General features: G+C 64.2%; 56 protein-coding genes (2 of these 56 running past the window's edge). 28 read left to right on the top strand and 28 right to left on the bottom strand.

Annotated elements, in window-relative coordinates; translation table 11 throughout:
• Both H9639_RS02670 and H9639_RS02665 read right to left on the bottom strand, forming a co-directional pair.
• On the bottom strand, positions 1-63 hold the 5' end (the start) of the coding sequence (locus H9639_RS02670) for a DUF4870 domain-containing protein (protein WP_318241956.1). 366 nt of this gene lie to the left of the window's left edge; the window shows 63 of its 429 coding nt (coding positions 1-63); it begins with the start codon at positions 61-63; the stop codon falls past the left edge of the window.
• A gap of 155 nt (positions 64-218) precedes the next feature.
• The gene (locus tag H9639_RS02665) at positions 219-1,061 is read right to left on the bottom strand and encodes a DUF3097 domain-containing protein (RefSeq protein WP_191806564.1); all 843 of its coding nucleotides are present in this window, start codon (positions 1,059-1,061) and stop codon (positions 219-221) included.
• A 224-nt stretch (positions 1,062-1,285) separates the two neighbouring features.
• Between H9639_RS02665 and hrcA the strand changes: the two genes are divergently transcribed.
• From hrcA to H9639_RS02650, 3 genes are all read left to right on the top strand, one after another.
• Positions 1,286-2,299, top strand: a complete 1,014-nt coding sequence (hrcA, locus tag H9639_RS02660; RefSeq protein ID WP_191806563.1) for a heat-inducible transcriptional repressor HrcA — start codon at positions 1,286-1,288, stop codon at positions 2,297-2,299.
• A gap of 102 nt (positions 2,300-2,401) precedes the next feature.
• Complete coding sequence (dnaJ, locus tag H9639_RS02655) at positions 2,402-3,535, top strand: molecular chaperone DnaJ (protein ID WP_191806562.1); 1,134 nt, start codon at positions 2,402-2,404, stop codon at positions 3,533-3,535.
• A 53-nt stretch (positions 3,536-3,588) separates the two neighbouring features.
• Complete coding sequence (locus H9639_RS02650; protein ID WP_191806561.1) at positions 3,589-4,410, top strand: 16S rRNA (uracil(1498)-N(3))-methyltransferase; 822 nt, start codon at positions 3,589-3,591, stop codon at positions 4,408-4,410.
• Positions 4,411-4,443: 33 nt separating this feature from the next.
• On the opposite strand, the gene H9639_RS02645 is transcribed toward H9639_RS02650, so the two are convergent.
• Entirely contained in the window at positions 4,444-5,331 is an 888-nt protein-coding gene (locus H9639_RS02645) for a GerMN domain-containing protein (protein ID WP_191806560.1), read from the bottom strand.
• Between the two features lie 422 nt (positions 5,332-5,753).
• On the opposite strand from H9639_RS02645, the gene H9639_RS02640 reads away from it, so the two are divergent.
• From H9639_RS02640 to H9639_RS02605, 8 genes are all read left to right on the top strand, one after another.
• Positions 5,754-6,788 carry a PhoH family protein gene (locus H9639_RS02640; RefSeq protein ID WP_225219073.1) on the top strand — a complete coding sequence of 345 codons (1,035 nt, stop codon included), beginning with the start codon at positions 5,754-5,756 and terminating at the stop codon, positions 6,786-6,788.
• On the top strand, positions 6,785-7,258 hold the full coding sequence (gene ybeY / locus H9639_RS02635) for an rRNA maturation RNase YbeY (RefSeq protein ID WP_191806558.1): 474 nt from the start codon (positions 6,785-6,787) through the stop codon (positions 7,256-7,258). The genes H9639_RS02640 and ybeY overlap by 4 nt, the downstream gene beginning before the upstream one ends.
• A 20-nt stretch (positions 7,259-7,278) precedes the next feature.
• Positions 7,279-8,589 (top strand): hemolysin family protein, encoded by a 1,311-nt coding sequence (locus tag H9639_RS02630; protein WP_404799719.1) that lies wholly within the window; start codon positions 7,279-7,281, stop codon positions 8,587-8,589.
• Entirely contained in the window at positions 8,582-9,511 is a 930-nt protein-coding gene (gene era / locus H9639_RS02625; RefSeq protein ID WP_191806556.1) for a GTPase Era, read from the top strand. Before H9639_RS02630 ends, era begins: the two co-directional genes overlap by 8 nt.
• Before the next feature lie 111 nt (positions 9,512-9,622).
• On the top strand, positions 9,623-11,140 hold the full coding sequence (locus tag H9639_RS02620; RefSeq protein ID WP_191806555.1) for an LCP family protein: 1,518 nt from the start codon (positions 9,623-9,625) through the stop codon (positions 11,138-11,140).
• A 178-nt stretch (positions 11,141-11,318) separates the two neighbouring features.
• On the top strand, positions 11,319-13,076 hold the full coding sequence (leuA, locus tag H9639_RS02615) for a 2-isopropylmalate synthase (RefSeq protein WP_191806554.1): 1,758 nt from the start codon (positions 11,319-11,321) through the stop codon (positions 13,074-13,076).
• 72 nt (positions 13,077-13,148) lie between these two features.
• Entirely contained in the window at positions 13,149-13,901 is a 753-nt protein-coding gene (recO, locus tag H9639_RS02610; RefSeq protein ID WP_191806553.1) for a DNA repair protein RecO, read from the top strand.
• A gap of 2 nt (positions 13,902-13,903) precedes the next feature.
• The gene (locus H9639_RS02605) at positions 13,904-14,704 is read left to right on the top strand and encodes an isoprenyl transferase (RefSeq protein ID WP_225219072.1); all 801 of its coding nucleotides are present in this window, start codon (positions 13,904-13,906) and stop codon (positions 14,702-14,704) included.
• A 9-nt stretch (positions 14,705-14,713) separates the two neighbouring features.
• On the opposite strand, the gene H9639_RS02600 is transcribed toward H9639_RS02605, so the two are convergent.
• Positions 14,714-15,757, bottom strand: coding sequence for an alpha/beta hydrolase (locus H9639_RS02600; RefSeq protein ID WP_191806552.1), 1,044 nt, complete (start codon positions 15,755-15,757; stop codon positions 14,714-14,716).
• A gap of 92 nt (positions 15,758-15,849) precedes the next feature.
• Here H9639_RS02600 and H9639_RS02595 point away from each other — a divergent pair, with 92 nt between their 5' ends.
• Positions 15,850-16,926 carry a quinone-dependent dihydroorotate dehydrogenase gene (locus H9639_RS02595; protein ID WP_191806551.1) on the top strand — a complete coding sequence of 359 codons (1,077 nt, stop codon included), beginning with the start codon at positions 15,850-15,852 and terminating at the stop codon, positions 16,924-16,926.
• A gap of 115 nt (positions 16,927-17,041) precedes the next feature.
• On the opposite strand, the gene H9639_RS02590 is transcribed toward H9639_RS02595, so the two are convergent.
• The gene (locus tag H9639_RS02590; protein ID WP_191806550.1) at positions 17,042-17,650 is read right to left on the bottom strand and encodes a DUF3043 domain-containing protein; all 609 of its coding nucleotides are present in this window, start codon (positions 17,648-17,650) and stop codon (positions 17,042-17,044) included.
• Positions 17,651-17,784: 134 nt separating this feature from the next.
• On the opposite strand from H9639_RS02590, the gene H9639_RS02585 reads away from it, so the two are divergent.
• From H9639_RS02585 to H9639_RS02555, 7 genes are all read left to right on the top strand, one after another.
• On the top strand, positions 17,785-19,191 hold the full coding sequence (locus tag H9639_RS02585) for a dipeptidase (protein WP_191806549.1): 1,407 nt from the start codon (positions 17,785-17,787) through the stop codon (positions 19,189-19,191).
• Between the two features lie 142 nt (positions 19,192-19,333).
• Positions 19,334-19,726: a HesB/IscA family protein gene (locus H9639_RS02580; protein WP_191806548.1), complete on the top strand. Its 393-nt coding sequence runs from the start codon at positions 19,334-19,336 to the stop codon at positions 19,724-19,726.
• Between the two features lie 183 nt (positions 19,727-19,909).
• Positions 19,910-20,755 carry an aa3-type cytochrome oxidase subunit II gene (gene ctaC, locus H9639_RS02575; protein ID WP_191806547.1) on the top strand — a complete coding sequence of 282 codons (846 nt, stop codon included), beginning with the start codon at positions 19,910-19,912 and terminating at the stop codon, positions 20,753-20,755.
• A gap of 18 nt (positions 20,756-20,773) precedes the next feature.
• Positions 20,774-22,501, top strand: coding sequence for an aa3-type cytochrome oxidase subunit I (gene ctaD / locus H9639_RS02570; protein WP_191806546.1), 1,728 nt, complete (start codon positions 20,774-20,776; stop codon positions 22,499-22,501).
• Positions 22,498-22,899: a cytochrome c oxidase subunit 4 gene (locus H9639_RS02565; RefSeq protein WP_191806545.1), complete on the top strand. Its 402-nt coding sequence runs from the start codon at positions 22,498-22,500 to the stop codon at positions 22,897-22,899. The genes ctaD and H9639_RS02565 overlap by 4 nt, the downstream gene beginning before the upstream one ends.
• A 262-nt stretch (positions 22,900-23,161) precedes the next feature.
• A complete protein-coding gene (locus tag H9639_RS02560; RefSeq protein WP_225219173.1) occupies positions 23,162-23,944 on the top strand; it encodes a GntR family transcriptional regulator in 783 nt (260 codons plus the stop codon).
• 22 nt (positions 23,945-23,966) lie between these two features.
• On the top strand, positions 23,967-24,524 hold the full coding sequence (locus tag H9639_RS02555) for a hypothetical protein (RefSeq protein ID WP_191806543.1): 558 nt from the start codon (positions 23,967-23,969) through the stop codon (positions 24,522-24,524).
• Between the two features lie 87 nt (positions 24,525-24,611).
• On the opposite strand, the gene qcrB is transcribed toward H9639_RS02555, so the two are convergent.
• From qcrB to ctaE, 4 genes are all read right to left on the bottom strand, one after another.
• Entirely contained in the window at positions 24,612-26,306 is a 1,695-nt protein-coding gene (gene qcrB / locus H9639_RS02550; protein WP_191806542.1) for a cytochrome bc1 complex cytochrome b subunit, read from the bottom strand.
• A gap of 2 nt (positions 26,307-26,308) precedes the next feature.
• Positions 26,309-27,334, bottom strand: a complete 1,026-nt coding sequence (qcrA, locus tag H9639_RS02545) for a cytochrome bc1 complex Rieske iron-sulfur subunit (RefSeq protein WP_191806541.1) — start codon at positions 27,332-27,334, stop codon at positions 26,309-26,311.
• Positions 27,335-27,419: 85 nt separating this feature from the next.
• Positions 27,420-28,205, bottom strand: coding sequence for a cytochrome bc1 complex diheme cytochrome c subunit (gene qcrC / locus H9639_RS02540; protein ID WP_191806540.1), 786 nt, complete (start codon positions 28,203-28,205; stop codon positions 27,420-27,422).
• A 79-nt stretch (positions 28,206-28,284) separates the two neighbouring features.
• Positions 28,285-28,923, bottom strand: coding sequence for an aa3-type cytochrome oxidase subunit III (gene ctaE, locus H9639_RS02535; protein ID WP_083521473.1), 639 nt, complete (start codon positions 28,921-28,923; stop codon positions 28,285-28,287).
• Between the two features lie 159 nt (positions 28,924-29,082).
• On the opposite strand from ctaE, the gene trpD reads away from it, so the two are divergent.
• Positions 29,083-30,129: an anthranilate phosphoribosyltransferase gene (gene trpD, locus H9639_RS02530; RefSeq protein ID WP_318241955.1), complete on the top strand. Its 1,047-nt coding sequence runs from the start codon at positions 29,083-29,085 to the stop codon at positions 30,127-30,129.
• Positions 30,130-30,340: 211 nt separating this feature from the next.
• On the opposite strand, the gene H9639_RS02525 is transcribed toward trpD, so the two are convergent.
• The 5 genes from H9639_RS02525 to H9639_RS02505 are packed head-to-tail and all read right to left on the bottom strand — an operon-like array spanning position 30,341 to position 33,401.
• Entirely contained in the window at positions 30,341-30,622 is a 282-nt protein-coding gene (locus H9639_RS02525; RefSeq protein WP_191806539.1) for an Lrp/AsnC family transcriptional regulator, read from the bottom strand.
• 36 nt (positions 30,623-30,658) lie between these two features.
• Entirely contained in the window at positions 30,659-31,066 is a 408-nt protein-coding gene (locus H9639_RS02520) for a DUF3054 domain-containing protein (RefSeq protein WP_191806538.1), read from the bottom strand.
• Positions 31,063-31,680, bottom strand: a complete 618-nt coding sequence (locus H9639_RS02515; RefSeq protein WP_191806537.1) for a TetR/AcrR family transcriptional regulator — start codon at positions 31,678-31,680, stop codon at positions 31,063-31,065. The genes H9639_RS02520 and H9639_RS02515 overlap by 4 nt, the downstream gene beginning before the upstream one ends.
• Before the next feature lie 24 nt (positions 31,681-31,704).
• The gene (locus tag H9639_RS02510; protein WP_191806536.1) at positions 31,705-32,406 is read right to left on the bottom strand and encodes an ABC transporter ATP-binding protein; all 702 of its coding nucleotides are present in this window, start codon (positions 32,404-32,406) and stop codon (positions 31,705-31,707) included.
• A complete protein-coding gene (locus H9639_RS02505; RefSeq protein WP_225219069.1) occupies positions 32,403-33,401 on the bottom strand; it encodes an ABC transporter permease in 999 nt (332 codons plus the stop codon). The genes H9639_RS02510 and H9639_RS02505 overlap by 4 nt, the downstream gene beginning before the upstream one ends.
• Before the next feature lie 100 nt (positions 33,402-33,501).
• Between H9639_RS02505 and H9639_RS02500 the strand changes: the two genes are divergently transcribed.
• The gene (locus tag H9639_RS02500) at positions 33,502-34,536 is read left to right on the top strand and encodes a lysylphosphatidylglycerol synthase transmembrane domain-containing protein (RefSeq protein ID WP_225219068.1); all 1,035 of its coding nucleotides are present in this window, start codon (positions 33,502-33,504) and stop codon (positions 34,534-34,536) included.
• 60 nt (positions 34,537-34,596) lie between these two features.
• On the opposite strand, the gene H9639_RS02495 is transcribed toward H9639_RS02500, so the two are convergent.
• The 3 genes from H9639_RS02495 to H9639_RS02485 all read right to left on the bottom strand — a co-directional run bounded on the left by H9639_RS02495 (position 34,597) and on the right by H9639_RS02485 (position 37,083).
• Positions 34,597-34,944 (bottom strand): UBP-type zinc finger domain-containing protein, encoded by a 348-nt coding sequence (locus H9639_RS02495; RefSeq protein WP_191806534.1) that lies wholly within the window; start codon positions 34,942-34,944, stop codon positions 34,597-34,599.
• Positions 34,945-35,050: 106 nt separating this feature from the next.
• On the bottom strand, positions 35,051-35,662 hold the full coding sequence (locus tag H9639_RS02490; RefSeq protein WP_191806533.1) for a hypothetical protein: 612 nt from the start codon (positions 35,660-35,662) through the stop codon (positions 35,051-35,053).
• Between the two features lie 2 nt (positions 35,663-35,664).
• Entirely contained in the window at positions 35,665-37,083 is a 1,419-nt protein-coding gene (locus H9639_RS02485) for a glycosyltransferase family 2 protein (RefSeq protein ID WP_191806532.1), read from the bottom strand.
• 516 nt (positions 37,084-37,599) lie between these two features.
• Here H9639_RS02485 and H9639_RS02480 point away from each other — a divergent pair.
• On the top strand, positions 37,600-38,472 hold the full coding sequence (locus tag H9639_RS02480; protein ID WP_191806531.1) for an alpha/beta hydrolase: 873 nt from the start codon (positions 37,600-37,602) through the stop codon (positions 38,470-38,472).
• Between the two features lie 112 nt (positions 38,473-38,584).
• Here the strand turns inward: H9639_RS02480 and H9639_RS02475 are convergent, their stop codons facing one another.
• From H9639_RS02475 to H9639_RS17235, 6 genes are all read right to left on the bottom strand, one after another.
• Positions 38,585-39,373 (bottom strand): SDR family oxidoreductase, encoded by a 789-nt coding sequence (locus H9639_RS02475; RefSeq protein ID WP_191806530.1) that lies wholly within the window; start codon positions 39,371-39,373, stop codon positions 38,585-38,587.
• 236 nt (positions 39,374-39,609) lie between these two features.
• Positions 39,610-40,467: a hypothetical protein gene (locus H9639_RS02470; RefSeq protein WP_191806529.1), complete on the bottom strand. Its 858-nt coding sequence runs from the start codon at positions 40,465-40,467 to the stop codon at positions 39,610-39,612.
• Positions 40,464-41,111, bottom strand: a complete 648-nt coding sequence (locus H9639_RS02465) for a SatD family protein (protein ID WP_191806528.1) — start codon at positions 41,109-41,111, stop codon at positions 40,464-40,466. The genes H9639_RS02470 and H9639_RS02465 overlap by 4 nt, the downstream gene beginning before the upstream one ends.
• 734 nt (positions 41,112-41,845) lie before the next feature.
• Positions 41,846-42,679 (bottom strand): hypothetical protein, encoded by an 834-nt coding sequence (locus H9639_RS16765; protein WP_225219067.1) that lies wholly within the window; start codon positions 42,677-42,679, stop codon positions 41,846-41,848.
• A 498-nt stretch (positions 42,680-43,177) separates the two neighbouring features.
• Complete coding sequence (locus H9639_RS17010) at positions 43,178-43,405, bottom strand: helix-turn-helix domain-containing protein (RefSeq protein WP_263598530.1); 228 nt, start codon at positions 43,403-43,405, stop codon at positions 43,178-43,180.
• A 103-nt stretch (positions 43,406-43,508) separates the two neighbouring features.
• On the bottom strand, positions 43,509-43,655 hold the full coding sequence (locus tag H9639_RS17235) for a hypothetical protein (protein ID WP_404799704.1): 147 nt from the start codon (positions 43,653-43,655) through the stop codon (positions 43,509-43,511).
• 749 nt (positions 43,656-44,404) lie between these two features.
• Between H9639_RS17235 and H9639_RS02445 the strand changes: the two genes are divergently transcribed.
• Both H9639_RS02445 and H9639_RS02440 read left to right on the top strand, forming a co-directional pair.
• Positions 44,405-44,707: a DUF4193 domain-containing protein gene (locus H9639_RS02445; RefSeq protein WP_191746586.1), complete on the top strand. Its 303-nt coding sequence runs from the start codon at positions 44,405-44,407 to the stop codon at positions 44,705-44,707.
• A 152-nt stretch (positions 44,708-44,859) separates the two neighbouring features.
• On the top strand, positions 44,860-45,501 hold the full coding sequence (locus H9639_RS02440) for a peptide deformylase (protein ID WP_404799703.1): 642 nt from the start codon (positions 44,860-44,862) through the stop codon (positions 45,499-45,501).
• An 83-nt stretch (positions 45,502-45,584) separates the two neighbouring features.
• On the opposite strand, the gene H9639_RS02435 is transcribed toward H9639_RS02440, so the two are convergent.
• On the bottom strand, positions 45,585-47,666 hold the full coding sequence (locus H9639_RS02435) for a S9 family peptidase (RefSeq protein WP_191806527.1): 2,082 nt from the start codon (positions 47,664-47,666) through the stop codon (positions 45,585-45,587).
• Between the two features lie 87 nt (positions 47,667-47,753).
• On the opposite strand from H9639_RS02435, the gene H9639_RS02430 reads away from it, so the two are divergent.
• The 4 genes from H9639_RS02430 (at position 47,754) to H9639_RS02415 (ending at position 51,033) form a co-directional block, all read left to right on the top strand.
• Positions 47,754-48,641, top strand: a complete 888-nt coding sequence (locus tag H9639_RS02430) for a putative RNA methyltransferase (RefSeq protein ID WP_191806526.1) — start codon at positions 47,754-47,756, stop codon at positions 48,639-48,641.
• 147 nt (positions 48,642-48,788) lie between these two features.
• Positions 48,789-49,298, top strand: a complete 510-nt coding sequence (locus H9639_RS02425; RefSeq protein WP_191806872.1) for an NfeD family protein — start codon at positions 48,789-48,791, stop codon at positions 49,296-49,298.
• 112 nt (positions 49,299-49,410) lie between these two features.
• On the top strand, positions 49,411-50,421 hold the full coding sequence (locus H9639_RS02420; RefSeq protein ID WP_225219064.1) for an SPFH domain-containing protein: 1,011 nt from the start codon (positions 49,411-49,413) through the stop codon (positions 50,419-50,421).
• 264 nt (positions 50,422-50,685) lie between these two features.
• On the top strand, positions 50,686-51,033 hold the full coding sequence (locus tag H9639_RS02415; protein WP_191746590.1) for an RNA polymerase-binding protein RbpA: 348 nt from the start codon (positions 50,686-50,688) through the stop codon (positions 51,031-51,033).
• Between the two features lie 144 nt (positions 51,034-51,177).
• Here H9639_RS02415 and H9639_RS02410 read toward each other — a convergent pair whose 3' ends face one another.
• From H9639_RS02410 to tatC, 4 genes are all read right to left on the bottom strand, one after another.
• Positions 51,178-51,906, bottom strand: a complete 729-nt coding sequence (locus tag H9639_RS02410; protein WP_191806525.1) for a polyprenol monophosphomannose synthase — start codon at positions 51,904-51,906, stop codon at positions 51,178-51,180.
• A 490-nt stretch (positions 51,907-52,396) separates the two neighbouring features.
• A complete protein-coding gene (locus H9639_RS02405) occupies positions 52,397-54,037 on the bottom strand; it encodes an amidohydrolase (protein ID WP_225219063.1) in 1,641 nt (546 codons plus the stop codon).
• 115 nt (positions 54,038-54,152) lie between these two features.
• Positions 54,153-57,002, bottom strand: coding sequence for a DEAD/DEAH box helicase (locus H9639_RS02400; RefSeq protein WP_191806524.1), 2,850 nt, complete (start codon positions 57,000-57,002; stop codon positions 54,153-54,155).
• A 91-nt stretch (positions 57,003-57,093) separates the two neighbouring features.
• A protein-coding gene (gene tatC, locus H9639_RS02395; protein WP_191806523.1) for a twin-arginine translocase subunit TatC crosses the window boundary here: on the bottom strand, positions 57,094-57,258 show its 3' portion. It continues 621 nt past the right edge of the window; the window shows 165 of its 786 coding nt (coding positions 622-786); its start codon lies beyond the right edge, outside the window; its stop codon occupies positions 57,094-57,096.

Raw genomic sequence — 57,258 nt, 5'->3', positions numbered from 1 at the left:
CGGGCGCGCGGGTGAACCATGGTCCTCCGGCTGCGGCGGATGGTTCTGGCGTGTGTTGGACACGGTTGCATTCCTTAAACTCTCAGATGACGCTGGGTCTGCACCCACGGGTACCTGTTGTTCCATCTAGGGTACTGGGTCCGGACGCGTGGACTGGAACCGGCGGACCGCGTGGCGGAACCGGGCCGGTGCGGTCTGGGTCCGGCGGCGGACGGCGTTCAGGGAAGGGTGAGGAAGTCGATGACTTCCTCCACGCGCCCCAGCAGAGTGGGTTCCAGGTCCGCATAGGTACGCACAGACCCGAGGAGTTTCTTCCATCCCAGAGCGACGTCGGTGTGGTCACGGTGCGGCCAGCCGAGACCTTTGAGGATGCCGGTTTTCCAGTCTTCGTGCCGCGGCACAACGGGCCAGGACTGGCGGCCAATCACCTGCGGCTTGATTGCCTGCCAGACGTCGACATAGGGATGCCCCACAATCAGGACGTTCCCGGCGGCACCCGGCACGGCCATCGCTTCGGCCGCGATCCTCGACTCCTTGGAGCCGGCCACCAGATGGTCAACCAGAATCCCCAGCCGGCGTCCGGGCCCAGGGGCGAAGTCCCGGATCGCTGAGGCGAGGTCGTCCACCCCATGGAGGGGCTCGACGACGATTCCCTCGACCCGCAGGTCGTCGCCCCAGACCTTTTCCACCAGTTCGGCGTCGTGCTTGCCTTCCACCCAGATCCGGCTTGCCCTTGCGGTGCGGGCACGCTGATTGGGGACGGCGACAGAGCCCGAGGCGGTCCGCCGCACTGCAGGAGCTGAGGCCTTGACGGCGGGGATGACCTCCACCGGTTCACCTTCCAGCAGGAAACCGAAGCCCAGTTCAAAGGAACGCGTCCGGCCGCGGCCGTCCTCCAGGACCATGAGATGCAGCCCGCCGGACTTCTCCGTACGGATCACGGCACCCACCCAGCCGGTCTGCACGTCTTCGAGCACCAGGCCCTTTTCGGCGCCGACCTGCCGCAGCGCCTTGCGCGTGGGAGCCGTAATATCCTGCGGCCCCCACTGGTAATTCGACACGGAATCTTCCTCATTCCTTCATGATGCGCAGCGCAGGCGCTGCTGCGGGCACGCGGAGTTCAATGCTAACAACGCAAGCCGATCGTATTAGACTTAGCACTTAAGGACACTGAGTGCTAAAGCGTGATAACAGGCGCCAACTGCTCTTAGGGGCACTGAGTAACGTCAGTGACTAACGACCACGCCCGCAGGAAGCTGCCAGAGACAACGAGGGAGGGAAACCAATGAGTGAACCACGCCGGCTCGAGGTGCTCCGGGCCATCGTTGAAGACTATGTCCACTCCCGTGAACCCGTTGGCTCAAAGGCCCTGGTGGAGCGGCATCAGCTGGGCGTCTCCTCAGCGACCATCCGCAACGACATGGCGGTCCTGGAAGAAGAAGGACTGATCGTTGCCCCGCATACCTCGGCGGGCCGGATCCCCACGGACAAGGGGTACCGGCTCTTCGTGGACCAGCTTTCGGACCTGAAGCCGCTGTCCGCAGCCGAGCGCCGGGCGATTCAAACCCTGCTCGAGGGTGCAGACGACATCGACGACGTGCTTGACCGCACCGTGCGGCTGCTGGCCCAGCTCACCAACCAGGTGGCCGTGGTCCAGTATCCGCATCTGGGCAATGCCAAGGTGCGGCACATCGAGTTTGTGCTGCTGGCCCCGTCCCAGGTGCTCGTGGTCCTGATTTCCACCACCGGCCGCGTGGAGCAGCGGGTGACCACCATCCCCGCCGCCATCAGCGAACCGTCGCTGCATGAACTGCGTCAGCATTTCCTCCAGGCGCTGGCCGGAACCACGCTCACGCGGATTACGAGCCACCTGACGGATGCCCTGGCTACCGTGCCCGTCCAGCTGCGCGGGATCGCCGGAGCGCTTGGCCGCTGCCTGGAGCAGCTGGCGGGCATCAACCGGGAAGACCGGATGGTGATGGCGGGTACCGCGAACCTTGCCCGGTCAACCGGCGACTTCCCGCTGACCATCGGGCCCATCCTCGAAGCACTCGAAGAGCAGGTTGTGATGCTGCGGCTGCTCTCGGAGATGGAACAGGATGCCAAGGGCGTCTCGGTCCGCATTGGATCGGAAAATACCTACGGCTCACTTTCAGAAGCATCCGTGGTTGCCACTGGGTATGGCCGGGACGCGTCCGCTATGGTAGGAGTCCTCGGTCCCACCCGTATGGACTATCCCAACACCATGGCTGCGGTCCGCGCCGTCGCCCGCTATCTTTCCCGGGTCCTGAACAGCTGAGCATCTCAAGACCAGATATAGAAGTGGCAGCTGCCGCGGCACTGCCGGTAAGACAAGTTACCCCCGAGGCGGGGCACGCAATACAGGAAGCGATGTGCACGAGTGAGTGATCACTACCAGGTACTCGGCGTGAGCCGGGATGCCACCGGCGAGGAAATCAAGAAGGCTTACCGCAAGCTTGCCCGCAAGCTGCATCCCGACGTCAACACCGCGCCCGGTGCGGCCGATGAGTTCAAGGCCGTGACGCACGCCTACGAAGTCCTGTCCGATCCGCAGAAGCGGCGCGTCTACGACACCACCGGCAACGAGAACGGCACCGACAACGGTTTCGGTGGCGGGTTCAGCGGCCAGGGCTTCGGATTCCAGGACATCTTCGATACGTTCTTCGGCGGCGCCGGGGGCGGCCGGGGACCCGCGTCACGGACCCGGCGCGGTCAGGACGCGCTCATCAACGTGCGGATCGACCTCAAGGATGCCGTCTTCGGCACCAACAAGAAGATCGACGTCGAAACCGCCGTCGTCTGCCCCACCTGCGAGGGATCCTGCTGCCAGCCCGGCACCTCCCCGCGCACCTGCGACATCTGCCACGGCAGCGGCCAGGTCCAGCGGGCCGTGCGTTCCATCCTCGGCCAGGTTATGACCACCGCTCCCTGCGGCTCCTGCCAGGGCTTCGGCACCGTCATCCCCGATCCCTGCCACGAATGCGGCGGCGAAGGCCGGATCCGCAGCCGCCGGACACTGACCATCAAGGTTCCCGCCGGAGTGGCTACGGGTACCCGCATCCAGCTCAGCGGCCAGGGCGAGGCCGGCACGGCCGGCGGCCCCCAGGGCGATTTGTACGTGGAGATCCGCGTCAACGCCGATCCCGTGTTCGTCCGCGACGGGGACGATCTGCACGCCACGCTGACGGTCCCGATGACGGCTGCCGCTCTGGGCACCGTCATCACCATGGACACGTTCGACGGCGCCCGGGAGATCAGCATCAAGCCCGGCACCCAGTCCGGGGAGATCACCACGCTCAAGGGCCTGGGCGTCACCCATCTGCGCGGGTACGGCCGGGGGGACCTGCTGGTGCACATCCAGGTCGAAACACCGCAGAAGCTCGACGCTGAGCAGGAGGAGCTGCTGCGTCAGCTCGCAGGTCTGCGCGGTGAAGAATTCGCCGAAGGGCGGGTCGGCAGCGGCAGCAGCACCGGTGTTTTCGCCAAGCTCCGTGACCGGCTGGGCAACCACTAACCCACCCACTAACCCGCGGCGGCAACCCGCGAACGAACAAACGGTGACAAACCATGACAAACCCGATCTTTTTCGGTGATCCGGAACAGGTCGCAGCGGCCGTCCCGGGCGGCGTTTTTTCGCTGACCGGACCGGAGGCCAGGCATGCGGTATCGGTCAAGCGCCTGGCCCCGGGGGAGGACGTTGATATTGTCGACGGCGCCGGCCTCCGGATCCGCGGGACAGTCCGTTCCGCGGACCCGGGCCTGCTTGAGGTCGATGTCCGGGACATTGAAACGGAACCGGAGACTGGACAGGAGCTGATCCTGGTCCAGGCGCTGGCCAAGGGCGACCGGGACGAGCAGGCAATCGAAGCCGCCACCGAGCTCGGTGTGGATACCGTGATTCCCTGGCAGTCCGAGCGGAGCATTGTCCGCTGGCGTGCAGAGAAGGCAGCTAAGGGCCGGGCGAAGTGGCAGGCCGTGGTGACCTCCGCGGCAAAACAGTCACGGCGGTCCCGGCTGCCGAAAGTCCTGGACGTCGCCGACAGCAAATCCCTGCCCGCGGTACTGGCCCGGGTGGACCTGGTGCTCGTCCTTCACGAAGAAGCCGACGCACCGTTTGCGCAGGCGGTTGACGCCGTCCGCCGGGAGCAGGCCGGGAGTTCCGAAAACGGCTCCGGAGACAGTTACAGAGACAGTTCCGGGGACAGCGAACAGCGGATTTCCATCGCTGTGATTGTTGGCCCTGAAGGCGGCATCAGCCCGGCCGAGCTCGACGCGCTGCGTGCGGCCGGTGCCACAGCGGTCCGCCTTGGGCCGCACGTGCTGCGGTCCTCAAGCGCCGGGCCGGCGGCCCTGGTTCTGCTCAATCACCTGCTGGGCCGCTGGTCCTGATCCTGTGCCGGACTGCGCCGGTCAGTAAGCCGGTCAGTAAACGGTAATCCGCTTCGAATCCTCGTTTGCGCCCTCACCGTGGAAGACCCGCAGATTGTATTCGCCGGGCTCCAGCTTGACCGGCACATCAAACAACGCTGTCTCGCCCGCGGAGGCGTCAAGGCGGATGGTACCCGAGGCAACCGGGGTGGTTTCCGGGCGTCCGTTGGTGATCGGCTCCACGCTCCAGGCAAGCTGCTCATCGCGGACAACGGCAGAGCCGGAGACAGTCAGCGACTCCTCGGCAGCCTCGCCCTCCTGCGGGGTGATAATCCAGATAGGTGCAGGCAGGGAAGCATCACGCACCAGCGGCTGTTCCAGGCTCTCATGCCCGAACGCCTGGTAGCCGGCCTTGCCGTCCACCAGCACCACAACGGTTGAACTCACCCCGGCCGTAGTCAGCCCCGCATTGGCGGCGGCAGCGGTGGCCGTGTAGACCAGCTGCTGGACGGCGCGGTGCGCCATGCCGGCGTCCAGGGACGCTTTGAATGCGTCGGACGTAATGTCCACCGTAATGACGTTCTTGCTGGAGATCGAAGCGGTAACGTTCGACGCCGGGTGCCAGGGGGTGAAATAGTCCCCATCCCGCGGGGTTTCACTGGTCATGGCCCTGACGGCTTCGCCGATCGGGTCTCCCAGATTGTCTGAGGGCAGGAATTCGCGGTACAGCTGCACGTCCGCGTCGTTGAGCCCAAGCCAGTACACCGGCATCACCACCTTGGATGCTGTGGCTTCCGCCGGAGCGGAAACAGCCATGGGGCGTCCCTCGGAACTGGCGCTGCCACTGAAGGAATTCGGCATGCTGGTGGTGGGCATCTCGGCAACTACGCCGCAGCTGCCCAGTATCAGGGGAGCGGCTGCTGCCAGCAGGATCAGGCGCATGCGGCGGCCGGGGCCGAAATTACGGTGCGGTGAGATGAACGGTCCCTGCCTTCCTTGTTCTTGCAGCGGCCCGGAAAAGGTGGCTGCGTGGGGGGAGTCTGCCAGGGCGGGAACCGGCAGCACGCAATCCAGCTTGGCATATGGTCTGGGCCGAAACCGGGGGCTTAACTGTTCTGGGACGGGACTGAAACCCGATTGAGACCCAGCCGATGCCAAGCCGAGACAATGGGTGTAACAGTGGTCACGGAGTTCATGCTGCGTGCGCCGAACGCAGTGCCGGGCAGCTGTGCCGGAGGCGCAGCGGCCAGGCGATCAAGTAACATTAACCAGGGTGTGTGTAAGGGCGGTCAGGCCCTTCCCCGCACCGGGACTGCAACCCAACTTCCTTAAAAGGGGCGATGAGAGGCCGAGGGGCCGTACATATGACCGAATCTTCAGCAGGAATCGGCACTATCCGCGAAGACCAGCAGAAAATTGTCTTCGATTCAACGGAGCAAATGGTCCAGTCACTGGGTGCCAATGATGAAGCACTTAAAATCATCGAGGCTTCCTTTCCCGAGGTGAATCTCCACGTCCGCGGAAACGAACTTTCCGTCACGGGTCCTGCGCAGGCGGTTGACCGGACAGTCCGGCTTGTCAACGAGGTGCGCGTGCTGGCACGCCACCAGACCCGGGTCACCCCGCAGATCCTGGAACAGCTCATTACGATGCTGCGGGACCAAAGCGCTGAGCGTCCTGCCGACGTACTGACGCAGAACATTCTGTCCACCAGGGGACGCACCATCCGGCCCAAGACCCTGAACCAGAAGAACTACGTCGACGCCATCGATAAGAACACCGTGGTTTTTGGAATCGGTCCCGCCGGCACCGGCAAGACCTACCTGGCCATGGCGAAAGCCGTGCAGGCGCTGCAGCAGAAGGAAGTCAACCGGATCATCCTGACCCGGCCTGCCGTCGAGGCGGGGGAGCGGCTCGGGTTCCTGCCCGGGACCCTCAACGACAAGATCGATCCGTACCTGCGTCCGCTCTACGACGCCCTGCACGACATGATGGATCCGGAGTCCATCCCGAGGCTGATGGCCGCCGGCACCATCGAGGTGGCACCGCTGGCATATATGCGCGGACGCACACTCAATGACGCCTTCATCATCCTGGACGAGGCCCAGAACACGACGCCGGAACAAATGAAAATGTTCCTGACCCGCCTGGGCTTCGGCTCAAAAATGGTGGTCACCGGCGACGTCACGCAGGTTGACCTGCCCGGGAGCACCGTGTCCGGGCTGCGCATCGTCCACGAAATCCTCGACGGCATCGACGACGTGCAGTTCTCCGAACTGACCGCAACCGACGTCGTCAGGCACCGGCTGGTCAGTGACATTGTGACCGCCTACGGGGAATGGGATGAGCAGCGCCGTACCCGCACCGCACCGCGCGCCGGCCAGGAGAACAAAAGATGAGTATTGAAGTAAACAACGAATCTGCCCTGCCGGCGGATGAGGAAGCGCTGGCCCGGCTGGGCCGCTTCCTGCTGGATGCACTGTACGTCCACCCCGAAGCCGAGCTGTCGATCGTCCTGGTGGACGAAGACGCGATCGAGAAGCTGCACATCGAATGGATGGACCTTCCCGGTCCGACAGATGTGCTGTCCTTCCCCATGGATGAACTGCGTCCCGGGTCGCCGGGCCGGCCAACACCGGCCGGTGTCCTGGGCGACATTGTCCTCTGCCCTCAGGTGGCGGCACGTCAGGCGGAAACCGCCGGGCACAGCATGGAAGATGAACTGCTCCTGCTGACCACGCACGGAGTCCTCCACCTGCTTGGCTATGACCACGCCGAACCGGAGGAGGAAGCCGAAATGTTCGGTCTCCAGCGGCACCTGCTCTCCGACTTCCTGGGCAAGGACGCCCCGAAGGAGACGCGCAGTTGAGCATAGGCATTCTGGTAGTCATGGCCTTGGCCTTTATGGTCCTGGCCGGACTGCTCACTGCCGCCGAGGCCGCCTACGGTTATCTGCCCCGCCACGAGGCCGAGGGGCTGCTCTCCGGGCGGTCAGGAAAGCCGCTGAAACGCATCCTGCAGCACCCGGTGGCACACATGCACGCCCTGCGGTTCTGGCGGGTCTGGTTCGAGATGGCCATGGCGGTATCCGTGGCCATGGCCTTCCAGCTGCTGGTCCAAAACCTTTGGCTGGCCGGACTGCTGGCCACCGTGACGATGGCCGCCGTGGGCTTTGTCCTGGTTGGTGTCTCGCCCCGGCAGATTGGCCGCAAACACGTCACCGGCGTCGTTGTCCTCACTGCCGGACTGGTCAGCGTTCTGCGCACCGTCCTGGGGCCCATCCCGGGCTGGCTGGTGAGGATCGGTTCCGCCGTCGCTCCCGGGAGCCACGGCGCGGACGCCGCGTTCTTTACCGAGGAGGAATTCCGGGAACTGCTGGACCGGGCCTCCGAAGCGGACATGATCGAAAACACCGAAGCAGAGCTGATCCACTCAGTGTTCGAACTGGGGGACACCAAGGTGCGCTCCGTGATGGTTCCGCGCACCGATATGGTCTGCCTGGAATCAGGATCCACCCTGGGCCAGGCGATGTCACTGTTCCTGCGCTCCGGATATTCCCGCGTGCCGGTCATCCGGGACAGCGCCGACCAGATCCGCGGCATCCTCTACCTCAAGGACGTCGCCGCGCAGCTGCACGGCCGGGCAGGCGGAGCAGTCACGCAGACGGTGGACGGCCTCTGCCGTCCGGTCCGCTACGTGCCCGAATCCAAGGCCGTTGATGAGCTGCTGCAGGAATTGCAGCGTGAGTCAACGCATCTGGCCATCGTGATCGATGAGTACGGCGGCACCGCCGGGCTGGTGACCCTGGAGGACCTCATCGAGGAAATCGTCGGCGAAATTGTCGACGAATACGACTCCGAACGGCCCGAGATTGAAGACCTGGGTGCGGGCCGTTACCGGGTCAGCTCCAAAGCCGGCATCGATGATCTGGGTGAGCTTTTCGACATCACCCTCGAAGACGACGAAGTGGACACGGTCGGCGGCCTGCTGGCCAAAGCCCTGGGCCGCGTGCCGATCGTCGGCAGCGAGGTGGTGGTCGAGGGGATCGTCCTCCACGCCGAAAGACTCGAAGGCCGCCGCAACCGGGTTTCACACGTGCTCGCCTGGAAGCAGGCACCGGATGATGAGACCGACACACAGGACGACGCCGAACAGCGCCGCCGTACGAAATCAACAGAATTGGTACCCCGAAATGACTGAGCCCACGTTCCGCGCCGGATTTGTATCCCTGGTGGGCCGGCCCAACGCCGGAAAGTCCACCCTGACCAACGCCCTGGTGGGCCAGAAGGTGGCCATCACCTCAGCCAAACCGCAGACCACCCGGCATACCATCCGTGGAATCGTCCACCGCGAGGATTCCCAGCTGATCCTGGTGGACACCCCGGGACTGCACCGTCCGCGTACCCTGCTCGGCCAGCGGCTCAACGACCTCGTCGCCGACACCCTCGCCGAAGTTGATGCGATCGGATTCTGCCTTCCTGCCAACGAAGCAGTTGGCCCGGGCGACCGCTACATCGCGAACCAGCTCGCGGCGCTCAAGCGCAAGCCGGTGATCGCACTGGTCACCAAGACTGACCTGGTGGACCGCGCCGCCCTGGCCAAGCAGCTGATGTCCGTCACCGCGCTGGGTACGGAAGTCCTGGGCGAAACCGGGTGGGCCGACGTCGTTCCGGTCTCCGCGGCAGACGGTTTCCAGGTGGACACGGTTGCCGATGTCCTGGCCTCCCACATGCCGGCTTCGCCGCCGCTGTACCCGGACGGTGAGCTGACTGACGAGCCGGAAGCCGTGATGGTTGCCGAACTCGTCCGGGAAGCCGCGCTGGAAGGTGTGCGGGACGAGCTTCCGCACTCCCTGGCGGTAGTGGTCGATGAGATCGTGCCCCGTGAAGGCCGCAGCGAGGAGAATCCGCTGCTCGACGTGCGGGTGAACCTCTACGTTGAACGGTCTTCCCAGAAAGCGATTATTATTGGCCGGGGCGGAGCGCGCCTGCGCGAAGTGGGAACCAATGCCCGCCGCGGCATTGAGGCACTGCTGGGCACCCGGGTTTACCTGGACCTGCATGTCAAAATCGCCAAGGACTGGCAGCGTGACCCCAAGCAGCTGGTAAAGCTGGGCTTCTAGGAGCCGGGCTGCCGCCAGCGCACCCCAAGCTTCTTCACAGGAGCAACCCGTACACTTTGTACATCCATTTTCGCCTGCTCGATTTTCACTGACTCATGGGAAGGACCGGCCATGCCATCACGCCGTGCCGCAACAGGTCCTGGTCCCTCCGGGTCAGCCACACGGGCAGGCCGCCGCGGCACTGCTGCTCCCGGCAGCCGCCACCTTGGCAACGGTGCGGCCAGGGGAGGGCACCCGGTTCTTGCGGCGATGGCGCTTTTGCTCTCGCTGACGCTGGTGTCCGGGCTGGTCTTCGCCGGCGTGCAGCTGATGCGCCTGCAGAGTAATTTTGATACCAAGCCGCTGAACATCGGTCAGGACCAGGAAGAGTTTCCAGCAGACAGCAACAAGGATTCCATGCAGATCCTGGTGCTCGGGACGGATAACCGGGACGGCCAGGATTCCAATAATTCCGACGTGATGATGCTGGTCAACATGGCCGCTGACAGGTCCCACGTCACGGTCGTCAGCTTCCCGCGCGACCTCCTGGTCCCTCTGCCGGCCTGCACCGACCCCGAGTCCGGAATGCAGTACCAGGCCATGGACCTCGGGCAGCTCAACGGAGCGCTGGGCAACGGCGGTCCCGGCTGCACGGTGGCAGCCATCAACGAACTGACCGGCCTAAACATCGACCACTTTATGATGGCTGACTTCAACGCGGTGGAAGAGCTGTCCAACACCCTCGGCGGCGTGGAAGTCTGCGTCAACCAGCCGATCGACGACCCGCTCTCGGGACTGAACATTCCCGCCGGCGTCTCCAGCATCCAGGGAGACCAGGCGCTGGCCTTCCTGCGCACCCGCCACGGATTCGGTGACGGCGGCGACGGCGGCCGGATCGCTGCCCAGCAGAGTTTCCTCGCTTCCATGTTCCGCAAGGTCCAGGGCGAAGGCACGCTGAAAAACCTGCCCCGGCTGTACTCGATTGCCGAGACTGTCACCAAAAACCTCACCGTCGATGAGGGCCTTACCGACATCCCCACCCTGATTGCGCTGGCTGGCCGGCTCAAGGATGTGGACCTGGGCAGCGTGGCGTTTGTGACGGTCCCGGTGACCGCTTATGAGCTGGACCCCAACCGGCTGGTCCTTGACGAGGCAGCAGCCGAGCCGCTTTTCGAAGCGCTGATCTCGGACCGTCCCGTTACGGGTGAGCCCGAACCGGAAACACCGTCCGCCGAGGACACTGAGACGCCGGCACCCGAGGCCACTGAGCCGGCCGTGGACCCTGCCGCGATTCCCGTGACCTTCCTGGACGGCATCAGTTCAGAGGCCAGCGGCCGGGACGCCGAACTCGCCCGCTACCTCCTGAGCGAGGGCTTCACTCAGGCCATCGCGGGGGGACTGTCCCAGTCGACCACGCCGGGAACGCAGGTCTTCTTCACTCCCGGCTACGACGCCATGGCGCAGCAGGTTGCTGAAGCACTGAACATTCCCTCCTCCCAGGTGAGCGCCAGCGCATCCGTCAGCGGCGTCGTCGTACAGGTGGGCGCCGACTTCACGACCGGCAACACCATGAAGGATTCGGGTGACCTGGGCGGCCTGACGGGGCAGACCGCGGCGCAGGTTACGTGCCAGTCGGCCTTCGGTTACTAACGCTTTCCGGCAGCGCATAACCTGCGTGCTAGTCTGAGCAGGTGCGCGCAGAGAACCTCCTTCTTAGCTGCCGCGGCGAGGCCTCACAAACCACTGATTAGGCCGAACCCTCGCTGCGGAGTTTGTGTTGCCCGGCCACCATTTCTGAAGCTCTCAAAGAAAAGGCCACCCAGACATTATGCGTAACGCACAGCAGCCCTCCGGAATGCCGGTCCATAAGTACGTCCCGTTCCAGGACCAGATCAGTGTTGAGCTGCCCGACCGCACCTGGCCGGACAAGGTCATCACCAAAGCCCCGCGCTGGTGCGCCGTGGATCTCCGAGACGGCAACCAGGCCCTCATCGATCCCATGACGCCCGAGCGCAAGCACAAGATGTTCGACCTCCTGGTCAACATGGGCTACAAGGAAATCGAGGTTGGGTTCCCTTCGGCCTCGCAGCTGGATTTCGACTTCGTCCGGCAGCTGATCGAAGGTGACCGCATTCCCGACGACGTAACCATCCAGGTGCTGACCCAGTCACGTGAACACCTGATCGAGCGCACCTATGAGGCACTCGAAGGCGCGGACCGTGCAATCGTGCACCTGTACAACTCCACTTCAGTCCTGCAGCGCAAAGTCGTGTTCAACACCGACCAGGACGGAATTGTGGACATTGCCCTGACCGGTGCGCGCCTGTGCAAAAAGTACGAAGAGCAGCTGCGCGGCGTCTACGTGACGTACGAGTACTCGCCCGAGTCCTACACCGGAACCGAACTGGAATTTGCCCTGCGGATTTCAAACGCCGTCGCTGAGGTCCTCGAAGCCTCACCGGACCGCCAGATGATCCTGAACCTGCCGGCCACCGTTGAAATGGCAACCCCCAACGTCTATGCCGATTCGATCGAATGGATGCACCGCAACCTGGCGAACCGCGATTCGATCATCCTCTCGCTGCACCCGCACAACGACCGCGGGACCGGCGTCGCCGCAGCGGAGCTGGGCTACCTCGCCGGGGCTGACCGGATCGAGGGCTGCCTGTTCGGCAACGGAGAACGCACCGGCAACGTGGACCTGGTGACCCTGGGCATGAACCTGTTCGGTCAGGGCATCGACCCGGAGATTGACTTCTCCAACATGGACGAAATCCGGCGCACGGTTGAATACTGCAACCAGCTGCCCGTCCCCGAACGCTCTCCCTACGGCGGAGACCTGGTCTTCACCGCCTTCTCCGGCTCGCATCAGGACGCCATCAAGAAGGGCTTCGAGTCCATGGAGAAGGACGCCGCTGCTGCCGGGAAGTCCGTTGACGAGCTGGTCTGGGGCGTTCCCTACCTGCCGATCGACCCGAAGGACATCGGCCGCAGCTACGAGGCGGTTATCCGGGTCAACTCGCAGTCCGGAAAGGGCGGCGTCGCCTACCTGCTCAAGAGCGAGCACAATCTGGACCTGCCCAGGCGGGCACAGATCGAGTTCTCCGGCGTCATCCAGCGCCGTACCGACACTGTGGGCGGAGAGGTTACGGGTGCCGAACTCTGGAAGGTCTTCCAGGACGAATACCTGCCGACCACCCCGGATACCGGCGGCGAGCCGTGGGGCCACTACGCGCTGTCCTCGGTCACCGCGGACACGTCGGAAAACGGTGCCTTCCTGCTGACCGCCAGCCTGCGGGCCGGGGGAGTGCAGCAGCGGCGCGTTGCCTCGGGAACCGGTCCCATCGACGCGCTGCTGGGAATCCTCAGCCAGGACGGCGTCGATGTGCGGCTGCTCGATTACACCGAGCATGCACTCTCCGCGAGCGGCAATGCCATGGCGGCCGCCTACGTGGAACTCGCCGTCGGTGAACGCGTCCTGTGGGGCGTGGGGATCGACTCCAACACCACGCTCTCGGCGCTGAAGGCCGTGATCTCCGCCGTCAACCGGGCTATCCGGGACGGCGTTCCGGCCCAGGGGCACTGACGGCCACGCTCGAAGAAGGCGCGCCCGGCTGCTTCGGCGGCCGGGCGCTGCCGTCCGTGGGAAAATGGAACTGTGGCCACTAAGTCTTTCCAGTCGCGGACCTACCGCGATGAGGGTGTTGTCCTGCGCACCCATAAACTCGGCGAAGCGGACCGGATCGTGATCCTGCTGACCCGCAACCACGGCCAGGTGCGGGCCGTGGCCAAGGGGGTGCGCCGCACCTCGAGCAAATTCGGTGCCCGGCTGGAGCCCTTTATGGTTGTGGATCTGCAGCTCAGCCACGGAAGGTCCCTCGACATCGTGACCCAGGTACAGACCAAAGGTGCCTACGGGGCGGGAATTGCCGCTGACTACGCCAGCTACACTGCGGCGGCCGCCATTGCGGAAACCGCGGAGCGTCTGACGGACGTCGACGGTGAATCAGCGAATGCGCATTACCACCTGGTGATCGGCGCGCTGGCCGCGCTCAGCCGGGCGGCCCACGCGCCTGAGCTGATCCTGGATTCCTATCTTCTGCGTGCGCTGGCCACGGCAGGCTGGGCACCCACTTTCACGGACTGTGCCCGCTGCAATGCCCCCGGACCGCACAGCGCGTTTTCGGCGCCGCTGGGCGGGGCAGTGTGTCCCGCCTGCCGTCCGCCGGGTTCGGCGTCGCCGTCAGCGGAAACGATGCTGCTGCTCGCCGCGCTGCTCAGCGGCGACTGGGAGGCTGTGGGTGCGTCAGGGCCGCAGCCGCGGCGGGAATCAGCGGGCCTCGTGGCCAGCTACCTGCAGTGGCACCTGGAACGAGTAGTCAGATCCCTTCAACATGTGGAGCGTGTATAGCTTTGTTTTCCTCCCGAACCACTCCGGTCAGCGCGCCCTGGCCGCATCCCAGCGGAGCGGTGCCGCCGCCGGTGCCCAAGGAACTTGTGCCGGCACATGTGGCCATTGTGATGGACGGAAACGGGCGCTGGGCCAACCAGCGCGGACTCCCGCGCACCGAAGGACACCGCGCCGGTGAACCAGCGCTTCTGGATGTGATGGCCGGAGCCGTGGAAATGGGTATCCGGCACGTTTCCGTCTACGCTTTCTCCACGGAAAACTGGAAGCGTTCCCCGGAGGAGGTCCGCTTCCTCATGGGTTTCAGCCGTGATGTGCTCCGGCGTCAGCGGGACCAGCTCGATGAGTGGGGTGTGCGGATCCGCTGGTCCGGGCGCCGGCCCCGGTTGTGGCAGAGCGTGGTGCGTGAACTGGAGATCGCCGAGGAGCAAACCAGGAACAACACCACCTGCACGCTGAACATGTGCGTCAACTATGGTGGCCGGGCGGAAATCACGGACGCTGTGAGCGCCATAGCCGCGGACGTCAAGAGCGGGAAGCTGCGGCCCGGCAGCATTTCTGAGAAGACGATCCAGCGCTATCTCGATGAGCCGGACCTGCCCGATGTGGACCTGTTCCTCCGGACGTCCGGAGAGCAGCGGCTTTCCAACTTCATGCTCTGGCAGTCCGCTTACGCCGAGATGGTGTTTATGGATACTCTCTGGCCGGATGTTGACCGCCGGACACTGTGGGAAGCAGTCGAAATTTATGCCCGCCGGGACCGCCGGTACGGGGGAGCGGTGGATCAGGCCGCGGCCGGAGCGTAGCCGGGCTGCTCAGCGCAGCAGATACGCTGAGCACCACCGGTCCAGCTGGGCATAAACCCGACGGCGGACAGGCTTGGCAGACAGCAGGATGTCATGCAGCGCACCGTCAAAACGCAGCACGGTGACACAGGGTCCCAGCAGCAGGCCGCGCTGCACCATCAGGTTCACGTCCAGGACGCTGTCCGATGTCATCATCGATTCGTTCCAGGTGGCGCCGATGGTTGACCTGGCGGAGGCCATCAGCAGGATCGGGGCCGTGATGTCGAGGCCGCGGGCCACCTGGGCATGGCCCGCCAGCACGGCAGTGACCCAGCCGGCACGTATCGGCCAGCTGCCCCGCGGTTTCCACTCCGGGTGCAGCTCCCACTCGCCGTCAGCCTCGGCACTGACGCTCCGCCAGTAGAAGTCCAACTCCGGAATCTTGAGTCTGGTCTTCGGGCGCGTCCTGGCCAGCGGCTCCAGGATTCCAGCAGCAGCGTTCCGGGCCAGAGAGGAGCCGCGCAGTTCCAGCCACGGACTGTTCAGGATCAGCGCCTCGATCCTGCCCGGGTTCCGGTGGGCCCACAGCGAAGCCACCAGTCCTCCGGTGGAATGGGCCATCAGGGAAATCCGCACCGGTGTGTCTTCTCCGCGGCTGCTGCGGACATCCGCCGCCGCTGCTGCGAGTGCGGCCTCGATATCGGCGTCGTAATCAGCCAGGTCCGTAATAAACCCCTCCGATTGGCCCGGACGCAGGCTTCGCCCGTATTTACGCAGGTCAAGTGCATAGAACGCCACGCCGCGCTCAGTCCAGAAAGCAGCCAATTCGGTCTGGAAAAAATAGTCCGTCCAGCCATGGATGTAGATGACTGCGTGGACGGGCACCGGCTGAACCGGGGCGGACGCCCGGGAGAGCGCGGCCCGCAGCCGGCCCAGCAACGACGGCGGGGGAGGAGGGGCAGCAGTGTAGGAAACCAGCGTGGCCGCTACGGGTCCTTCGTCGTCTTCGCCGAGCTCGAGCGTGAGATACCGGTAGCCGTCGCCAAGCCGGTCAGGTTGCCAGTTTTGCCCCATACACCGAGGTTACTGCACCCCGCAGCACGGTATTGCCCGGAAAGGCCGCCACGGATTTGGTGCCGGAGACACGGAATGGAAGCATTAAAACCATGCGCGTCTACCCCACGTTCTTCCGGATTGTCTTCTCCGGCATGGACCCAGAAAAAGCCCACAAATTCGGCTATCAAATGATCCGTGCAGTTGCCTGCACACCCGCGGCACCGGTGATGCGTGCCCTCATGCGGCCCGCCCCGGAACTGGCCACGCAAGCCCTTGGCCTGACCTTCCCTTCGCCCTTTGGAGTCGCCGCCGGGTTCGACAAGGAGGGTGCAGCCATCGTGGCGCTGAGCAACCTCGGGTTCGGGCACGTGGAAATCGGCACGGTCACGGCACAGGCCCAGCCGGGAAACGCCAAGCCGCGGTTGTTCCGTTTGGTCGAAGACCGTGCGGTGATCAACCGGATGGGCTTTAACAATGACGGTGCCGCCGCCGTCGCCCCACGGATTAAAAAGGCACTGGACGGCCTGCACCGCCGCTGGGGCCGCAGCCGTCCCATCGTTGGGGTGAACATTGGCAAGACCAAGAAGGTGGATCTTGCCGATGCGGTTGAAGACTATCTGGCAAGTACCCGGCTGCTCGCCGCGGATGCTGACTACCTGGTGGTGAACGTCAGCTCACCCAACACACCGGGTCTCCGCCAGCTGCAGAACATCGATTCGCTGCGGCCCCTGCTGACCAGCGTGGGCCGGACTGCTGATGAAGCTGCCGGACGCCACGTCCCGCTGCTGGTCAAGATTGCCCCGGACCTCACCGATGAGGACATCGACGACGTCGCCCGCCTCGCCTTGGATCTGAAACTTGACGGTGTGGTGGCCACCAACACCACGGTGCGGCGTGACGGGCTGGTCACCAATCCGGAAACGGTCATCGCGGCCGGCGTTGGCGGGCTGAGCGGCGCGCCCCTGAAGGAACGGTCTCTGCAGGTGCTCCGGCGTCTGCGTACCGCCCTGGGGGATGGGCCGGTCATCATTTCCGTCGGCGGCGTTGAAACCGGCAGCGACGTCCAGCAGCGCCTTGAGGCTGGCGCGAACCTGGTGCAGGGATACACGGCGTTCCTTTATGAAGGGCCGTTCTGGGCAGCCAGGATCAACCGGCAGCTGCGCAGGCTGCGGCGCAGGACCAGCTAGGCGGCCACCGCCGGGCTGGCAGCAGGCAGACACAAGGGGAGGGACCGTAACCCGGTCCCTCCCCTTGTGTTTTGAGTCTTTTGCAGTTGTGCCCGGCTGTCGGGCGGGATGAAAGTCAGGAGACCTTGTCGCCGCGGCGTACCTGGGGCTTCGGCAGACGGAACCGGCGCAGCTGCAGTGCCCGGGAGACTCCGTACCAGACGTCGCCCTGATTCGGTGAGCCGAATTTCTCCGTGAGCCGGCGCCGCAGCACAAACCGGATCCGAATGCTGTCAGCGATGACAAGAAGGATCAGGACCCAGAAAGCCATCAGGATGAAGCTCTGAATTGCGAGGTTCTGGATAAAGCTAGCGACAACGAAGACGGCGGCCGCGATCATCACGAACTCGCCCACGTTCCAGCGGGCGTCCACTACGTCGCGGACGAACCTGCGGTTCGGCCCCTTATCGCGCAGCGGAAGATAGCGTTCGTCGCCGGTGTCCAGCGCCGCGCGGGTTTTGAGGCGTTCTTCGCGCATGGCGGCACGGTTGGCATCACGCGCAGCCTTGCGGTCATTGGGCACCAGCGGGCGCTGCCGTGCAGCCACCTGGTCCTTGCGGCGCGGTGTGGGAGCTCCCTTGCCAGCCGACGGGGAAGCAGCTCTCCGCGCCTCTTCCACTTGGGCCGAGGCTGCCAGGTCCACAGTTTCCTGCGCGGTGGGCGCTTCTTTCTTTCGTCCGAACACTCATCAAGGATACCCTGAACCGCCCGGGATGCGCGTGCGCTCACACCGGGCCGCACCGGACCTGGCCCGCAAGCTGCGCGCCGCTGACCAGCTCGGACATACGGGAGCGGTGAGCGCGGTTGTAGGGTCTTTTTATGACATCTACTTCCCAATCCTCCAGCACCCTGCCGGACGAAGCAGCGCTGCGCGCCAGCGTGGCGGCAGCCTTTTCCCGCACTGTGGAAGACCTGACCAGCCTTGTGGCCATCCCCGGCATCGCCTGGGATTCCTTCGACCCGGCTCACCTTGACCATTCCGCTGAAGCCGTCGCGGCCCTGCTGCGCGGCGCCGGCCTGGATGAGGTGCAGATCCTGCGGGGTGAGGCGGACGGCAAGCCCGGCGGTCCCGCCGTCGTCGCCCGGCGCCGCGCAAAGGCGGGCAAACCCACGGTGCTGCTCTACGCGCACCATGATGTTCAGCCGCCCGGTGACCTGGAGCTGTGGGAGACGGAGCCCTTCACCGCAACGGAACGCAACGGCCGGCTGTATGGGCGCGGTGCGGCGGACGACAAAGCCGGCATCCTGGTGCACGTAGGCGCCCTCCGCGCCCTCGACGAGGTTCTGGGGGAGGATCCGGGTGTGGGCATCACCTTCTTCATCGAAGGAGAAGAGGAAGCCGGCTCGCCCACGTTCCGGAATTTCCTCGAAACCCACCGTGACCTGCTGCAGGCCGACGTGATCGTCGTCGCGGACTCCGGGAACTGGAAAGTCGGGACCCCGGCCCTGACCACCAGCCTGCGCGGACTTGTGGATGGCACATTCGAAGTGCGTGTCCTGGACCATGCCGTGCACTCGGGTATGTTCGGCGGACCGGTGCTGGACGCGCCGACCCTGCTGGCCCGGCTGATCAGCACCTTCCACGATGAGGAGGGAAATCTCGCGATCGAGGGGCTCACCGGTTTTGACGACGCCGGGGTGGATTACCCGGAGCAGGATTTCCGGAATGACTCGTCGGTCCTGGACTCGGTCCGGCTGGCGGGAAGCGGGACCATTGCCTCCCGTCTGTGGACCAAGCCGGCGCTTTCCATCATCGGCATCGATGTACCGTCCGTGGCGATGGCCTCCAACACCATCCAGCCCGCAGCGAGGGCAAAATTCAGTGTCAGGCTGGCCCCGGGACAGGATCCGGCGGCGGCGATGCAGGCCATGGCGCGGCACCTCGAGGCCCACCGGCCGTTTGGCGCTGAGGTAGTTTTCACGCTGGGGGAGAGCGGCAACGCCTTCGCCACCGACACCTCCGCTCCGGCAGCGCAGACTGCGCTTTGGGCGCTGGAAACGGCCTGGGGCACAACACCGGTGGAAATGGGAGTGGGAGGTTCCATCCCGTTCATCGCTGATCTTGTCGAGGTCTTCCCGGCAGCGCAGATCCTGATCACCGGCGTCGAAGATCCCGACTCCCGCGCGCACTCAGCGAACGAATCGCTGAACCTCGCCGACTTCGAGAACGCGATCCTGGCTGAAGCGCTGCTCTTGGCCCGGCTGGGAATACAGGAAACCCCCTAGGCGGTTACGGGACCGGGGGTGCACAGACGTACCATGGAGTGAACTGGCTCCCGGTCCCGCAGTTTCACGAACGTCGGTGAGATTCCTCGCCGGCCTTCGAACGTAACCGGCGACCGGGTGCCCGGACGGAAAGAGAGAAGCAATGAGTACTTCCACGAGTGAGAATGCCGCCGGCCTGAGCGGGACGGAAGCGGAAGCAGAACTGCCGATCCATGACGTAGCGCTGTCCGAGGTGGCAGCCGGCAAAGTCCGCTCCCTTCTGGAGCAGGAGGGCCGCACGGACCTCCGCCTCCGGGTGGCTGTGCAGCCTGGCGGCTGCTCGGGCCTGATCTACCAGCTCTACTTCGATGAGCGGGTTCTGGACGGGGATGCAGTACGCGATTTCGACGGAGTTGAAGTGATCGTCGACAAGATGAGCGTGCCGTACCTGTCCGGGGCCTCCATTGATTTCGAGGACACCATCTCCAAGCAGGGCTTCACCATCGACAACCCCAACGCCGGTGGTTCCTGTGCCTGTGGAGACTCCTTCCACTAGGCCCAGCACGGTTCCCGGACCGTAATAGAGGGTATTCTGCCCGGCACGCGGTGCGGTCTGTCACTGGACAGCACCGCGGCCGGGGTAAGCTCTACACGTAGTAGTAAAACTGATCGTGCGCAGCTGGGGGTTTTTTTATGTCCGCTGTGCCGCACTTGCACGTAACAAGAGGAAGGGCCGTCTGTGAGTTCGCAGGACCGAACCAGCAGCCGACGCGCCAGGATCTTAAAGATCTCAGCCGTAACGTCGGCCGGCGCGTTGTTTTTATCGGGTTGTTCGTCGGATGTCCAAAAGGGCTGGTTGCCCACGGAACACGACACGACCAACCACACCGGCCGCATCATGGACCTCTGGGTCAATTCATGGATTGCCGCTCTGGTCGTTGGTATCCTCACCTGGGGTCTGATCCTTTGGTGCATCATCGCTTACCGGCGCCGCAAGAATGAGACGGGCTACCCCCGCCAGCTGAGCTACAACCTGCCGCTGGAAATCTTCTACACGGCTATCCCGCTGTTTATGGTTCTGGTGCTGTTCTTCTTCACCGACCAGGACATCCGGGCTCTTGAGGCACGCGATGACAACCCTGACGTCGTCGTCGATGTCCGCGGCAAGCAGTGGTCTTGGGACTTCAACTATGTCAACGAAGACAAGTACTACAGCGGAGTCCAGGTCAACCTCGACGGCCAGGAAAAGGACGAAGCTGAGATGCCGATCCTTTACCTCCCCGTGAACAAGTCCGTTGAACTGCAGCTCAACGCCCGCGACGTAATCCACTCCTTCTGGGTCCCCGCGTTCCTGCAGAAGAAGGACATGATCCCGGGCCGCACCAACTACATCACTCTTACCCCGCAGCAGGAAGGCACTTTCGAAGGAAAGTGCGCTGAGCTCTGCGGCGAGTACCACTCCGAGATGCTCTTCAATGTGAAGGTTGTTTCCGAGGCTGAGTACGAGGCCTACCTGGCCACCCTCAATGATGGCCAGCTGGGTGCGGAGTACGACCGCAACACCAACCTGAATCCGACGAAGTAAGGAGGTAGGAGGAAAGCAATGACTACCCTGGAATACACTTCGGAGGAATCACGCACGCAGGTCGCCCCGCGCGTTGTGCCGGTCTCCAAGGGACGCATCGTCGTCAACTGGATCACCTCCACTGACCACAAAACGATCGGGTACATGTACCTGATCACCTCATTCATTTTCTTCTGCCTCGCCGGCGTGATGGCCCTGGTCATCCGCGCGGAGCTGTTTGAACCCGGTATGCAGATTCTGCAGACCAAGGAGCAGTACAACCAGCTGTTCACCATGCACGGCACGGTTATGCTGCTTATGTTCGCCACCCCGCTTTTCGCCGGGTTCGCGAACGTCATCATGCCGCTTCAGATCGGTGCACCCGACGTCGCTTTCCCGCGGCTGAACGCACTTGCTTTCTGGTTCTTCCTCTTTGGCAGCATTGTTGCGGTCTCCGGCTTCATCACCCCCCAGGGTGCAGCGTCCTTCGGCTGGTTTGCTTACGCACCGCTGTCGAACACAACGTTCTCACCCGGCGTTGGCGGGGACCTCTGGGTCTTCGGCCTCGCGCTCTCGGGCTTTGGCACCATCCTTGGCGGCGTCAACTTCATCACCACGATCATCTGCATGCGTGCCCCGGGCATGACCATGTGGCGGATGCCGATCTTCACCTGGAACACCCTGGTTACCGGCATCCTGATCCTGATGGCCTTCCCGCCGCTGGCTGCTGCACTGTTCGCCCTTGGTGCTGACCGCCGCTTCGGTGCTCACATCTTTGACCCGGAGAACGGCGGTGCCATCCTCTGGCAGCACCTGTTCTGGTTCTTCGGCCACCCCGAGGTGTACATCATCGCTCTGCCGTTCTTCGGCATCGTGTCTGAGATCTTCCCGGTCTTCAGCCGCAAGCCGATCTTCGGCTACAAGGGCCTGGTTTACGCAACAATCGCCATTGCAGCCCTTTCCGTGACCGTATGGGCACACCACATGTACGTCACCGGCGGCGTCCTGCTTCCGTTCTTCGCCTTTATGACGATGCTGATCGCAGTGCCGACAGGTGTGAAGTTCTTCAACTGGATCGGCACCATGTGGCGGGGGTCCATCACCTTCGAGACTCCGATGCTCTGGAGCATCGGCTTCCTGATCACCTTCCTGTTCGGTGGACTGACGGGCATCATCCTGTCCTCGCCGCCGCTGGACTTCCACGTCTCCGACACGTACTTCGTGGTTGCCCACTTCCACTACGTGGTCTTCGGAACCGTTGTCTTCGCGATGTTCGCCGGCTTCTACTTCTGGTGGCCGAAGTGGACGGGCAAGATGCTCAACGAACGCCTCGGCAAGATCCACTTCTGGCTGCTGTTCCTGGGCTTCCACGGTACGTTCATGATCCAGCACTGGCTGGGTGTCATCGGCATGCCGCGCCGCTACGCGGATTACCTGGTGGAAGACAACTTCACCGGTATGAACCAGTTCTCCACCATCGCCTCCTTCGTCCTAGGTGCCTCGCTGATCCCGTTCTTCTGGAACGTTTACATCACCTGGCGCCACGGCAAGAAGGTTGAAGTTGATGACCCCTGGGGCTTCGGTGCCTCCCTCGAGTGGGCTACGTCCTGCCCGCCGCCGCGTCACAACTTCACGTCACTGCCGCGCATCCGCTCGGAACGTCCGGCCCTGGACCTGCACCACCCGGAACTTCAGCAGATCGTGACAAACGAGACCGCACCGGGCAAGGTATACGGTTCCGCTGACCGCCAGGAGGCTGCCAAGTGAAAATCGAGTCCAAGCTCTTCCTCCTGATGGCTCCGTTCTTCCTGGTGGTGGGCATTGTCTATGGCTACCTCGTGGAATGGATGGAACCGGTTGGCTTCCTTGCCCTCTTCCTGACGGCAGGCATGTCCCTGATGGTGGGCTACTACCTGGCCTTCACCGCACGCCGGGTCGGCATGCGGCCGGAAGACCGGCTGGATGCCGAAATCCATGAAGGCTCCGGCGAGCAGGGCTTCTTCAGCCCGTGGAGCTGGTGGCCCCTGGTTCTGGCTACCGCCTGTGCCGGCGGATTCCTCGGCCTGGCAGTCGGCTGGTGGGTCTTCTACATCAGTGCAGGCCTCGCTGTCGTAGCCCTCATCGGCTGGGTATTCGAGTACAGCCGCGGGAACCACGCACACTAGAGTGACAGCCGGCTAACTGGCCGGCCTGAAAGGGAGGATCCGCAGTCCGCTGCGGATCCTCCCTTTTGCTGTTCCCGGGGCCGCTCTCTCCAGGGGACTTGTCCTGCCCCCTGCCTGCGTCCTGCAGGAAGACCTGCGGCCTGCCCGGCCGGTAATGTGCCGGTATCCTAAAGAGAGTCCCGCACCATCCTCTACAGGGGGTCCCCGTCCGAATGCACGCCGTGTATATCCCTGCCCCGGTTTCTCCGTGATTGCACGGGCCCTGCGGGACTTTCCCGAGTCCATTGACGCCGCGTCACGCGTGCCAAAGCACCGGCAGCTGGAGAATATCCTCCGCAGGTTCGTTGAGCAGCACGCACCGGCCGGAGCGGCCCTGCCGTCCGAACGGGAGCTAGCGGCACACTTCAACGTGGCACGGATGACTATCCGGCAGGCCATCGACGCACTGGTTGCAGACGAGGTGCTGGAGCGTGTGGTGGGCGTAGGGACGTTCGTGGCACGGCCCAAGCTGGACCTGCAGATCAAGCTCACCTCCTACAGCGAGGAAATGCACCGCCGCGGTATGGTCCCGGACGCCCGCGTGCTGACCTTTGAACAGGTCCCAGCGTCCCACCTGGTGGCCCGGGAGCTGCAGATCGACCCGGGGCAGCCCGTGGTCCGCTTCCGCCGCCAGCTGCTCGCTGACGGCGAGCCAATGAGTGTGGACGAAAACTTTATCCCCGCGTGGCAGGTGCCGGGCATGCTCGACGAAGAGCCGCCCACCTCCCTCTACCGGGTCCTCAGCGAGCGGTACGGGATGGTCATTGAATGGGGCGAAGACACCATTGAAGCAACAGCCGCCTCAGCCTCCATCGCCCGTCTGCTGAATGTGGAGCTGGGCGCTCCGCTGCTGAAAATTCAGCGCCATGCGTATGTGTCACGTTCCATGGTGGACTATTCCGTTTCCTACTACCGAGCTGACCGGTACAAGCTCTGGGTGCCGTTGCAGCGCCCGGGTATCCGGACACCACGCACCTATCACCCCGGACGCCACCAGGCGACCTGACAAAGAATGGAGGGATCGCCGAATGGAGATCCTGAGAATGTACAAGCAGGACCCGCCCCGCGGAATGCTGTTCAAAGAAGTGGTCTATGAACCCGAGGACGGTTCGCTGATGACCACGAAGGGCCGGGTCGGCAACGAGGGGAGCGTGGCCGTCCGCGAAGGCCTCGACGACGAGTCCGCAGCCGCGGCGATTGCTGCCTTCCGCCAGGCTGCCGCCGCGGAGGGGTACGCAGAGATCCCCGAGGAGGAACAGCACTGGGTGATTGCCCAGTACAGGCTGAAGTCCCGTGAGGGCACCGAGAGGGACCGTTATCTTGAGCACAAGGCTGCCACGGCCATCGGCACCTATTTCTCCTGGCGGGGTCTGGGCTCCGTCGAGGAAACCGCTTTCGCCCCGTACAAGCTGAACATCCTGTGCCTGGTGCCGGACGTCAAGCTGGCGGTCAGGGGTATTCAGGTGGTCATTCGGGAATCCCGCCTCGACTTCACAAAGTTGAGCATCGGAGCTGCCCCGTACGCCGACCTTGAACACCCGGTGCGTAAGTATCCGCTGCCGTCACGGGAACCGTTCGAACTGTAAGGGACGGATCCAAACAGCCGGAGTTCCCCGGCACACAAAAAAGCTCCCGGCCAGCAATGCTGGCCGGGAGCTTTTTTCGCGGAAGGGCTAGTGCTTCTCGATCGAAGCGGAAGCCTTGTCCTCTTCGCTTGCCTCAACTGCGGCAGGCGCTTCATGATGATGTGCGGCTTCGAGTTCCGCCGGCGTTACCGGAGCAACACGGTCTTCGAAGAAGATCCGGGAGAGGGCGCCGCGGCGCTTCTCCGAGCGGCTGATCTTGCCCCGGGTATCCGGCTGGGCCGGCAGCACCTGGGGAGAGTCGAAAGCAACCAGCTTGTAGCGCTTGTACTCATCCAGCGGCTCATGAACCTCGATGTACTCGCCGTGCGGGAGCCGGACAACGCGTCCGCTTTCCACACCGTGGAGCACAACTTCACGATCCTTGCGCTGCAGCGCCAGGGCGATGCGGCGGGTCACGATGAAGCCGATGATCGGGCCGAAGAAGAACAGGAAGCGCAGCCAGTAGGTGACATCGTTCAGCGACACGTGGAAGTGGGTTGCAACGAGGTCGGAGCTGGCGGCAGCCCACATAACGCAGTAGAAGATGACGCCGGCCACGCCGATGGCGGTGCGGGTCGGTGCGTTGCGCGGACGGTCAAGCAGGTTGTGGATCCGCTTGTCCTTGGTCACCCAGGCTTCGATCCACGGCCAGGTGAAGAGCAGCGTGAAGACGATGCCGGCGGGAACCAGTGCCGGGAGCAGGACGTTCAGGGACAGCGTGTTGACGCCCCAGGGGAACGGAATGTTCCACTCAAACGGGAAGCCGAACAGCCAGCCCGGCATCAGGCGGAGTGCGCCGTCAACCCAGCCGATGTACCAGTCAGGCTGGGTGCCTGCCGAAACGGGGGAGGGGTCATACGGACCGTAGTTCCAGATCGGGTTGATCGTGAAGACTGCGGAGATAAACGCGATGATGCCGAAGACGATGAAGAAGAACCCACCGGCCTTGGCTGCGTAGACCGGTCCAACCGGGAAGCCGACAACGTTGTTGTTGGTTCGTCCCGGGCCGCGCCACTGGGTGTGCTTGTGGATGACGACCATGAACAGGTGAATGGCGATCATCAGCAGGATGAGCGCAGGCACCAGGAGGATGTGCAGCACATACAGGCGGCCAATAACGGCTGTGCCCGGGAACTCTCCGCCGAAGAGGAAGAAGCTGATGTAGGTACCAACGACCGGGACTGCCTTGATAACGCCGTCAATAATGCGCAGACCGTTACCGGACAGCAGGTCATCCGGCAGGGAGTATCCGGTGAAACCGGCAGCCAGGGCCAGGATCAGCAGGACGCCGCCGACAACCCAGTTGAGTTCACGGGGCTTGCGGAACGCTCCCGTGAAGAAGACGCGCAGCATGTGGACGGAGACCGAGGCCACGAACAGCAGGGCCGACCAGTGGTGGACCTGCCGCATGAAGAGCCCGCCGCGGATGTCGAAGGAGATATCCAGCGACGAGGCGTAGGCAACGGACATCTCCACACCCTTGAGCGGCACGTAGCTGCCGTCATAGTGGGTTTCCGCCATTGACGGATCGAAGAAGAACGTCAGGAACGTTCCGGACAGCAGCAGGATGACGAAGCTGTAGAGCGCTACTTCGCCAAACATAAAGGACCAGTGGTCAGGAAAGACCTTGCGGCCGAATTCCTTGACCATCATGGAACCGCTGACACGCGAATCCACGAAGTTGGTGATACGTCCGAGCTTTGTCTTCGGCTCGTACGTGCTGGTTGCAGAGGTAGCAGTCATAATCAGCCACGCTCCCAGTAGCTCGGTCCAACGGGTTCGGTGAAGTCGCTGGTCGCGATGAGGTAGCCCTCATCATCGACAGCGATCGGCAGCTGAGGCAGCGGCCGGACGGCCGGTCCGAAGATGACCGCGCATTCCTGCGTCAGGTCGAAGGTGGACTGGTGGCACGGGCAAAGCAGGTGGTGCGTGTGCTGCTCGTAGAGAGCTACCGGGCAGCCAACGTGGGTGCAGATCTTGGAGTAGGCGACGATGCCGTCTACCGACCAGTCCTCACGCCCGGGGGAGGGGTGCAGCTCGGAAGGGTCCAGGCGCATCAGCAGAACAACGGCCTTGGCCTTCTCCTCGAGCTTGTGCTCGGAGTCGTTCAGACCTTCCGGAATCACGTGGAACGCGGAACCGAGGGTGACGTCCGATGCCTTGATCGGGGTTCCGCTCGGGTCGCGGGTGAGGCGGACGCCGTTGTCCCACATGGTGTGGCGCAGGGCGTTACCCGGAAGCGGACCCAGGTCGCGGAACATGGCGATGGCCGGAAGCGGTGCCAGCGCCACAGCACCCAGAAGGGTGTTGCGGATGAGCGGACGGCGCTTGATGCCCGTCTCCTCGATGATGTCGCCGATCATCTTCTCGGCGACTACGCGGTCTTCCTCCGGACGGACTTCGTGGCGTTCCTCGATGACTTCGTGGTCCGGCATAAGGGTCTTTGCCCAGTGCACGATACCGACGCCGATGCCAAGCATCGCAAAAGCGGTGCCAAGGCCCAGGAAGAGGTTCTGCACCCGCAGGGTACCGATGGTCTCGTCCAGGCGGATAAAGAAATACGCGTAGAAAAAGAGCAGCGTTCCGATGACCGAGATGGCGAAGAGAATCGCCACCTGCTTTTCGGCGCGCTTCTCTGCCCGGGGATCCGTGTCGGCCAGGCGAGGACGGTGCGGGGGAAGTCCAGGATTCTGGAATTCCCCTTCTACGCCCTGGCCAGCCGTAGCAACGGTGCCCGAGGTGTTCGGACTGCCGTGACTATGGTCGCCCATGATCCCCCTCATCCTTCTCTTGAAACTGCATTAGTAGACCTATGTGTAACTGTGATGTCACCCCGTGGGGTGAGCGCGGCGATGGTTAGGAAGACCGGGAGGTCAACCAGATGGTGAAAGCAATGATCAGGCCCAGCCCGGCCGTCCAGATGAACAGGCCTTCGGAAACCGGACCGAGTGAACCGAGTTCGGCGCCACCAGGGGAGCCGTTGGCTTCGACGGTCTTCAGGAACGTGATGATGTCCTGCTTCTCCTCGGGGGAGATATTGGCATCGGAGAAGACGGGCATGTTCTGCGGGCCGGTGACCATGGCCTCGTAGATGTGCTCTTCGCTGACGCCTTCCAGGGCAGGAGCGAACTTGCCACGGGTCAGGGCGCCGCCGGCGCCTGCTGCGTTGTGGCACATGGCGCAGTTGACACGGAACAGCTCGCCGCCGGCGGCTGCGTCGCCGGTGGTCTCGAGGTACTGCTCTTCCGGAACAGAGGGGCCTGCACCGAGAGAGGCTACATATGCAGCCAGCTGCTCGGTCTGTTCTTCGTTGAACTGCGCGGGCTTCTGCTGGGCCTGGGGGCCCTGCATTGCCATCGGCATACGGCCGGTGCCGACCTGGAAGTCGACGGATGCCGCACCGACGCCCACCAGGGAGGGTCCGTTTTCGGTGCCGGTCGACTCCATGCCGTGGCAGGTTGCGCAGTTGGCAATGAAAAGCTTCTCGCCCTGCTGCACATCATCGGCAGTGTAGGTAGTGGCGGCCTGTGCCTCGTTCGCCCCGCTGGCGGCTGCATAAATGCCACCGGTAACGATGAGGCCCAGCAGCAGCAGTACTACTGCTGCCAAGGGGTGACGTCGCCTTTGCGATAGTGCCTTCACTTAGTGGTTCCTAACTTGTGTGGTCTTTTGGTTGCTCGTGCCACTTTGATTCTTGGTGTGGTGATGCCCAGCTGGCGGGCTACTTGAGGAAGTAGATGATGACGAAGAGGGCGATCCAGACAACGTCAACGAAGTGCCAGTAGTAGGACGTCACGATCGCCGAGGTCGCCTCGAAGTGGCCGAACCGCTTGGCAGCATAGGCGCGTCCGATGATGAACAGGAATGCGATCAGGCCGCCGGCCACGTGCAGGCCGTGGAAGCCGGTGGTGATGTAGAAGGAGGATCCGTACGCGTTCGAGGAGAGCGAGATCCCGTGGGAAACAAGCTCAGCGTATTCGTACGCCTGAACGGATACGAAGATCGCGCCGAGGATGAAGGTCAGGAAGAACCACTCGACCATTCCCCAACGTGCGATCTGGAAGAAGCCGCCGGTACGGCGCGGCTGGAGCCGTTCGGCGGCGAAGACGCCGAACTGGCAGCTAAAGGAACTGGAAACAAGGATCACCGTGTTCACGAAGGCGAAGGGCACGTTCAGCTTGGCTGTTTCGATCTCCCACATCTCGCCCGAGGTGGAGCGGAGAGTGAAGTACATCGCAAACAGCGCAGCAAAGAACATGAGCTCGCTCGAGAGCCACACCACGGTCCCTACGGAGACCATATTGGGGCGGTTCAGCGTGGGGTGAGCCGGGGTACTGGGGGCATGGGTCGCTGTTGTCACATAGACATTATGGCCGCAAAACTGCCCACTTCACCAACAGAACGGCACGAACGGCGCGTCTGATTCGTTCCCAAACGGCCCGCTTCCCAATAACGGCGCGGAACTGACGCTCTGGAAACAAATCAGCATTTTCTACAATTCGTAGATAACCTAGGTTGTGTGAGTACGTTTCCGAGTTCCAAGCACACCTGGCCGACGCTGATCAACGCGCTCATCGCGGGAGAGGACCTGAGTACCGAACAGACCTGGTGGGCCATGAATACGATCATGGCGGGCGAAGCCACAGACGCGCAGATCGCCGGGTTCCTGGTATCCCTGCGGGCCAAGGGTGAAAGTGTCGAAGAACTCACCGGCCTGGTTGAGGCCATGCTCGAGAACGCCCGTCCCATCTCCATTCCCGGTGAAACGCTGGACATCGTCGGGACCGGCGGCGACCGCCACAACACCGTTAATATTTCGTCGATGGCGGCACTCGTGTGTGCGGGTGCCGGGGCCAAGGTGGTCAAGCACGGAAACCGGGCGGCGTCGTCGTCATCGGGTTCGGCCGACGTTATCGAGGCGCTCGGGGTCCGCCTGGACCTTCCGGTGGAGCGCGTCGCCCAGGCGGCCGTGGAGGCCGGAATCACGTTCTGCTTTGCCCAGGTGTTCCATCCGTCCATGCGCTTCGCTGCCGTTGCCCGGCGTGACATGGGTGTGCCCACTGCCTTTAACTTCATGGGTCCGCTGACCAATCCCTCGCGTCCGTCAGCCTCTGCCATCGGCGTCGCGGACGAGCGCCTCGCGCCGCTTATCGCCGGCGTGCTTGCGGCCAGGGGCGTCCGGGCACTGGTGTTCCGCGGTGGTGACGGGCTGGATGAACTGACGACGACGGGTCCCTCCACAGTCTGGGAGGTGCGTGAGGGCACCGTAGAGCGCTCCGTGGTGGATCCACTGGATCTCGGGATCAGCCGGGCCACGCTGGACGATCTGCGCGGGGGCAACGCCGCGGCCAATGCCGCCGTCGTCCTCAACGTCCTGGCCGGGGACAAGGGTCCGGTGCGGGACGCGGTACTCCTGAATGCAGCGGCTGCACTGGTTGCCCTCGATTCCACCGCGGAGGGATCGCTGCCTGACCGGCTCAGTGCAGCCCTGCGGCGGGCTGAGGAGTCTGTGGACAGCGGTCGGGCGCGGGCAGCCCTGGACAAGTGGGTTGAGGTCACGCAGTAATCCTGCGGACTCAGTTACCAGCACGACTCAGTTACCAGCACGGCACAGTTCCGGCGCAACACAGTTCCGGCACGATGCAGGAAAAAGAGGCAGGCCTCGCGGCCTGCCTCTTTTTTTGCGCCCTTTTCCGTGGACCGCTGCAACGTTCGTTATTCAAACGTTGCAGCGCCAGCGGTGTTAGGGCCGCGAACTATCTGTTTTGAGCGCCTAACTAGCTGTCGAAACCCAGCGAAAAAGCGGCGTCGAGGTCATGTTTGGAGTAAGCCCGGAAGGCGATCTGAGTGGTGGTGCCGATCACGCCGGGAACCTTGGACAGGCGGTTGGCGATTGTGTCGGCCAGGTCCTCGTGGCGGCGGACACGGGCAACGGCGATCAGGTCCCACTCACCCGTTACCGAGTAGACCTCGCTGATGCCCTCAATTTCGGAGATTTCCTCGGCACATTCGGGGATCCGGGCGGAGTCGGTCTGAATGAGTACGAAAGCGGTGATCACGGATTGCCTTTCGAAGGTCCTGCAGGGCGCGGAGTCTCAGGCCCTGTTCCCTAGCCTAGTGGAATCCCGGCGGGCGCGCCCGCCAGCGAGAGCGGAGCACACTGCCCGCGGCAGCAGGAGGAATGCTGCCAGGACACCGAAGGTGACGAGAGCGAAGCTCAGGGCGATCCCTCCGCCGGCCAGAACGCGGATCACCAGCCCGGCGCCCGCGGTGATGAGCCAGAGGCTGACTCCCGTGGGCCACAGTGCGGCCGGACGGCGCCGGACGCGGAGCACCAGCCAGCCGCCGAGGCAGGCGGCGATGAACGGGGAGGCCGTGAGCAGCACACCGGCCGGGTCCAGCCCATGGGCATGCGTGTCCCTGCCGAGGGCTGCAAAGGTGATGATCAGTACGACGTCGGTGGCCAGGAAGGCGGGCCAGAAACGGGAGAGCCGGCTAGTCACGGAGCTTTGTCCTCTACTTCTTGGAGCTGGGGATGTCCGCCGTGGGCCCGGACGTAGGGGCCCAGCAGATCGTAAACGCGTTCGCGCACCTGTTCGTGCGGGATGCCGGCCTCGAGCAGGCGGGTGCCGGAATGGACCATGGAATTAATCAGGGAAGCGGTAATGCCGGCATCTGCGGCACCCATTTCCTCCAGCGTGCTGACCAGGGGATCCAGCAGCTGCTGGTGCATACGGCTGCTCTGGGCATCGAGTTCCTCGCTCGGCGCGACGGCGGCGAGCGCGTTTCCGACTGCATGCTCGCCCTCAGCAACCAAAGCGATGTTGGTCAGCACGTAGGCGAGGATCCTGTCAGCCGGCTGCTTCTCCGCAGCCATGGCGTCCTCCACCCGCTGCGCCCAGCGGGGAAAGACGTCCTGGACCAGCGCGTTCAGCAGGTCGGTGCGGGATTTGTAGTACTGGTACGCGCTGGGGCGGGCGAGGCCCGCCAGCGCGGCCACTTCAGCCATGCTGGGGGCCTCACCCGTTTTGGCGAGGAGGGTCCTGGCGGCGTCCAGGAGTGCCCTTTGCTGTGCCGCCCGGTGCTCGGCAACCGTCGGGGCAGTGATGCGGGGCAACGGGCCCTCCTGTTCTTGCATTCTCTAGCAGGCCAGCCGGCCGTCCACCATCGCAACAACCCTGTCGCAGTGATGGAGGACATCGTGATCGTGGGTAACCATAACTGTAGCAACGCCATGCCCATGGGTTTCCCTGGCGAGCAGTTCCACCACGTCCTGGCTGCGCTGGCGGTCCAGGGCCGCCGTCGGCTCGTCGACCAGCAGCAGCGTGGGTTTGGTCACCAGTGCCCTGGCGATGCCGACGCGCTGCCGCTCACCACCGGAGAGCTGGCCGGGACGGCTCTTGAGCTTGTGTCCCATTCCGACGGCCTCGAGCAGGGGCAGGGGATCGAACCTGCCGCCCATTCCGGCCATCCGGTGCACCAGCTCGAGCTGCTCGGCGGCGTTCAGTGCCGGGATGAGGTTGCCTGACTGGAAGACAAAGCCAATGTTCTCCAGCCGGAACCGTGCTTTTGCGGCTTTGCTCAGGGTGCCCAGGTTGGCTCCGTTGACGCTGACCCGTCCGGAGCCGGGGTTTGTCAGCGCCCCGGCCACCGCCAGAAGGGAGGACTTTCCGGCACCGGATGGCCCGACGACGGCGACGAGTTCCCCTGGCTGGATGCTGAGGCTGACGTTGTCCAGGGCCTGGACGGTGCCGGCCCCGTCCCCAAGTGCCAGGCACGCGTTTTCGATCAGCAGCCCGCGGGTGCGGACCGATCCGGCAGTCTTGCTGGTCTGTGTGCTCATCGCTGTCCTCCCAGGGCAGCCAGGGGATCAACCCTGGAAATACGGATGATGGCTATGGCAGCACCAAGGACCCCCATCAGGATGGTCAGGGAGGTTGCAGCCGCAATGGGTCCGGCGTCGAGGGCAAACGGCATGGCACTTCCGGACAGTCCGGCGCCCATGGCGAGTCCTGCGCTCAGCCCCACAGCCGTGGCGGCAATCAGGATCACAACTGCTTGGACGAGGCCATCCCGAAGCAGGTAGCCGGTGGAGGCGCCGATAGCGCGCAGTACCGCCAGTTCATGCTTCCGCTGGATCGTCCAGACGGTGAAGAACGCTCCGACCACCAGGGCGCAGATGGCGTAGAGGAAGATCTGGATCATCTCCAGTGTCAGCGTTTCTGCCGTATAGCCGGGGGAGGCGTCAAAGGAGTCCTTCAGCGTGGAGGTGATGGTGCCGGCGGCCGCGTCACCCGCCGCGAAGTCGAGGTTTGCCCCGGCTTCGGCCTTAATGGCGATGGTGCTGGCGGTGTCGAAGTCCAGGGCAGCGATGGCCGCGTCGGTGGGCGCGCCGGGTCCGGCCTGCCCGCTGGCGATCAGCTGCCAGGTTCCGAGCGGAAGGTAGGCAACGGTGACATGGCCGAAGGTTGCCTGCTCTTTGGTGTAGCCAACAACTGTGAGTTCGACGTCGGTGCGCTCCAGGGTGATCACTGAGCCGATGGTGATGCCTTCGGCTTCGGCGGTCGGAGAGACGACGATTTCATTCGCGGCCCCGATACCCCGTCCCTGGCCGGTCTCGGGGGCAAGGAAGGAGCCGGTGTCGACGCCGAAGAGGGACAGGTCCACCTGGGTGCCGTCATCCGTCACTCCGTTGGTCATGGCGGAACCCATCATGGTGACTTCCTGGACACCGGGCTGGCGTTCCCAGGCCCCGGCCTGGGTCACGTCAACGATGCTCCGGGAGAACGCATTGTCCGTTTTGGTGCCTTCATTAAACGCGAAGGCCGTGGCTGGCATGTTTTTCAGTCCAGAGACCCCGTCGTTGACGAGGCCGGAGGACACCCGGAACGGCCACAGGTCCCTAGCCCACCGGGACCGGCTCTGCTGTGCTGGAGGAATGAGAAGCGCCCGGGACGTCTGGCACCGGCTCCGCCGTTCCCGGACGGTGCGCTGGATCGCGGCGGCGGTGGTGCTGCTGGTCATCATTGAGTACGTTGTCCTGCCGCAGCTGGTGGGGTCCGACAACGTGCTGCGGGCCCTGGCGGGACTGTCACCGGTAATACTGGGGGGCGCCCTCTGCCTGGAAATTCTCTCCTTGTGCGCCTACAGCGCTCTGACGGCGGTGGTGCTTCCCGGATCGCGGCGTCCCCGGTATTTCACCCTGCTGCGGATAGACCTGAGTGACCTCGCGGTCAACCACGTGGTGCCCGGCGGGGGAACCACCTCGGCGGCCGTGCGGTACAGCCTCCTGACACGGGCCGGGGTCCGGTCCCAGGACGCCCTGAGCGCGGCGATGGTGCAGGTTGTTGGGGCGAATCTGGTCCTCGCGGCACTCTTTGCGGTGGGGTTGCTCACGGCGTTGGGAGAGGTGCGGGTCAACCGGTATTTCGTCACGGCCGGCGTCGTGGTCCTGCTGCTTTTGGGAGTGAGCGGGCTGGTCCTGTCCATCCTTGACCGCCACCTCGCATCAGTAGTGCGGGCGGCGCGCCGGCTTGCCGGCTGGATCAAGGTGGTCAAGCCGGACTCGGCGGAGAATTTTGTCCGGACCATGGCGGCGGAAACCGCGATGTTCCGGCGGGATCCGGGACGGCTGATCCGAGCCCTGACGCTGGCAGTGTCCTACTGGATATTCGACGCTGCCTGTCTATGGACCTTTGTCGCTGCCTTCGGTCATGTGCTGGCACCCGGCGAGCTGCTGATTGCCTATTCCCTGGGGAATCTGGTGGCGCTGGTACCGCTGACACCCGGCGGTCTTGGACTGGTTGAAGGGGTGCTGGTGCCCACGCTGGTGGGTTTCGGCGCCCCGGACACGGCGGCTGTGCTGGGTGTGCTGTCCTGGCGGATCGTCAACTTCTGGCTCCCGATTCCGGTGGGAGGGCTGGCCTGGCTCTGGCTGCGTCTCGGCCCGCTGCGCCGGCCGGCCCGGCAGTAAAGACGGCGGGCAGTAAAGACGCCGGGCAGCCGCCGCCAATGCTGGACCCGGCTAGGAGAGCTAGTGCAGGAGGCTCATCCAGTTAGCCGGTACCCGGCCGGCCGGGCCGGGCGCCGGCTGGCTGTCAGGGTGGGCCTGCGGTGGAGCCAGCTCCGGACCCGTAAACATAGCCTGCTCCGGATAGCTGTAGAACCAGTTCTCGCCCGGTTCAAAACTGTGGACCACCGGATGTCCGGTTGAGCGTTCATGAGCAGAAGCGTGCTGTGAGGGGCTGGAGTCGCAGCAGCCAACGTGCCCGCACTCAGCACACCGGCGCAGGTGGAACCACCAGCCGTCCTGGTCCAGGCACTCGGCGCAGCCGGTGCCGGAAGGAGGAACATGAGGGTCGATTCCTGGGATGGATTCCACAGCGAACTCCTTTGGTTACTTGGCCGGAGAAGACCCACAGTAGCCATCCGGCCGGTGAGACAGAAGCTGTGCGCCGCAAAGACCGAACGTGGTCAGGGAGGTGGGCTTAGGCTGCGGGCTCCCCGCCGCCGTCGGGCGCCGTGCCCGGGTAGCCGATGGTGAGTGTGTCCAGGACGGTCTGCCGGGTGAAGACACCGCTTCCGGGTGCCGTTTCGGTCAGCAGGTCGATGGTGAAAAGGACCGTGGTGCTTTCCTCTCCGGGGTTGGAGGGCAGCGCAAAGCCGGAAGTGTAGGCGTACGGCGGCTCCAGGGCGAAGCTGCCCTGGTCGTTGGTAAGTTCTACTCCCAGCGCGTCGATCCGGGTGTTGAACCGTGTGACCCGGATGGCGCCTGGCGCTGAGTTGCCGTCGACCTTCAGGCTGACACTGATGATTGGTGAAGACTCCGGCGTCCAGTCGGCCGGGTTCTCGTTGGTCCAGTAGTCCAGGATGAGGGTGTGCGAGGCCGCTCCGAGACGGTGGCTGGTGGAACCCTCTGCCAGCTCGTTGACAGGCTCGGGCGCGGGAGCCGCCGGGGCCTGGGTCTCTTCGGTGCTTTGCGGGGCGCCGCTGCTGCCGGGGATTCCGGGGAACGAACACGCCTGGAGGCCCAGCATCAGTGCCAGCGCGGCCGCAGATACGGCGACCCGGTGCGCGCCGGACGGCGGGCGCTTGCTCACGGTCATACCTTGAACCCATGGTGCCTGCGCAGTGCCTTGCGCAGCATAAAAGTGGTCTGGACCAGCGTGGTGATGTAGAGGATCGGCCAGCCGATGGCCAGCACGGCGGACTGCAGGTTGCTGGGAAGGTTGAGCCAGGCGAAGGTGAGTCCGGCCGCGATCACGAGTGCCACCAGGGCGGGCATCAGGAACCCGTAGCCGGCCCCGCGTTCGGCCCGGGCCTGGGCAGCCCAGTTATCCGTTTGCTGGCGGGAGAAGAACTTTGTCCAGGCGCGGACAAAATGCCCGATCCGCAGCCAGAGATAGATCTCCGCGGGCAGGGCAAAGAGCGCGAAGGCAATGTCCCGTGCACTCCTGTTCTGTATCGAAAGGGCGATGCGCAGGTTGAGGATCACAGCGACCAGAGGCGGGATGAGCCAGAACGGGTAGAACACGTAGGCACCGATGCTGAGCGAGGCGGCGAGCAGCAGTATGAAACCCATTCGGGTGACGATGTTGAAGAGCATCGAGACGTTTTCGCTCCACCGCAGCCGGAGGTTCGGGTGCAGCGGCTGTCCGGGGGTGTTGCTCCGCTGGCCCGGCCACATCAGGTCGATTGCCCCGTAGTTCCACTTCACCTGCTGCCCGTCCAAGGCGCGGAGGGTGCCCATGCCGCCTACCGAGGCGCGGGCACGTGCCGAGATCTTCGTGGCGTAGCCGATGCTCTTGATCTGCAGAGACAGCAGAGAGTCTTCAACCTCCGAGTCCTTGACCCACGGTGTTGCCTGGCGGTTGTCCACCATAACTGTCTTCAGGGCTTCCATTGAAAGAATGGAACATTGGCCGCCGAGAACCGCCATGTTGCGGCCGCGGAGGAGATTGTCCATATTGAAGGCGGCGAACTGTGCCCTTTGGCCGGCAGCAAGAAACTTCGCGATCAAGCCCTTTTTGGGCTCACCGACGGTATAAATTGCGGAAACGCCCCCGACCCGCGGATCACTGAGAATTTCCTCCTCGAGGTGTGCGACGGCGTGTTTGTCCAGGATCGTGTCGCCGTCTACGCCAAGGAAATAATCGAAGTCATTGCAGACCTGGCTGAACCCGTAGTTGAGTGCGCCGACCTTCTTGTCAGTGTTCACCCCAATGTCATGGACAAAGACTTCGGTCTGGTACGTCAGGTCCTGATAGGTATGTTCATGAGGCCCCGCGAACTCTCTGGCAAGGTAAAACGTCTCGTCATCGGTGTTGTTGATAACTACGTGTATGACGTCCGGCAGCCGGGTTTGCTTCAACAGTGCGTTGAGGACGTCGACTATGGTGTCCTCTTCGTTATAGGCCGGAATTACGCAGGCAATTGTTGCCCGCGAGGCTGATTTTTCCACAACTTTTCGCTGAACTACCTTGAGATAGTCTGCGTGGAGTATTTCCCGGTCTGTAATCATGGTGCCTCCTTCCAGGCATCTCTAGTCCTCACCGTCTCTTCAGCCGTCATCCTTACAGCGGTAATGGCTGAGTAGCCGAAATTTCTGCGCAGGAATAGCTCAATATGCCCAGTCGTCGGGTTCGAGATGAGGGGAGGCACTCATTAGTATGCATTCGGGGTGAATTAGTACGCATCCTGTGCAATTTAGCCGGACGGGACCGGGCTCCCGCCCTCCCCGGGCGTCAGGCACAGCACAGCAAGGGGTGAATTCGCGCACGCTGGGGCGCTGCCGCCCGCATGGGGCCGCCGGAGTGCCCGCAAGGTGATTTCCGACGCGTCCTACCCTGAAAATATGAGGAACCTGCCTTTCGCGGCAGCGGGGTTTATGGCCGGTGCTGCAGCAGCAGCCGGGACGCTGGCCGCAACTGTTATCCACAAAGACCCACGACCGTCGGCTTTTTTCATCCGCGGTGTGTTTTCCAGCGGGGGTAAAGTGCGGCTGAACACACTGCGCAGGCACGTTCGGACCGGGGGAGTGAGGGCCCATCGCGGTCTGCCCTATCTCGGCAGGTCCAAACGTCCCTCGCTTGATGTTTTCCTGCCGGAGAATGCCGGCGGCGGTCCGCTTCCCGTTGTTGTCTGGGTGCATGGCGGCGCCTGGATTTCAGGCTCCAAGGAGAACGTGGCCCCCTATCTGCAGATCCTTGCCGCGCATGGGTACGCGGTGGTGGGCGCCGGTTACTCCATATCCCCGGAGGCGAACTATCCCCAGGCCGTCACCGAGCTGAACAGTGCGCTGGCCTACCTGCGCGAACATGCGACGGAATACGGCATAGATCCCGACCGGATAGTGCTGGCCGGCGACTCGGCGGGAGCGCAGCTGGCGGCACAGCTGGCGCTGATGATCACTGACCCGGAGTATGCCCGGCGTACCGGCGTCGTTCCGGCCGCCGCGCGGCAACACCTGCGCGGAACACTGCTGTTCTGCGGAGTCTACGATCTCAAAGCGATGGCGCGGCTGAAGGGCGTCGTGGGTTGGGGATTCCGGACCGCGCTGTGGGCGTATACCGGCAAGAAAGACTGGGCGCGGACCCCTGCCGCGGAACACATGTCCATCCTGGACCACGTGAATCCCGATTTTCCGCCGACGTTTATCTCCGGCGGCAACGCCGACTACCTGACCGAGCAGCAGTCCAAGCCGCTGGCAGACAGACTGGAGGAACTCGGCGTCCAGGTTGTCCGCCGGTTCTGGCCGAAGGACCACAAGCCGGCCCTGGGACACGAGTATCAGTTCAAGCTGGAGATTAAGGATTCCCGCATGGTGCTGGCGGACACCCTGCGGTTCCTGGATACCGTCACCGGAGGGCAGTCAGTCCCGGTACGCTCCGAGCTGGAGGCCGCGGCGTAGGCCAGCGGAGTCGCCCCGCGTCTGCCGACGGGACACAGTACCGGTCCCGGACAGTTCTTAAACGCTGCGGCGGCCGCACTCCCGTGGAGATGCGGCCGCCGCAGCGTTGTATCTAGGACCAGATGTCGTCGCCGCGCAGGGAGGCGTCGGCGCCGCCGTCGCAGTAGATCGTCTGTCCGGCGAGGTGCGAGTTCTCCTCGCTGGCCAGCCAGGCGAGCAGGCGGGCAATCACAACGGGCTCGGAGTGCCCGTTCAACGGCATGGGGACGTTTTCATCCACCATCTTCACGCCCTCCGGAGTCGCGAGCAGCTCGCGGGTCATCGCGGTCAGGACGGTACCCGGCGCAACGGCGTTAAGCGGAATGCCGTTGCCGGCGTAAAGCTCACTGATCGATGCGCGGCGCACCCAGCGGCTGAGCGCCCGCTTGCTGGAAGGGTAGTTCAGGTAGCCGATCTGGGGACCCTGGTCGGCCAGCTTCTGGCCGATCTGCCGCGCCATGGCTTCGTCACCGGCGAGCATGGCATCCACGAGTTCGGGGGAGTTCGGCTGGAGGGAAGCCATGGAACTGACGACGACGGCGCGCGGCGCCTCGCTGCGGGCCAGCACGGGGGCGAGCCGGTCCAGGAACTCGGTGACGCCAAAGAAGTTCACGGACACGGTCAGGGGGATGGGTGCGGAGATGCCGGCGCAGGCAATGACGGCGTCAACCGAGCCGCCCGCGGCTTCCACCGCACGGTCTGCGGCGATCTGGCGCCCTTCGGGAGTGCTGAGGTCTGCCTCAACGTCTGCGTTGCGCAGGTCCACGCCAATGACTTTCTGTCCGCGTTCCCTGAGCAGGTCAGCGACGGCTGCCCCGATGCCGGAGGCGGACCCTGTGACGATATAAGTACGTGTTGTCATACTTCGAGCCTACTCCCGCTCCGGCCGTGGTATACGGGGGTGTGCGGCTGTTGCAGTGGTGCGTGCGTCCATGATTTGGTGCTACCCGGAAGCAGGCAGCGGCAGGTCCGCGACGGCGGGGATGCGGGTGGGGCCGATGACTCCAGGAGTCCCCTGAACCCACTCAGTGGGTGCAGGGCCACGTGGGTGGACTGGCTCGTTGCACCATTAGCTCAGAGCTAATACCAGGCCGACTATTAGCCGTTGTGAACGAGAGCCAGGTAGAGCACAGCGAGAGCCGACAGCGTCCAGCTTGCCAGACTGCCCACAAGGAATTCCTCGGCCTTTGAGCCTGTTCCGCGGTCTTCTGCAATTTCCGGGAACCGGACAACGCCCTTCGCAGCTGCAAGTGCGGCAATGATCTGTGGTGCCCCGGCAAAAGCCAGGACGACAATGAGCAGTCGCTCAATCGGACCGATGAGGCGGCCGCCCTTGAGGGCTGGACCACGGGCAGGTTTTTCCCCGGCACGGACGCTGGCCACCTGCCTGCTGCGGATAAAGAACTCCCAGACGTTGGGCTGTTGTGTTGCCGCGGGACTTTCTTCGCCCCTCCCGCTGTTCCCAGGGTGGGTGTCTTCCTGATGGGCGCGGCCCAGTGCGGCAAGGGCGACGATGTTTGCGCTTCTGGTGAGGAAGACGGCAACAGCAGCAGCGGCGACGATGGTTTCCACAGAGACGGACGACGCAGATTCCAGGGCCGTGAGGGAGTAGGCATCCAGGAGGAAACCGGATGCCGACTGGGCCGTCCGGTCAAAGACGGTGATTCCGAAAACCAGGACAAACAGCACGATGACCGGCCAGAGCCGGGGGACAGCGGGGGAGGAGCTGTCCATCCGGCCTGCTTCCATCGGTTTTGGTGCAGGCATGCTGAGTGTCCAGCCAAAGGCAAGGGCTCCACAGGCCGCTGCGGCAAGGAAGGGGATGCCAAGCCCGGTAATGACCAGCACCGACACGGCAGCGAGGAGCAGCAGCCTGCCGGGCAAGGTGCGGCCAAGGCGCAGCCCGCCAGCGAGATCCACCAGGCCGACCATCAGCAAAAGGGTTGAACCGATCACCGCAGCATGCCCTTTTCCAGTTCCTGATGCGCCGCCAGAAGCGCCGATCCACCCGAGCGCCGCAGACTCTGCGAAACAGCCGACTGGGTAATCTTCTCCCGCCGCGCAAGTTCCGTTTGGGACACACCGAGCAGGACACCGGCAGTCAAACGGCGGGCGCGCGGACTCATGGCACTGATTGACGCGTCCCGGAGCAGCAGAAAACCGTTGACCAGCGATGCCTCACCAGCGGCTTTAGCTTCATCCGAAACGAACCAGGACCGCAGGTAGGGGTCCGTGCCATGTTCGCGATGATGCGTTTCCTCAATGGCTTCCCGGGCATTCCACCACGCTGTCCCATCCTGAATGGCACCAGGAGCCAGTTCATCGACGTCGGCCGTGATTCCTCGTCCCAGGCCAAACCTGCAGTCCACACCCTCCGGAAGCAGGAGGCGCACCAGCGAGGTTGTCAGCAGAGCATCACCCAGGGTGTGGAACACGGCCTGGAATTCGTCTCCGACGGTGGGCCAGAGCGGGCGGTGCATCGGGCGGGTGCCATGTGCCTGCGCGAACGCCTCGCGGATGGAACGCTGCGCGCCGACCCGGTCGCTGAGTTCGCGCGACTTCACGATGTCGACGATGAGTGCAATCACAGAATTCGGCATCTCATAAGCATATAGCTTATTTAGGCAGGAGTATAAGCGTTTCTGCGCAAGCTTCTGACGGGACCTTTCCAGGGGAGGCAGATCACGCCTCAGAATGCAACGAGAGCGGCGGACACTGCTAGGTCGAGCCCCCCGCAGCCACCCAGGGGAGGCTTCCAGAGTGTTACTGGCACCCCTGCGGATGAAAGTCATGCGTATTCCTGTGCCGGACTCCGACTCCAGACGCGACAAGTGAAACCAAAAGGGTGAGCGGACAGGAATTTCTAGCGGTTCCCAACGAGATGACTCTAGGATGGCCGCATGACGCCTCGAGGGATTGGAATAGCCCTACTCTGCGTGGGGGCAGTGAACGCCCTCGTGGGCACGATGCTGGCTTTTCAGTCTGAACCGAACAACGTCTGGGCATATGTCATCGTGATTAGTGGCGTTGTCGTGATGATTTTCGGCTACTTCATCGGAAAGCGGAAAAGCTGGACCTGACGCCCACTGAGCAACCGCGGCCTCGTCTGTCCGGATTTACTCGAACAGCCGCGCCTAATCCGACCGGAGAACCAATTTGTTTACGGGTTGTCCGCCGGTTGACGTAGCGGGCCCATGCGTCGCCTGCGTTGTCGGCGTGGAGGAATGCGATTTGGTGGCTGTATCCGAGTGCGTCGGCGACCAGTGGCGGCGGTGAGACTAACAGGTGTTCGTCCAAGGCAGTGATTCGTGCCCCGCGCAGGTCGATGCCCAGGTTACGGAGCCTGTCCATGATGGTGTTTGGGTGTAGTGACTGACCGGCGCGGGTTCCCCGGGAAGAGCCACCGGCTTTGAGTGCCCGCCCCGGTTCTGAGATTCGGACGGCTCGCGAGGTGCTCTTGAAGTAGATCTGCGAAAGGCTCGGGAACGGGCACCGGATGGGCGCCGAAGCTGATCCTCACCTTTTCGTTGGTTCGGCTGATTTCGACGGCATCGGTCCGGAGTTTGGCTACCCGCACGAGCGGTTGGGCGTAGAGAAGCAGCAGGATGCCGGCGACTCTGTAGGGCAGGGATTCACTGGTGCCGGTCAGCAGTTCCCTCAGCCATGCCACGCGTTGGTCCTGTGTGATGGTTGGACGTGTTTTGGCGGTGTAGTGACCCATCTCCACCCGGTGATTTGTGCCGGTGTTGTTGATGAAGACGATGAAGGTGCGGATGGCTTTTCTGGTTGTGGGGCCGGTGGCGAGCCAGGTTTCGATGTCTTGCTGGGTGCAGCTCGCGGCCGTCCGCTGGTGGGCTTCCCAGAGCCAGTCCAGGAACTTGATGGTTTCGGTGATCTCTTGTTTGGCGGAGTGCACCGGGGCTTGGGCGCTCTTTTCCGGTGTTGTCAGGGACCGGATGCGGCGGAGGTGATGCCAGGTGGCGAACTGGCTGAGGGGTTTGGCGACCTCCTCGGGCAGGTCGCGGAGCTTGTTGTCAATCCAAGTCTCGAACCGGGCCAGGTGCGGGTCTTGGTAGGGGAGGAGCCCGTGATGGATGAACAGGGCAGGCAGGTGATTGGCTGGTCGTTCCGCCGACTCAGCCGCGGCGTCGAAGCCTTCGTGTGTCAAGGGAGTTTGCCCGCATGACAGAGATGTCAGGAGGGTCTGGACTTCGGGGGAGCGCTTCCAGGTGATGATGCTTTCGGGCCGGTCTGCCTTGCAGAGGACATCGACGATTTTGCCGGCAGTCTCTGGTTCGGCAGGGTGTGTGAGCAGTAGTTCGTTGAGGTCATCTCGGAGGGCGCAGCGGGCGCAGATGCCGCGCCGGTAGAACTCGCCTTCCGTATTGCAGCGGCTGCAGTGGAAGTCGTGGAGGATGCCTGAGCAGGGTGCGCAGCGGGGCCCTTCGATGGTTTCGGGCGGGCCGGGCAGTAGCCGGTGCTGGCCGCAGCCGGGGCAGATCCCGTAGGTGCGGGTGGCGGTGGTGAAGCAGGGGCCGCAGATTCGGCCTTCGGGCCAGGTGGCCCGGGTCCGGCCGACGTTTCGGCCGCAGCGTGCACACGTCGCGATCCCCGTGTGCGGGGCCGGCCGCGGCTGGTGCTGCGGGGGCTGAGGCCTTCGGGTTTGTCAGCGGTCATCGTCGATGATGCGTGCCCGTCGGGGTCTGACGGTGCGGTTCAGGTCAACGACGTTGGGGGCGCTGGTGCCGGTTCTGCGGGCGCGGACGTCGGCGGCTGTGACGGTGATGAGGTCCTCGGGTCCGCAGGAGAAGATGTCGCAGATCGCGGCGATAACCTGCAGTGCGACGCGTTCGGCTTTCTGGTTGACGAGCCGGTAGACCTGTGGCCGGGACAAGGTGATGCCCCGCTCGGCCAGGAGGGGATGAGGTCGGTGGTGTTGTGCAATCCCCGTGCTGCCATGAGCTCGGAAAGCCACCACTTGTATTCGACTTCGCGCCTCACCACTGCCCCCGCATCTGCACGCCCAGGACTTCATCCATGGTGCGGTCCAGCGCCGCCTTGAGCGTGGTGTTGCGGAAGTCGTCGCTGACGAACTGGTAGATCCCGGTGGTTGAGGCGTGTTCGTGGCCCATCTGATGTTGCACGAATCTAGGATCCCATCAGTCCTCCAGCCGGTGCGTTGCGTAGGAGCGCCGGAGCGAGTGCAGGTCCAGGCCATCCAGCGGCAGGCCCAGCTCGTTGAGGTAGCGCCGGAGCCGGCGCAGCAGGGGACAATTGATTCATCTGATGCAATACGCAGATTACAAGTTGACATAATGTGGATTATCGGCGTGCAAGACAAGGTGCCGGAAAGTGGTTCAGGCCACCCCCGCCGGTTGTTTGTACCAACCTGCGGCGGCGCGGAATTCGCCGCTCGGCACCCTTCGGCGAACGCACCGCGGCTCTCACGCCGCTCCCAACAGCCCAGCGCTGTCCGCACACCGTTTCCAGGCAGTGGAATCTGCGTGAGGACCTTACGTGTTTTTGCTCTCGCCCACGGCGGGAACGGCTGTGAAATTCAGTTGACATAACGTCCCCCACCAACAGCCGGGACCGATTTGCAGCCTTACATAATGCCTGCCGTCCCCCTGGGAACATTCCAGCACCTCGGCGTGTTATATCGGCGTTGACCTGCAGGAAGAGAGGTGGTGCCCACTGAAAAACCCCATCACCAGCTTCCGGATCATCCATCCCCGGCGCCCTGCCTGGGTGCCCGGCCTGCCGCAGGTGTGACCGGTCAGGCCTTATTCGGACCAATATGGCCACCAATGAGCCGCCGTTTGGTGTGATCGGCAGCTTCACCTATATGATCTACGCTCGAACCCCCCACAAATTCAGGAGATAAGCACTACAAATGGCTACCGATTACGATGCCCCGCGCGTCAAGGAAGAAGACCAGCCCACCGACTCGCTGGAGGGACTGAAAGCCCAGCAGCGCGGCGGAGCGATGACGGCGGTTATCGATGTCGAAGAGTCTGACGCCATCGATGGCTTCGACCTGCCGGGCGCTGACCTGTCCGGTGAAGAACTGCTGATCAAGGTCGTTCCGGCCCAGGCAGACGAATTCACCTGCATGTCCTGCTTCCTCGTCCGCCACCGTTCGCAGGTGGCCCGGGAGAAGAACGGCGACAAGTACTGCGTGGACTGCGAAGGCTAGCGGTACTCCCCCAGCACACAGTGCAGCAAACCAGGCCCGGAGCAGAAAATGCTCCGGGCCTGGTTTCTTGTGACGGTGAGGTTCAGCCGCCCCGGGCACACGGCCTCGAAGCACGTTCAGCGCCGTCGGGCGGGGGCCCTTAGGATGGATCCGTGACATTTGAACCCGGCCCAGCTGAAACCGCCGCCGCCATCCGCAGCCTTGTCCTGCCGATGCTGGAGCATGAAGAAGTTCCTATCGTCCAGCTGGGGCATCCTGCGCTGCGCCGGCCGGCCGTTCCCTTCGAAGGGCAGCTGGAGGATGATGAGCTGGCTGCGCTGGTGGAACTGATGCGGCGGGTGATGCACGCCGCCCCCGGGGTGGGCCTGGCCGCGCCGCAGATCGGTATCCCGCTGAGGCTTGCCGTGCTGGAAGACGGCTTTGTTGCCGACCCCGCGGTGGCGGAGGAACGGGAGCGGTCTCCCCTGCCGTTTTTCACCATTCTGAATCCCCGGTACGAGCCTCTGGATGACCGCATGGCCGCCTTCTACGAGGGCTGCCTCTCCTTTGAGGGGTACCAGGGGGTAGTGGTCCGCCACCGCTCCGTCGCATTGGACTACGACGACGAAGCCGGCATCACCCGCCGGCGCGAGTTTCACGGCTGGCCAGCCAGGATTGTCCAGCACGAGACCGACCACCTGAACGGAATTGTCTACGTGGACAAGGTCCTCACCCGGTCACTGTGCTCCAACGCGGAGTACCCGCGCTGGGCGGCGCCGGGAATCGACGAGGCCCGGCGCGTGCTGGGCTTCTAACCCCGCACCCGCCGGACCGCGGCACCCCCGGGACTCAGGTCAGTAAACACGATTCCGAAAACGGACGCGGCCCCAGGGTACAGCTAGACGCCGGCCGTGACCGGTTCGCCGTCGTCTGCCGTGGACTCTGCCGGGGTGTTCGCGGCGGTGGGCAGCCAGCGCGCCCACCACGCCAGAATGTGCTCGAACCGCTGACGGCGGTGCCAGGGCGTCCCGGTCCGGGAAAGCTCGTGGTTCTCCCCCGGAAACAGCAAAAGTTCAGTGGGAATATTCCGGAGCTTCAAAGCCGTGTAATACCGCTGCGCCTGCTCCACCGGGCACCGCAGGTCCTCTTCGGAATGGATGACCAACGCCGGGGTCCGGACCTTCTCCACCTGCGCGAACGGACTCTGCGCCAGCACGTGGTCCGGATCTGTTCCGGTGTAGGCCGCGGAGAAGAACCAGCCGATGTCCGCGGAGCCGATGAAGGAAAGCGGGTCCAGGAACCCGCGCTCCACGATCGCAGCGGCAAACCGGTGGTCCTGGGCAATCGTCCAGGCAGTCAGGTAGCCGCCATAGGAACCGCCCATCACACCCAGGCGCCCGGCATCGAGCTCCGGATGCGACGCGAGCACACCCTCCAGGAAGCCCAGCACATCCTGCAGGTCCAGGGTTCCCATGGCCTCCTTGATGGCGCGGCCGTGTTCCTGGCCGTAGCCGGAGGAGCCGCGTGGATTGCACATCACCACGGCATATCCGGCGGCCGCATATACCTGCGCCTCGTCAAAGAGTCCCCAGCTGTACTGGGAGAACGGACCCCCATGGATGTTCAGCAGCACCGGATGCGGGCCGGCACCTTCCGGAAGCACCACCCAGCCGTGCACCGGATAGCCGTCCGCTGACCGGTGGGTTTCCTCCCGCAGCGGCCGCACGGTGGTTCCGGCGCGCAGTGCGGCGGAAAAATCGCTCAGGACCCGAAGGTCCCCGGGCGCCCCGGGATCGAGTACGGCCACGTCACCGGCCGTGTCCGGGTCCGTGAAGGTCACGACGGCGGCACCCGACTCTGCTGCGGCGGCCCCGGTTACTACCCGCGGGCCTGAGAGCAGTGTGCTGACGGCACCCTGGGCCTGCACCCGCAGCAGTTCACTGCTGCCCTGGCGCAGATTGAACACCAGCGCGGCATCCGCGCCAACCGGGACGATTCCGCCGCCGGCCAGGTCCATGACTGCCGGATCACTCAGCCGGACCGGGGATGCCGGGTCCAGGACCGGAGCGGCATAGAGGGCGGTGTTGCGGGCTACGAAGTCCAGGCCGTTGTCGGTCAGGTCCTGGGCCAGGTAGAACAGCCACTTTCCATCCAGGCTCTGCACCGGATCGCACACGGACAGCCGTCCACCCGAACCGAGGTTGCTCAGGCGTTCCGGCTGGCCTCCCCCGCCGGCCCGGACCGCGTAGACGTCGGTGACCAGATCAGTATCGGCCTCCGGATGCAGGGCTGCGGTGAACAGGACGTGGGTGCCGTCGGCCGAGAAAACCGGTTGCAGGACATCGGCATCGTAGTCGGTGAGCTGCAGTGACTCGGGAAGGCCGGTGGCGCTGCTTGCTCCGGCAGTCTGCCCGTCTGCCGCTGCGCGGCCGGCCGGTTTGATGAAGGGTTCCCCGGCGAGGTCCGGCAGGGTGAGCACAAACGCCTGGATACGTTTGTCCCGCGAGTATCCAGCCCCGTTCATCCGATAGTTAAGGGTTGTGATGAGCCGGGGGTCCTCCGCACCGGGGGAAACCCCCTCGACGGTGCCGTAACGGCCGTGCTCCGGGTCACGGGAGGAGAAGACAATCCGGGTGGAGTCAGGTGAGAAACGGAACCAGGAAACGCCCAGCCGCCGGTCGGTCAGCTGCACCGGTTCCCCTCCCCCTGCGGGCATGGCAAAAAGCTGCGGACGCTCCCCCGGTCCGGACCGCAGAAAGGCAAGGATTGTTCCGTCGGGCGAAAAGCGCGGGGCGGAGTCATGAAAACCTCGGGTGATCCGCTGCGGCTCCCCGCCTTCCAGGCCTATGGTCCACAGCTGCCCCACGTAGGCATCGGCGGTGAAGTCGGGCCGCTGGACGGCGACGACGGCGCGGCTTCCGTCAGGGTGGAGGGCCGGTTCGGAGACAGAGTTCAGGAGATCCAGATCACTAGGTTTCACGGTTCCGAGCTTAGCAAGCCGCAGATGCTGCGCCTTCAGCGGGCGCACCGGCACTGCGGCAAGGACTCTGCGGCCTAGGATTGGGATATGCCCTCCGCACACAAAGTCCTGCTGACCTGCCCAGTTTGTCAGGAGGCGCTGGTACCTCGTCAGGACCGGAAGCAGCTGGTCTGCAGCTCGGGGCACCAGTTTGATGCGGCGCGCCAGGGGTACTTCAACCTGCTGACCGGTGCAGGGACCAAATTCCAGGCAGACAGCGCCGCGATGGTGCAGGCGCGGGCAGACTTTTTGGCTGCCGGCCACTACCGCCGGCTGGCCGAGGCGGTAGCTGCCATGGTGACGGGAGCTGGAGCCAGCCCGGTGCTTGTTGATGCCGGAGCCGGCACCGGCTACTACCTCGCTGAAGCAGCGCGGACGGTGGATGCGTCCGCCACGGTGGCCCTGGATATTTCGAAGTTCGCCCTCCGCCGGGCGGCTAAGGCTCTGCCCCAGGGATACGCGCTGGTATGGGATGTCTGGCGCCGTCTTCCGCTGGCCGACGGCACGGCAGACGCCCTGCTGAACGTGTTTGCTCCCCGGAACCCCGCCGAGTTCCGCCGGGTGCTGCGCCCTGGCGGGATTCTCGTCGTCGTCACTCCCCTGCCTGCGCACCTGCGTGAACTGCGGTCGCTGGGCGGGCTGCTCGGTATTGGTCCGGAAAAGGCGGACAGGGTTGCCGGTTCACTCGGTGACGGCTTCGCCTTGGAGGACAGCCAGTCTCTGGAATACACCATGATCCTGTCCCGGGCCGACGTGCGTAACGCAGCGCTGATGGGCCCCTCCGCCCACCACCTCGATCCGGCGGTTCTGGAAGCGGCGCTGGAGTCTGTTTCCTTCCCCCTGCGGGTTAGTGCGGCGTTCGCCCTGCAGCGGTTCCGGGCTTTGGAGCCGCGCGATGCGAAGTCCGTGCAGCAGGACACCGGTACCGGAGACTGACGCGCCGTTAAAGGTCTACCTAGGTAAAGGGCTGAAGATCAGGCAGAATAAGCCAAAAGCCTGCATAGACTCCTCCGCCCGCTGCCGGCCGGCAAACAACTCCCGGCGTGGGACTGGGTGGAGCCGGAGGGAAGCATCATGCAAGAAGTGTACGAATGGCTCGTGACTTACGGCTGGGTGGTCTGGCTGGTTCTCTTCCTCGGCCTCGCTGCCATAGAGACCCTCACCCTGGACCTTTTCTTCGCCATGTTGTCCGTAGGCGCACTGGCGGCCATGCTCGCGGCGATTCTCTCGGCTCCGCTGTTTCTTCAGGTGGTCGTTTTCTCGGTTGTTTCGCTGCTGATGATTGTCCTTGTCCGGCCCGTGGCGCTGAAACACCTGAACATGGGTACGCGGGACCAGCGGTCCAACATCGAGCGTCTCATCGGTGAGGCCGCGGTGACTTTGGAACCGGTTGGCTCCCGCAGCGGAACCGTCAAGATCGGCGGGGACACCTGGACGGCACGGTCAGGGGACGGCTCGCTGCTGCCCGCGGGCGAACAGGTCGCGGTGACCAGGATCGACGGAGCCACGGCCGTTGTGGAACCCATTCGTCCCGCCGGCGGAACCGAACCTGCCGGCCCCTTCGGCCAGGACGACGGGTTGACCGGCCGCTGACAAACCTAATCTGTCCGAAAGGTGCTGCCTGCCGGACGCAGCCCGACGGTTTCGACCGATGGGCACCTATCAGGCGGGGCCGCGAGGATTCCGCCGCAATGCAAGGGGGAACATGAACAACACGATCGTTCTGCTGATTGTCCTGGCCGTCCTGGTCATCTTTGTCCTGGTGGTACTGGTTAAGTCCATCCGGATCATTCCGCAGGCGAGGGCGGGAGTCGTCGAACGCCTCGGAAAGTACCTGCGCACCCTGAATCCGGGCCTGAATATCCTCATTCCCTTTGTGGACCGGCTGCTTCCCCTGCTGGACCTGCGCGAGCAGGTGGTGTCCTTCCCGCCGCAGCAGGTAATTACGGAGGACAGCCTGGTGGTGTCCATCGATACGGTGGTCTACTTCCAAGTGACGGACGCCCGGGCGGCGACCTATGAGATCGCCAATTACATCCACGCCGTTGAACAGCTCACCACAACCACGCTGCGCAACGTCGTCGGCGGGTTGAACCTCGAAGAGGCCCTCACCTCGCGTGACCGGATCAACGGCCAGCTCCGCGGTGTCCTGGACGAGGCAACGGGCCGATGGGGCATCCGGGTCTCGCGGGTGGAGCTGAAAGCAATCGAGCCGCCCCTGTCCATCCAGGATTCGATGGAGAAGCAGATGCGGGCCGAGCGTGAACGCCGCGCCACCATCCTGACGGCCGAAGGAACCAAGCAATCTCAGATCCTCACGGCAGAAGGCCGCCGGCAGGCCGCCATCCTGGCCGCCGAAGGCGATGCCAAGGCAGCAATCCTGCGTGCTGACGGTGAATCCCAGGCGATCCAGAAAGTCTTCGAAGCCATTCACAAGGGCAACCCGGACCAGAAGCTCCTCGCTTACCAGTACCTCCAGACACTCCCGAAGCTCGCGGAAGGCACATCCAACAAGGTGTGGATCATTCCGAGCGAGCTCGGTGAGGCGCTGCGCGGCGTGGGCTCGGCTCTTGGCGACTTCCTGCCCGATGCCAGGGGCAGTGAAGAACGCCCCGCTTCCGGTCCGGTGCAAGGCACGCAGACTGCTGTCCCCACGGCCGGAACCGTCTCTCCGGTCTCCGGAGAGCAGGGCGGAAGCGGTACGGCTGCCCCGTAAGCGCAGCCCGGCAACGGGTCCGGTGATAACCGGGCGCAGCCGGGCAGGGTGCGGCGGTCACCGACCGCGTCCGCTCCCGGTATAATTGACTGTTTGCCGGGAACGGGCGGTTGATCCGCTGTGCCGGGAACAGGATCTGCGGCGAAGGCGTTGTACCTGACGGGCCTGATTGTGCGGCAAGAGACTTTAGCAGCTGTGCTGACGCGCAGCGGGCACTATGGATGGACCTTCACCGGTCCTTCGAAACTGATTTAGGGAGAAAAAATGAGCGATCGTAGCCTGCGGGGTATGCGTCTGGGTGCGCAGAGCATGGAGACGGAATCCGGTGTGGAGCCGGCTCCCCGCCAGCGTGTTGAGTACCGCTGTGAAGACGGCGAACGCGTGTTTGTGACCTTTGCTGCGGAGGCAGAGGTGCCCCCGGTCTGGGTGTCCAAGACCGGCAAGGAAGCGCTGCTGGTGGACGGCGAAAAGCCTGACACAAGCAATGACAAGCCTGTCCGCACCCACTGGGACATGCTCCTGGAACGCCGCAGCATCGAAGAACTCGAAGTGATTCTTCAGGACCGCCTGGACAAGCTGCGGGAGCGCCGGGGCGAGCGTACCGCCTCCTAGCGCGAAACCGCGCGCTGGTGCCCTGCCGCCCTGGTTGTGCTGCAGGACTGGTGAGCGGTTCCGGCGCGGACGCCCTGAACTGAACTAAAACAACAAAAGAACCGGCTGCCAATCTTTTGGCAGCCGGTTCTTTTGTTATGCGGGTTACCCGCGGCCGGTCAGTTTCTGCCACCGGGCGGAGAGGCCCCACTTGGTGACATTGGCGATCGCTTCGAAGACGATGTTGCCGCTCATCTTGGAAGCGCCTAGCTCCCGTTCAACGAAGGTGATGGGGACTTCCTGAATGGTCATGCCCATGCGGGCGACCCGGAAAGTCATATCGACCTGGAAGCCGTAGCCAACGGATTCGACAGCTGACAGGTCCAGCCGTTCCAGCGTGCTCCGGCGGAAGGCACGGTAGCCGGCAGTAATGTCACGGGTGCGGATTCCCAGCATCAGTCTGGAATAGGTGCTGCCGGCGCGGGAGAGAAGTTTGCGGTGGAGGGGCCAGTTGACCACCGAACCGCCCGGGACCCACCGGGAACCGATGACCAGATCCGCTCCCGCCTTGGATGCTTCGAGCAGCAGCGGCAGCTGCTCCGGCTTATGCGAACCGTCCGCATCCATTTCCACGAGAATGTCATACCCGTTCTCCAGGCCCCAGCGGAATCCAGCGATATATGCTGCGCCCAGGCCTTCCTTGCCCTTGCGGTGCAGTACATGGACCTGAGGGTCCCGCGCTGCCTGCTCGTCGGCGTAGGCGCCGGTGCCGTCCGGGCTGTTGTCGTCCGCAATCAGGACGTCGGAATCCGGGACGGCGGCCCGCAGCCGCTGGAGGGTCTTGGGCAGCGACTCGATCTCGTTGTAAGTGGGGATGATGGTCAGGACGCGCACGCAAAGGGCCTTTCAACGAACACGAGCCGCGCTGCTCGCGGCTCGGAGGACTGCCGTGTCGGCGGCAGAATTACCAGTATATTGGACCCCGCACCGCTGGGCGCCCTGATCTCCGGGAGCGGAGTGGGCACAGGCAGGCAAAGGGGCGGGTTCCGCCGCCTTCGGGCCAGTCCCGGGAGTCCCAGGCCTGTTTTCTACTGACGGATGAACCCACCCCAATGTGCTGCAACTGATGACCCCGCACCTTAAATGGACGGAAGGCCCATCAACCCCCCACACACACGTGCTCGGGCCGTGGCAGCTCGATTCCGGCCTAGGCCGGTTCGTGCTGCGGTTCACCTAGACTACGTGCTGAGCGGTAAGTGTCAACACGGTGCTGACTAGGCAAAACTGCATTGCCGCAGGTCAGCGGCACAATTGACTGTCCCGGACCGGAGAAATCTTTTTCGGGTGCCTAACCGAAATCGGGTACCTAACTAAAATCCGGCGCCTAACTAAAATCGGGCGCACGGTAGAGTTCGGCGCCGTGGTGCACCGTCTGCAGGCACCGTGGGAGGCTGTCTGTATCCAGCGCCGGAAGCAGGGGTGTTCCGGCCCGGGGATCCGTGCTCCAGGACGCCACGGAGGCATCGGGGGTCTGGACCATCAACTCGTCGGCCTCCCACACGGCGAAGGACGCGGGTGTGCCCGGCGCCAGCTGGCCCAGCATCGGGTTGCCTGTCCCCGCAGCCCGCCATCCGGCCCGCGTGTGCGCTATGAACGCCGCACGGGCGGAAATCCGTTCGTGCGCAGAGGAATGCATCACGGCGGCCTGCACCGTACGCCAGGGGTCCAGCGACGTTACAGGAGCATCAGAGCCGAAGACGACCGGAACACCCGCCGAGAGCAGGGCAGCGTAACGGTTCATGCCGGTGCTGCGGGATCCCAGGCGCTGGGAGTACATCCGGCCGGGGCCTCCCCACACCGCGTCGAAGACAGGCTGCATGCTGGCCGTAACACCGAAACGGACCAACTCGGAGATAGCTGCGTCGTCGCTCAGCTCCACGTGCTCCAGACGGTGGTGGGCAGCGCGTACGGCGGACTCCCCCACGGCGTCCGCTGCCAACTGCAGGGCACGGATGGCTGCATCCAGTCCGGCGTCTCCGATCACGTGGAAACCGGCCTGCAGGCCGGCCCGTGTGGCCAGTTCGATATGCCGCCCCGCTTCCTCCACACCGAGGTACAGGCTGCCGGAAGTCTCGGGAGCATCGGTATACGGTTCGCGGAGCGCCGCGGTCCTGGCGCCGATGGAGCCGTCGATGTTCAGGTCTCCGCCCAGGCCAAGCAGCCGGCCGCTAAACATATCGGTCACCTCGGAGAGCTCAGCTTCACTGCGCACCAGCTGTCCCCAGTAGGGAAGCACCTGCGGCACCGGCCCCGCTCCGAGGCTGCCTTCCAGGCCCAGCAGCTGCCGCAGGTCCTCCGGCGGGACGATGTGAGGTGCTGCCATTTCCGCCACGGCAACGATTCCGCGGGAGGCCGCCAGGTCCAGGGCTGCCCGCTGGTAACTGGCCCGTTCGGAAAGGCTCAGATTCCGGGAGACGGTGCGGGCGGCATCGTGGGCGGCCCGGATCACAAAACCGTTGTCCCAGCCGTCCATCCCGGCCAGATGCAGCTCCGCCGCCAGCGTCGCGGAGACCACCGCACAGTGCACATCCGCACGTGCCAGATAAACACGGCGCTGTCCGGACGCGGCGTCGAGCTCCGCGGCGGTCGGCACCCGGCCCTCGGGCCAGCCCGTCTCATCCCAGCCATGGCCGGTAATCAGGCCGGCTGTATCGCGGGCTGCGGCAGCGACGGCGTCGAGCAGTTCCGCGAGCGACCGCGCCCCGGAGAGATCCAGGGAGGATTCGGCAAGGCCGGCTTCCGTCAGGTGGACGTGGGAATCCACGAAACCCGGTGCGGCCAGTGCGCCCTGCAGGTCCACCACGCGCATGCTGGAGTCCTGGATGGAGGTGGCGGCGTGCTCCGATCCCACCCAGGCGATGGTGTCACCGTCCACCAGCATGGCGGTCGCGAAGGGATCGGCGGCGCTGTAGACAGAACCGTTGCGGTAAAGGGTCAGGCTTTTCGCCGGGGCCGTGGTGTTCAAGGACTCACCTGTTCTTCAATTCGTGCAGTTGGAACCGCCCTCATGGACGGAACCGGAAAAGGCCAGCAGGTGCTGGCGGGATTATGCGCCGGTGGGGCTATTCACTGACGGCCGATCATTCACTGACGGCGGAGTACGCGACGACGCCGCGCCGGATCAGCTCGATGGCCTCACGGCAGCGCCGGCGCAGTGCATCAGAAATATCCGGCACCTTCGCCAGCTGGTCGATCAGGTCAATGACCTGCTTGGACCAGCGGACGAAATCTCCGGCCGCCAGCTCGGTGCCGTTGAGGGCCACCTGGAGGTGCTTGCCGTTGACCCATTTGTACATCGGCCAGACAAGACCGAGCTCCGGCTCACCGGTCAGCGGCAGCTTTTCTGCCTCCTCGAGGTCCGTGAGCTCGGACCACTGGCGGATGAGGATGTCGACGGCGCCGTCCAGCACTGCGCTCGGCATCCGCGGTCGGAGGCCGCGTTCTTCCCGCTTGGGCTGGTAGACCAGTGCGGTGGCAAGGCAGGCAAGCTCGACGGCGTCGACGTCGTCAAAGGCGCCACGCTCCAGTCCGAGGGCCGTCAGCAGGTCCTTTTCGCCGTAGATCCGGCGCAGCTTGGTTCCCGCCGGGGTAACCCGGGGAACGCCGTCGGCATCTGCGGCGACGTAGCCGTAGTGGGACAGGACGCTGCTCACCCGGTCGAACGTCTTAGCGATGGTGTTGGTGCGTCCGCGGATCTGGGCAGAGAGGTTGTCGGTCTCGCGCCGCAGCTTCCACCAGCGCTCGGCCCAGCGGGCGTGGTCCTCACGGTCGCTGCAGCCATGGCAGGGATGGGACCGCAGACGGCGCCGGAGGTCGGCGATGGCCTGCTCCTGGGCCTCGCTGCCGGCCGCATGCAGCGACGCGCCGCGGCCGCCGGCAGGCCGGGGCGGGCGGTGCTCGCGGAGTGCGTTGCGCAGGGAGGACGTGAGGTCCCGGCGGTCCTTGGGAGTGCGGGCGTTGAAGGATTTGGGGATGCGGATCTGGGAGACAACGTTCACGGGGCCGTCCAGGTCCTGCACAAACAGGCGGCGGATCTGCTTGTCCTCGGTCAGGATGGACGGGGCGGGTTCGCGGCCATTGGTGTCGGTGCTGAGCACTACGGCATAACCCGGGCTGCGGCCTCCGGGAACATCAACGACGTCGCCCGGCCGCAGCGTCTCCAGCGACGCGGCGGCGGCACTGCGCCGGTTGCGTGCCTTGGACCGGGAGGCGGTGTGCTCCAGGTCGGACAGCTGTCGGCGGAGCGCGGCGTACTCACTGAAGTCGCCGAGGTGGCACGTCATGGCTTCTTCATATCCGGCCAGCGACTCTTCGCGCGAGCGGACCTGGCGGGCCAGCCCGACGACAGAGCGGTCTGCCTGGAACTGGGCGAAGGAGGATTCCAGGATCTCCCGGGCACGGCTGCGCCCGAACTGGGCTATGAGGTTGATGCTCATGTTGTAGGTGGGCCGGAAGGAGGAGTTCAGCGGGTAGGTCCGCCGTGACGCCAGTCCCGCAACTGCAGCCGGATCGGTCCCCGGCTGCCAGAGGACCACGGCATGGCCTTCGACGTCGATCCCGCGCCGTCCGGCACGGCCGGTCAGCTGGGTGTACTCCCCCGCTGTCACATCCACGTGGGCTTCGCCGTTGAACTTGTCCAGCTTTTCCAGCACCACCGACCGCGCCGGCATGTTCACACCCAGAGCGAGGGTTTCGGTGGCGAACACGGCACGGACCAGTCCGGCGGCGAAGAGCCTTTCCACCACTTCCTTGAACGTGGGAAGCATGCCGGCGTGGTGTGCGGCGAAACCGCGGATCAGGCCTTCCCGCCAGGTCCAAAACCCCAGCACTTCCAGATCGTCCTCGGGAATGTCCTGGCTGGCTTCGTCCACCATCCGGGCGATGACGCTGCGCTCTGACTCGCTGGTCAGCGTCAGGCCGGCGTCGACGCACTGCCGTACCGCGGCGTCGCAGCCGTTGCGGGAGAAGATGAACGTGATGGCGGGCAGCAGCCCGCGTTTGTTCAGCTGTGAAATCACCTGAGGCCGGGAGGCCCGCGGCGTGCGGGTCAGGGTTCCGCCCGCAGGCGCCCCGCCGCGGCTGCGTGACTGATTGCGGCCGCCGGAGCCGGGGCGCCCGCCGCCCCACCGGCCGCGCTGGTTCAGGCGGGACTCGGCGCGTGCGAGCTCCTGCAGCTCGGGATTGACCTTGAACCGGTCATTGATCCCGGCGGACCCGTTCGATTCTTCGGCTGCTTCGTCGAAGGAGACGTCGGTGGCGAAGAGGTCGAGGATTTCGCGGCCCACCATCACGTGCTGCCAGAGGGGCACCGGCCGGTGTTCGGTGACGACGACGTCGGTGTCGCCGCGGACGGTGTCCAGCCAGGCGCCGAATTCCTCGGCGTTGGAGACTGTCGCGCTGAGGGAAACCAGCTGCACGTCTGAGCGCAGGTGGATGATGACTTCTTCCCAGACCGCTCCGCGGAACCGGTCCGCGAGATAGTGGACCTCATCCATCACCACGTAACCGAGGTCATCGAGGGTTTCAGAGTTTGAGTACAGCATGTTCCGCAGGACTTCGGTGGTCATGACCACCACCGGGGCGTCCGGGTTGATGCTGGTATCCCCTGTCAGCAGACCCACGTTTTCCGAACCGTAGGAGGCGGAGAGCTCCACGAACTTCTGGTTGCTGAGGGCTTTGATGGGAGTGGTGTAGAAGGCTTTGAGGCCGCGCTCCAGGGCCATGTAGACGGCGAACTCACCGACAACGGTCTTGCCGGCGCCGGTAGGTGCGGCGACCAGGACGCCGCGGCCCGCTTCCACGGAGCGGCAGGCTTCGAGCTGGAAGGGGTCGAGGTCGAACCCGAGGGACTGTTCAAAGACTCCCAGTCGGGTCCGCGCGTGGCCGGTTCGTTCTTTGGCGGCAAGGTACCGCTCAGACGGGGAAGTCATATATCCAGCCTAAACGGTTCAGGGCCGATGAACCGCCTCGGCTGCTGCAGGCCTCCCGCCATCCGCAGGCCTGCCGGAGACGGGAGGAAGCCTACAGATCCTCCAGGCTTGAGGCCTTGTCCGCCTGCGCCTCCACGGCGGCTTCCCGGGCAGCGTTCCGGCGGGCACGCCGTTTGTCATTGAGGAAGCACAGCCCCACGGCCACGGCAAAGAGCACCAGCAGCGGAGCCGCGAGGTAGAACATGCTCAACGCATC

This window comes from Arthrobacter gallicola (assembly GCF_014836775.1).
In the GTDB taxonomy this organism is placed as follows: Bacteria; Actinomycetota; Actinomycetes; order Actinomycetales; family Micrococcaceae; genus Arthrobacter_B; species Arthrobacter_B gallicola.
This window is presented reverse-complemented; position numbering and strand designations above follow the sequence as displayed.

Bases quoted from the DNA above. Each gene is read 5' to 3' on its own strand.
- hrcA (WP_191806563.1), top strand. From the start codon at position 1,286: ATGAGTGAACCACGCCGGCTCGAGGTGCTCCGGGCCATCGTTGAAGAC.
- H9639_RS02650 (WP_191806561.1), top strand. From the start codon at position 3,589: ATGACAAACCCGATCTTTTTCGGTGATCCGGAACAGGTCGCAGCGGCC.
- H9639_RS02645 (WP_191806560.1), bottom strand. From the start codon at position 5,331: ATGCGCCTGATCCTGCTGGCAGCAGCCGCTCCCCTGATACTGGGCAGC.
- H9639_RS02640 (WP_225219073.1), top strand. From the start codon at position 5,754: ATGACCGAATCTTCAGCAGGAATCGGCACTATCCGCGAAGACCAGCAG.
- ybeY (WP_191806558.1), top strand. From the start codon at position 6,785: ATGAGTATTGAAGTAAACAACGAATCTGCCCTGCCGGCGGATGAGGAA.
- H9639_RS02630 (WP_404799719.1), top strand. From the start codon at position 7,279: ATGGCCTTGGCCTTTATGGTCCTGGCCGGACTGCTCACTGCCGCCGAG.
- era (WP_191806556.1), top strand. From the start codon at position 8,582: ATGACTGAGCCCACGTTCCGCGCCGGATTTGTATCCCTGGTGGGCCGG.
- H9639_RS02620 (WP_191806555.1), top strand. From the start codon at position 9,623: ATGCCATCACGCCGTGCCGCAACAGGTCCTGGTCCCTCCGGGTCAGCC.
- leuA (WP_191806554.1), top strand. From the start codon at position 11,319: ATGCGTAACGCACAGCAGCCCTCCGGAATGCCGGTCCATAAGTACGTC.
- H9639_RS02600 (WP_191806552.1), bottom strand. From the start codon at position 15,757: ATGGGGCAAAACTGGCAACCTGACCGGCTTGGCGACGGCTACCGGTAT.
- H9639_RS02595 (WP_191806551.1), top strand. From the start codon at position 15,850: ATGCGCGTCTACCCCACGTTCTTCCGGATTGTCTTCTCCGGCATGGAC.
- H9639_RS02585 (WP_191806549.1), top strand. From the start codon at position 17,785: ATGACATCTACTTCCCAATCCTCCAGCACCCTGCCGGACGAAGCAGCG.
- H9639_RS02580 (WP_191806548.1), top strand. From the start codon at position 19,334: ATGAGTACTTCCACGAGTGAGAATGCCGCCGGCCTGAGCGGGACGGAA.
- ctaD (WP_191806546.1), top strand. From the start codon at position 20,774: ATGACTACCCTGGAATACACTTCGGAGGAATCACGCACGCAGGTCGCC.
- H9639_RS02555 (WP_191806543.1), top strand. From the start codon at position 23,967: ATGGAGATCCTGAGAATGTACAAGCAGGACCCGCCCCGCGGAATGCTG.
- qcrB (WP_191806542.1), bottom strand. From the start codon at position 26,306: ATGACTGCTACCTCTGCAACCAGCACGTACGAGCCGAAGACAAAGCTC.
- qcrA (WP_191806541.1), bottom strand. From the start codon at position 27,334: ATGGGCGACCATAGTCACGGCAGTCCGAACACCTCGGGCACCGTTGCT.
- H9639_RS02510 (WP_191806536.1), bottom strand. From the start codon at position 32,406: ATGAGCACACAGACCAGCAAGACTGCCGGATCGGTCCGCACCCGCGGG.
- H9639_RS02505 (WP_225219069.1), bottom strand. From the start codon at position 33,401: ATGCCAGCCACGGCCTTCGCGTTTAATGAAGGCACCAAAACGGACAAT.
- H9639_RS02500 (WP_225219068.1), top strand. From the start codon at position 33,502: ATGAGAAGCGCCCGGGACGTCTGGCACCGGCTCCGCCGTTCCCGGACG.
- H9639_RS02485 (WP_191806532.1), bottom strand. From the start codon at position 37,083: ATGATTACAGACCGGGAAATACTCCACGCAGACTATCTCAAGGTAGTT.
- H9639_RS02475 (WP_191806530.1), bottom strand. From the start codon at position 39,373: ATGACAACACGTACTTATATCGTCACAGGGTCCGCCTCCGGCATCGGG.
- H9639_RS02465 (WP_191806528.1), bottom strand. From the start codon at position 41,111: ATGCCGAATTCTGTGATTGCACTCATCGTCGACATCGTGAAGTCGCGC.
- H9639_RS02445 (WP_191746586.1), top strand. From the start codon at position 44,405: ATGGCTACCGATTACGATGCCCCGCGCGTCAAGGAAGAAGACCAGCCC.
- H9639_RS02430 (WP_191806526.1), top strand. From the start codon at position 47,754: ATGCCCTCCGCACACAAAGTCCTGCTGACCTGCCCAGTTTGTCAGGAG.
- H9639_RS02420 (WP_225219064.1), top strand. From the start codon at position 49,411: ATGAACAACACGATCGTTCTGCTGATTGTCCTGGCCGTCCTGGTCATC.
- H9639_RS02415 (WP_191746590.1), top strand. From the start codon at position 50,686: ATGAGCGATCGTAGCCTGCGGGGTATGCGTCTGGGTGCGCAGAGCATG.
- H9639_RS02400 (WP_191806524.1), bottom strand. From the start codon at position 57,002: ATGACTTCCCCGTCTGAGCGGTACCTTGCCGCCAAAGAACGAACCGGC.